Raw genomic sequence first — 56820 nt, 5'->3', positions numbered from 1 at the left:
CGGCGCGTCGTTCTTCGACGAAATCGCCGACGGCGCGCACCTGCTGCGCACCGAACTGGAGGACGCGCTGGCCGAACTGGTGACGCGCGGCCGCGCGCACTGCGACAGCTTCGGCGGCCTGCGCGCGCTGCTGGTGCCGGCGTCGAAGCGCAGCCAGTCCGCGTCGCGCCACCGCCGTCGCGTCGCGCTGTTCGGCATTCAGGACGCGGGCCGCTGGGCGCTGGTGCGCGCGCCGGCCGCATCCGCCGCATCGCGTTCGCCCGACGACGTCGAACACGTCGCCCGCGTGCTGCTGCGCCGCCATGGCGTGGTCTGCTGGCGCCTGCTCGAGCGCGAAGCGGCGTGGCTGCCGCCGTGGCGGGACCTGATTCGCGTCTACCACCGCCTCGAAGCGCGCGGCGAGATCCGCGGCGGCCGCTTCATCTCCGGCATCCCCGGCGAACAGTTCGCACTGCCCGATGCCGTCGCCGCGATGCGCCGCATCCGCAGGCAGCCGCACGACGGCCGCATCGTGACGATCAGCGCGGTCGATCCGGCCAACCTGCTCGGCGGCCTGCTGGCCGGCGAGCGCGTGCCGCGCGTGCCCGGCAATCGCGTCGCCTTTCGTGATGGCGTGCCGGTAGCGACCCTGGCCGGCGGCGACGTCACTCTCCTCGTCGAGTCGCTGGAGATCGACGTGCGGCGCGAAGTGGAAACCGCGCTCCGGCGCGGCCCCGCCGCAGCGCCGGCAGCGCCGGACACCGGAGTCCCCGTGACAACCGAGCCTCCGGGCTAGGAAAGCACCGCACGGCAGCACGCGCCGTCATCCACGGTCGCCCCGGCGCGGCTGCCGGACCGGAAACCCTGGAGCATGCCGATCCCGGTCACGACCAGACTGCATCGCCTGTAGGAGAATCCGGCTGCCGGCATCCGGGCGAAGGCGACCGCCATCCGCCGCGCCCGCGCCACCCACATCTTCGAGGAGCCCCCCATGACCACCAAAGCCTATGGCGCCCACGCCGCCGACAAGCCGCTCGAGCCGCTCGACATCGAACGTCGCGCGCCCGGCCCGCACGACGTGCAGATCGACATCGCCTACTGCGGCGTGTGCCACTCCGACCTGCACACCGTGCGTTCGGAATGGGGCGGCACGCTGTATCCCTGCGTGCCCGGGCACGAGATCGTCGGCCACGTCAGCGCGGTGGGCGACGACGTCGCCGGCTTCAAGGTCGGCGACGTCGTCGGCGTCGGCTGCATGGTGGACAGCTGCCAACACTGCGCGTCGTGCGCGGAAGGACTGGAGCAGTTCTGCGAGAACGGCTTCATCGGCACCTACAACGGCGCAACAAAGGATGCCCCCGGCCACACGCTCGGCGGCTATTCGCAGCGCATCGTGGTCAGCGACAGGTTCGTGCTGAAGATCCGCCACCCGCAGGACCAGCTGGCCGCGGTCGCGCCGCTGCTGTGCGCCGGGATCACCACCTACTCGCCGCTGCGTCACTGGAACGTCGGCCCGGGCCAGAAGGTCGGCATCGTCGGCATCGGCGGGCTGGGCCACATGGGCGTGAAGATTGCACACGCGATGGGCGCGCACGTCGTCGCGTTCACCACCTCCGACCGCAAGCACCAGGACGCGCTCAACCTGGGCGCGGACGAAGTGGTCGTGTCGCGCAACAGGGACGAGATGAAGGCCCACGCCGGCAGCTTCGACTTCATCCTCAACACCGTGGCCGCCAGCCACTCGCTGGACGACTACACCGCGCTGCTCAAACGCGACGGCACCCTGGTGCTGGTCGGCGTGCCCGAGCACCCGCACCCGTCGCCGAACGTGGGCAACCTGATCTTCAAGCGCCGCGCCATCGCCGGCTCCCTGATCGGCGGCATCGCCGAGACCCAGGAGATGCTGGACTTCTGCGCCGAGAAGGGCATCGTCGCCGACATCGAGATGATCAAGATGCAGGAGATCGACACCGCTTATGACCGGATGGCGAAGAGTGACGTGAAGTACCGGTTCGTCATCGACAGCGCGTCGCTGGCGGGCTGAGGAAACGCCAGCGGTACGCGTCGCTTTTCGGTCACACCGCCAGTGTTCCCTGGTCCGCGTGCCCGGCCACCTGTCGGATCCTGCAGAACGCCAGCAGTTCCGCCATCCGTGCATTCTTGACGCGCCAGTCCTCGAACAGGCTCTCGCCCACCAGTGCGTAGTGCCACTCGCGGCCGCTGCGGTCGTAAGGCGGCAGTTCGTTGATCCGTGAGCACCAGGTCGCCGCTGCGCGGCGCTTGCGCTGCACGTTGGGGTGGCTGGTCTGCTGTTGCGCCTTGGTCTCGACCAGATACACCGCCTCCGCCGTGCGCACGATGAAATCGGGGAAGTAGAACGCGGGCAGGCCGTCCTCGCGGACGTAGCGCAGGCGCGCGAAACCGTGCTTGCTTTCGCTGAGCTTGCAGAACGCTTCCACGCCGGCATCGACCTGGCACCATTCGATGAAAGCGCGCTCCAGCCCGCCGCTGCGCGCCGGCCAGCCCTGGCGTGGATAGATGCACTTGGTCACGTCCATCGAAGCGCTATCGCGCACGGTGATCCTGCCCACTTCCGACAGGCGACGATGGTGCACCTCGGTCTCACCCACGGTGGCCCGTTCCTCCGATTTCACCAGCGCCAGCCCGAACACCTTGACGAGATGGTCGATCACCGGCTGCAACAGCAGCCGCCGCCACTGCTCGTCCTCGAACGGTTCGAATGTCTCCCGGAACAGATGCTCGCGGATGAAGTCGTCCAATGCCTGCGCCAGCACCGCGCTGTCGACCTGCATGTAGGGCGTGGCGAGGTGTTCGGCGATGCGGTTGCCCCGCGGCAGCGGGTTGCTCAGTGCCTGTCCGACGCGGCGCGTCAGGCGAGAGAGGTATTCGTTGTAGCCGCTGACGTTCATCACTGGGCCGAGGCCGGGACGTCGCAAGGCGGCGTCGAAGAGCTGATCAGGGCCTGTCGGGAACAGGGGGCCCTGCCAGATCCGCTCGCGAACTACAGCCTTCGTACGAACTCCATGTTGTACGAGGCCGAGGCATCACCACATGGGGGCGGGGTCATGTTCGATGGAATCCCGCTGGACTGGATGCCCAGTTTGCCTCCGGCAAGGTCCCAGAGCATGAAACTCTCGGCCTTCACCGTCCCGTCGGTGTCAAAGTACAGCAGGGCCGATGCCAGCCGGTGCTTGGCTTGGCTCGGGCGGATGGAAGGAAGTGATGGCAGGGCTGCGGTTGTTTCGTGCCAGCGGCCCGGTGCGTCGATGGTTTGCCAGCGGACGGTGACTGGCCCTTCGCTCTCTATCCTGGCGAGGCCCAGCGAATGGTAGGCGTAGCGGCAACCGTCGCTCGCCGGAGGGATGGTGTTGTACGGGAGGCGCATGGCCTGGCCGTTCACCTCGATGCGAACCACGTGCGTCAGGCCAAGGTTGGAGGCATGGAAACGGATGAAGGGAATGCCCGTCCAATCCAGTCGCTCTTCGTCGAAGACACCCGGAGGGTCCAAGATTGGGGAGGCCTCCACGCGGTCCGGGTAGTGGTGGTAGATGTAGCCACGCCGGAAAAGTGGGTCGAGCGCGCGCAGTTGCGCGACGTCCACGCTGCGACCGGTTCGCAGCAGTGGGGTGCTCTCGAAGCGGGGTGCGAACAAATTTCCATTCTTTTCCAGCGGACCGATGCCCCGGCGGATCGCGACGACATCGTCGCGTAACAGATCGCCTTGGTAGGGGGATTGGTCGTCGACCGGAACGTCCCCGCGTCGCGGGTAATGCACGCCATCGATGATCTGCGTCGTGTCGGCTGCGAGCATCTGCCGCGCGCTGGAGGAGGACAGGCGGCTGCTTGGCAGCCACAGATCCTGTCCAGTCAGATTCACGTGCTGCTCGTGGATCGATGGGTGCTGGCGGTCGAATGCATCGTTGGAGAGACCCTTCAGCCAGCCCGCAACCGGAGTGATGGACAGTGCGCAGAGGGTCGGCAACCACATCCAGGCAAGCGTGGCTCGGCTCGGGGCGGTGCGCCGCCGCAAAAGGACAATGGTGACGATGATCAACGCCAGCAACAGCGGCAGCGCGACCACGACTGCGACCAGCAGCACGAAGATGATGCCGTAGCCCAGGCCCGGCTGCAGGGCGAGCCATCCCAACCATGCGATGACGGCCGTCGTGACCAGCCCGAGGATGATGCCTGGCCAATGCGGCCTTGCTTCCATGCGTCAATCCTCCCCGATATCCTCGTTCCACACCTCGGGATTCGCCGCAATCCAGTCGCCCAGCATCGTGATGCAGCGCTCGTCGGCCAGGTCCACCACCTTGACGCCGTTCTCGCGCAGCCAGTCGATCCCGCCATCGAAGTTCACCGACTCCCCCACCACCACGGTGCCGATGTTGAACTGCCGCACCAGGCCGCTGCAGTACCAGCACGGGGCCAGGGTGGTGACCATGATGGTGTCCTTGTAGCGGCGCTGGCGGCCGGCCTTGCGGAAGGCGTCGGTCTCGCCGTGCACGGACGGGTCGCCTTCCTGCACGCGGCGGTTGTGGCCGCAGCCGAGCAGGACGCCGTCGTTGCGGTACAGCGCAGCGCCGATCGGGATGCCGCCTTCGGCCAGGCCGGTGCGGGCTTCGTCGATGGCGGTGTCGAGCAGGGCGCGGTAGTCGGGCGTGGCGATCATGGCGGGTCCGCATGCGGGGATGCGCTGCAGTGTGCCGCGCCCGCCCCGCGGGGTCGAGCCGGCGGCGCAGGCTGGCGGGCGAACCAGGACCGTCGGGTTCGGATGTCGGCGTGGATCACCGCGCATGCACGCACGACGCGCCCTACGCCCGCATCGCCCACTGCTTCGGCGTCTGCCCGGCGCGCGCCTTGAACATGCGCGTGAACGCGGCCGGGCTGGCGTAGCCGAGCGTGTCCGACACCAGCGCCACCGGCCGCCCGAGCGAGAGTTCGCGCTTGGCGACCAGCACGCGGTAGTCGGACAGGTAGTCGCCGACGCTGCGGCCCATGTGGTCGCGGAAGGCGGCGGTGAAAGCGGCGCGCGACATGCCGGCCTCGGCCGCCAGTGTGTCCAGGGTCCACGCGTGCCCCGGCTGGCCATGGATCGCCACGATGGCGCGGGCCAGGCGCCGGTCCGACAGGGCGTGGATCAGGCCCGGCCCGGCGTGCGCCTGCGCGGCGTGGTCGAACAGCCAGCGCAGCAGCTGGATCAGCACCACTTCGAACAACCGGTCGGCCAGCAGGCGATGCCCGCAGCGGACGTGGTCGGCCTCGTCGAACAGCAGGTCGAGCGAGGCCTGCAGGCCGTCGACGGCGCGCAACGGCAGCACGACCAGCGGCGGTAGGCCGGCCACCAGCGGATGCTGCGTCCCGCCCTCGAAGTGCACCGCCGCGCAGGTCAGCAGCGGCGCGGCCGCGCCGGCGCGCGGCACGAACCGGTGCGGCGCGCCGGCCGGGTAGAACAGCAGCGTCGGCTCGGAGAGCGACAGCGTGCGTGGCTGTCCCGGCAGCGTCTGCTGCACGTCCATGCCGCCGCCGCGCAGCACGTGCAGGAAACCGCGGCCGGGCCGGGCGTCGAAGGACTCGCTGCCGCACAGCGGGCCGGTGTGGAACAGCTGCACCTCGACCCGGAAACGGCGCAGGACGCCCTCGAGACGATCCAGCGACATGGCGTGTCCGATCTGCATGGAAATATCGCCGAATCGTACCCAATCGAATAGGCGCGCGCCAGACACTGGCCTCCCCGGCGCATGCGCCATTCAACGGAGAACTTCCATGTCCAGGCTTCCCCTCGTCGATCCCGCCACCGCCACCGCGGACCGCAAGGCCGTGCTCGACGACATCCACGGCGCGTTCGGCACCACGCCCAACATGTTCAAGGCCGTGGCCAACTCGCCCGCCGCGCTGCAGATGATGTGGGGCGCGTTCGGCGCGCTCGGCGGCGGCACGCTGTCGCCCAGGGTGGGTGAGCAGGTCGCGGTGGCGATCGCCGACCGCAACCGCTGCGAGTACTGTCTGGCGGCGCACACGGCGCTGGGCCGCAAGGCGGGCGCGAGCGCGGACGAGATGGCGCGGGCGCAGGCCGGCGAGTCCGAGGACCCGGCCACCGCCGCCGCCTTGGCCTTCGCGCTCAAGCTGGTGGAGGACCGCGGGCAGGTCTCGGACGCCGACGTGCAGCGCCTGCGCGACCACGGCTTCGACGACGGGCAGGTGATGGAACTGCTCGCCCACGTCGCGCTGAACCTGTTCACCAACTACACCAACGTCGCGTTCGACGTGCCGGTGGACTTCCCGGCGGTGCAGCTGCGCCCGCGCGGCTGATCCCCGCGTTGCGACACGCCGGCGGCGGACTCAGCCGCCCGCCGGCTTCGCGCTGGCCATGCGTGCGCGCGTATCGGCCAGCAGCGCCTCGCGCGCGGCCTGCTGAAGGTCGTGCAACGGCACGCTGGTGAGGTCGAGTGCGTCGCCGCCGCCGAGCTGGCGGCGGATCGCGGCCAGCGCCTGTTCGTCCGCGTAGGGATGCGGCATGGAACTGTCGGCGCCGTGCGACTGCCCGAACTTCTCCAGCAGGTCGTGGCTGGTGCGGTCGGCGAGCGCGAGTTCGGTGAGCTTGGCGCGGTATTCGAGTTCCCAGGCCTCGAGCTGCCAGCGCTGCTTGTCGGCGAAATGCTGGCCTTCGTGGCCCAGCAGCGAGACCTGGAACTTCTCGCCGTCGAGGTCGGGATAGCCGGGGCGCACGGCGTAGACCGCGTCGTCGGTGGTCCAGCCGCCGTTGCTGCCCAAGCCGCAGCGCGCGTAGTGGCTCCAGCCCCAGGCGGCGAAGTCGTCGAGCAGGTGCACGGTGACATGCTGCGGGCCCTCGGGCAGGGCGACGTCGTACTCGCGCACGTCCTCGCTGCGCCACAGCATCAGCTCGCGCAGCGGCGGGGTGAGGCCCTGCAGCGCGTGGTAGCCGTGCTCGAGGAGTTTCGCGGACAGGACCGGTTCGAGCGCCTCGAAATCCTGCGCACCGTCGGCCTCGGGGCCAAGCAGTGCGCGCAGCCGCTGCAGCAGCGCTTCGGCCTGCGCGTCGCGGTGCGCAGGATCGGCCAGTGCGCGCCACCAGTACGCCTGATAGGTCCACAGCACGTCGCGGACGAAGGGATCGTCGATGCCGCTGTCGATCCATGGCGGGTTTTCGCGGTCGAAGCGGCCGTGCATGCAGGCGCGGTACTGGGCGGCGAAGTCGCCGAACTGGTCGGCCGGCACCGCGTCGAGCGCGCGCAGCGCCGCGCGGCTGTCGCCCTGCAGCTGGGCGGAGATCGAAGCGCCCATGGCCTGCTTCGCCGCGGGCGTGCTTTCGCGGACGGTAGCAGGCGCGGGCGCGGCGGCAGACGCCAGGCCGCAGGCGATCAGGCAGGCGAGGACGGGCAGGCGGGGCATGGCGCGGCATCCGTGGGATGGCGGCGCGGGGCGGCCGCCTTCGATCCCGCCGGATCTTCCGCTCCCGGCGTGCTGCCGTATTGAACGCATTTGAGGCGCCGCCGCAGCGCGCCCGGTGCCAGCCCGCTGCAGGTGCGCACGGTGCGGCACAGGTGCGCCTGGTCGGCGAAGCCGGTCTCGGCCGCGACCCCGGCCAGCGGCGCGTCGCCGCCTAGCAGCGCCAGCGCCCGGCGCCAGCGCAGTTCGCGTCGCAGCAGCTGCGGCGGCATGCCGTACGAGGCCGCGACGGCGCGGCTGGCGTGGGCCGGAGAGATCCCGCAGCGGCGTGCGATCTCCGCGATCGACCGGTCGCTCGCGGCCAGCGCCTCGACGAACACCGCCTGCCAGCCGTCTCTGCCCGGTGCGCCCGGCAACGCGTCGGCCAGCAGCTCGGGCAACCAGGCCGGACCGCGTTCGAACGCCCGCCGTGCGCGCGCCAGTCGTGCCACCCGCAGCACGCGCACGCCGTCGGGCGCCAGTGCCGGCGGCAGCGCGAGATTGACCACCCGCGCGCCCCGGCCACCGAAGCGGTCGCCGTGCGCGTGGAACGCCGGGTGCAGTACCAGCGTGCCCGGTTCGCAGGCCACCGGCCCGTCGGCGCTGGCCTCCAGGTAGCTGCCGCGCAGCACCAGCGACGCGTAGGCGTCGCGGTGCCGGTGGAGGGGCAGGGCGTCGTCGCGTGCGTGTTCGGTCAGGTAGCAGGCCGGATCCGCCATGTCCGGAGCATGCCGGGATGCGATAATCGGCGCATGAGCGAGAAGTCACCCGGAACCGGCGGCACCACCCACTTCGGTTTCCGCGACGTGCCGGTGGGCGAGAAGCAGAAGCTGGTCGGCGAGGTGTTCTCGTCGGTGGCCGGCAACTACGACCTGATGAACGACCTGATGTCGATGGGCATCCATCGGGTGTGGAAGCGCTATTTCGTCGCCACCGCGCAGGTCGGCAAGGGCGACCGGGTGCTGGACCTGGCCGGCGGCACCGGCGACATCGCGGCGCTGCTGAAGGACCGCGTCGGTCCCGAGGGCGAGCTGGTGCTCGGCGACATCAACGGCGACATGCTGCGCGTGGGCCGCGACCGCATGGTCGACCGCGGCAACGTGCGCGGCTTCGAGTACGTGCAGTGCAACGCGCAGGCGTTGCCGTTCCCGGATGCGAGTTTCGACCTGGTGACTATTGCCTTCGGCCTGCGCAACGTCACCGACAAGGACGCCGCGCTGCGCGAGATGCTGCGCGTGCTGAAGGTCGGCGGGCAGGCGCGGGTGCTGGAGTTCTCGGAGGTGAAGGCGGACTGGTTCAAGCCGCTGTACGACTTCCACTCGTTCCAGGTGCTGCCGCGGCTGGGCAGGCTGTTCGCGCACGATGCCGACAGCTACCAGTACCTGGCCGAATCGATCCGCAAGCATCCGCCGCAGGACGAGCTGAAGGCGATGATGGAAGCGGCCGGGTTCGCGCGCTGCGACTACAGGAACCTGTCGGGCGGGATCGTGGCGGTGCATACCGGGTACAGGACGTAATTCGGACGCAAGGAAAAACGCCGGTCGTATCCGTTGCAGCCAAGGGCTTTTCTCCCTCCTCTTCAAAGGGAGGGCCGGGGTGGGGGTGGGGTTCGGCGGAACATCCTTGGGTTCACGGGTGGCGGATGGGCAAACCATCCCCACCCAACGCTCCCCTTGAAGGGGAGGGCTCAAAGCCATGATTTGGGCACGCGCGACCGGGGCGCTAGACTTGGCGATCCTGTCCGCTTCCCCCGGATCACGATGCGCACCTTGCTCCTTTCCCTCGGTTTCGCCGCCGTCCTGGCCGGCTGCCAACGCGACGCGGCCGAGCCCGCGACTCCCACGCCCGCCGCGAAGCCCGCGATGACCACGTCCGCCAGCCCCGACGAACACTCCTACGCCGAACCCGGCAAGGTCGCGATCGACGACCTGGCGCTGGACCTGAAGATCGACTTCGACACCAGGACGATCGCCGGCACCGCCACCTATACCCTGGACTGGAAGGACAAGGACGCGAAACAGCTCGTGCTCGACACCCGCGACCTGTCGATCGACAAGGTCGAGGGCGAAGGCAAGGATGGCGCCTGGCAGCCGCTGCAGTACGGCTTGGCCAAGCGCGACGACATCCTCGGCAGCAAGTTCACGATCGAGGCGCCGGAGCGCAACGCGCACATCCGCGTGACCTACACCACATCGCCCGAGGCCTCCGGCCTGCAGTGGCTGGAGCCGTCGATGACCGAGGGCAAGCAGCTGCCCTTCATGTTCAGCCAGTCGCAGCAGATCCACGCCCGCAGCTGGGTGCCGCTGCAGGACACGCCGAGCGTGCGCTACACCTACAGCGCGCACGTGACCTCGCGCCCGGACGTGATGGTGCTGATGAGCGCCGACAACGATCCCAAGGCCGAGCGCGACGGCGACTACAGCTTCAAGATGCCGCAGAAGATCCCGTCGTACCTGATGGCGATCGCCGCCGGCGACCTGGTGTTCAAGCCGATCTCCGAGCGCTCCGGCGTCTGGGCGGAGCCGGCGATGGTGGACAAGGCGCAGGCCGAGTTCGAGGACACCGAGAAGATGATCCAGACGGCCGAGTCGCTGTACGGCCCGTACCGCTGGGAGCGCTACGACATCCTGGTGCTGCCGCCGTCGTTCCCGTACGGCGGCATGGAGAACCCGCGCCTGACCTTCGCCACGCCGACGGTGATCGTGGGCGACAAGTCGCTGGTGTCGCTGGTCGCCCATGAGCTGGCGCACAGCTGGTCGGGGAATCTCGTGACCTTCTCCAGCGCCAAGGACGCCTGGCTCAACGAGGGCGTCACCAGCTACGTCGAGAACCGCATCATCGAGGCCCTGTACGGCAAGGACCAGGCCGACATGGAAAGCGTGATCGCGCGCAACGAGCTGGCCGAGGAGTTCAAGACCGTGGAGCCTGCGCGGCAGGTGCTGGCCGAGAAGCCGGGCGTGCTCAAGGACCCGGACAACAGCTCGGCCTCGACCGTGTACACCAAGGGCGCGTGGTTCCTGCAGTTCCTGGAGCAGCGTTTCGGGCGCGAGGACTTCGACGCGTTCCTGCGCGGCTACTTCGACCATTTCGCGTTCCAGAGCATCTCCAGCCAGCAGTTCGCCGACTACGCGAAGAAGAACCTGCTGGACAAGTATCCGAACAAGGTGACGCAGGCCGAGTTCGACGCCTGGCTGTACGAGCCGGGCGTGCCGCCGACGGCGCCGCAGGTGCTGGCGCGCAAGTTCGGCGTGGTCGATTCGGCGCGGCTGGCCTGGCTGGGCAGCGGCGAACTGCCGCCGCCGGCGATCACCGGTGACTGGAGCACCCAGGAGTGGGTGCACTTCATCGAAGGCATGCCCGAGACGCTGAAGGTCGAGCAGCTGGCGCAGCTGGACGAGGCCTACCACTTCACCGGCACGCCCAACGGCGAGATCGCCCAGCGCTGGTATCCGCTGGCGGTGCGCAGCGGCTACACGGCGGCGAACGAGGCGATCGCCGCGTTCCTCGAGAAGATCGGCCGCCGCAAGCTGATCATGCCGACCTACAGCGCGCTGGTGCAGACGCAGGACGGACTGGCGCTGGCCAAGGCCGTGTTCGCCAAGGCCCGGCCCGGCTACCACCCGATCACCACCGGCTCGGTGCAGGCGATGATCGATGGCGCCAAGCCCGAGGCCGCCACGGCGGCGCCTGCCGACGCCGATGACGCGGGCGGCGACGACGCCCCCGCAGACGACACGCCGCCGGCGGCCGGCGACGCCACCGCGCCGGCGCCCGAACCGGCGCCGCGCGCCGGCTGACCGGCGGCGGCCTTGTTCCCTGTGGGAGCGGCCATGGCCGCGATTGCGGTTCCGGCCAATCGCGGCCATGGCCGCTCCCACAGGCCCCGGCGCATGTGCGGGCCGCCAACCTGCAGGGGTGGCCGGGCATGACGGCGGCGGTCGTCGCCGTCGTCGCAATCGCCGTTGCGGCCATCGCGTTCGCGGCTTTCCTGCTCTGGCGCGACCCGTACGCGCTGGTCCGCGCCGAGTTCGCGCGCGAGCGCCTCGCCCTGGGGCTGGCGCGGCGCGAAGTCGAGGTCGACGGCATCCGCTGGGTGTACGCCGAGGGCGTGGCGGCCGCCGCCGCACCGGTGCTGGTCCTGCTGCACGGCTACACGGGCAGCAAGGAGAACTGGTATCCGGTCGCCCGGCGCCTGCGCGGCCGCCGTCGGCTGTTGATTCCGGACCTGCCGGGCTGGGGTGAGAGCCAGCGCAGCGGCGTCGCCGGCCACGGCTTCGCCGCGCAGGCCGCGCGCGTGGCGGCCTTCATCCGTGCCACCTGCGACGGGCCGGTGACGGTGCTCGGGCATTCCATGGGCGGTGGCATTGCCGCGGTGCTGGCCGCGCGCGAGCCGGCGCTGGTCGAACGCGTCGGCCTGTTCGATGCCGCCGGCGTGCGCTTCGCCGACAACCAGTTCGGCCTCGACGTGCTGGCGGGGAAGAACCCTTTCGGCGTGCACGATCGCGCTTCGCTCGCGCATTACCTGGGCATCCTGTTCCACGACCGCCGCGCGGTGCCGGCGATGCCGTGGCCGGCATCGGCCATCCTCGTCGCCCACAGGCGCCGCGACGCGGCGTTCGAGCAGTCGGTGCTGGACGAGATCGGGCGCGGGCCGGAGCAGTTCCTGCCCGGTGAGAGCGCCACGCGCATCCGCCAGCCGGTACTGCTCGCCTGGGGAGCACACGACCAGGTGATCGACCCCAGCGCGATGGACCTTTACGCGGACAAGATGCCGCAGGCGCGTAAAGTGCTGCTCGACGGCAGCGGCCACATGACGGTGATGGAGCAGCCCGGCGAGGTTGCCGACGCCATCGACGGCCTGCTTGCCATGCCGGTCCAACAGGGAGCCCATGCATGAACCTTCGCATCCGCAGCATTCCGTGCATCGCACTGCTGGCCACGGCCGTGGGGGCCGCCGCGCTGTCGGGCTGCGGCGACCGCGAGGCGGCCGAGGCCGCGCGCGCCGCCGCCCAGGCGGCCGCCAACGAGCAGGCGGCGAAGGAATACGCCGACGGCTTCGACGACGCCGTGGGGCGGGAGGACTGGGCGCTGGCCAAGGCGCAGGGCGACGTGCTGTTCGCGCGCTTCCCCGGCACCGAGCAGGCCGAGCGCATCCGCCCGCGCTACGAGGAGGTCAAGGCCAAGGCCGCGGACGAGCGCGAGCACGCGCGCGCCGCGGCGCTGTGGAGCTACCAGTCCGAGGACGTGAAAGGCGGCAAGCAGCTGTCGGCGGCGATCTATTCGAAGGATCCGGTCGACACCGACGGCAGCGGCGCCAACCCGGTGCGGCTGATCTTCCGCGACCATCCGACCTGGGGTACCAGCAGCTACCTGGTGCTGCAGGCCGGCGACTTCGCCTGCCGCGGCGGCTGCCGGGTCAAGGTGACGGTCGACGATGCCGATCCGAAGTCGATGGCCGCGCTGCGCCCCGACACCGACGAGGCCATCGCCATGTTCATCAACGACGAACGCGGCCTGTGGCGGATGCTCAAGGACGCGAAGCAGGTGTCGGTCGAGTTCCCGGTCAAGGCCGGTGGCACGCGCACGGCCACGTTCGAAGTCGCCGGGCTGGACCGCTCGAAGCTGCCGGGCTGGGATTGAGGGCCCCGGCTCAGGGATCAGGCGCCAGGCGTCGGGAGGTCGTTCCCCGCCCGGCTCCGGCCCCCGGGGCGCATACCCGGGCTGTTGCTGGAACTTCCAGTCGAGGTCGCCTCAGGTGAAGTGCGGGTTCCGGGTGTCTGGGGCGTCCAACCTTGAGTGCGCCCATCAGTTGGCGATGCCGTGATCAATGTCACGCAGCTTGGGGAGCTTTTGCCCCGGGAAGAAATCACCAGCTTTCCGCCGTTCGCGGTAACCAGCTCGTAGCCTCGAGCCGACGTGCTGTTCGCCGCATGCGGGGATGGAGGGAAGAATACTTCGCTGACGGCACCTGTTGCGCGTGCAAACGACTCAAGAGGGAGGCACGGATCGCCGCTCAGATGCAGCAGAATAAAGGGGGCCGTGTCGAAACCGCCGGGCCGAACGCGTACCTCGAGATCCGTGACGACATATCCGTCCGTACTTTCAAATGCCCCGTGGTGATATGTCCAGTACTCTGTGGATGGATCAGCCGACGGCGACGTACCGGTAATGGCACGAACGAGCGCCGACGGCGTAGTGGCCTTCCTCGCGAACTCGATCATCACTTTTGCAATGCCGGTGATGTCGCTGGCGGCAATGGATTGCTGAGGCGCGTCAGTGCGACGCTTGTCGGCACCAAATGTGGCGCACGAAGCTGCAAAAAGTGAAATAAACAGTGCTGTTCGCTTGTTGATCGGCCCCACCGGGATGTGGAAGCGGAAGATCGATTCAATCGTCACGCGTCACGCGCTCGACGTTACAGCGCATACCCGAACTGCTGCTTGAACTGCTCGTTGAACTCCGCGAAATCGAAGCGCTGGTTCTGGGTGCCCGGGTGCTCGACCTTGAGCGCGCCCATCAGGTTGCCGATGCGGCCGATGGTCAACCAGTCGCAGTCCTTCTGGATGCCGAAGATCAGGCCGGCGCGGAAGGCGTCGCCGCAGCCGGTGGGGTCGGTGATGCGGCGTTCGTGCGCGGGCGGCACGTCGATGGCCTTGCCGTCGGCATAGATCACCGCGCCCTTGGGGCCGCGGGTGGCGATGTAGGCTTTCACCCGCTGCGCGATCTCGCGCTCGCTCCAGCCGGTGCGTTCCTGCAGCAGGTTGGATTCGTAGTCGTTGACGGTGACGTAGTCGGCCTGCTCGACGAAGTCGCGCAGCTCGGCGCCGTTGAACAGCGGCATCGCCTGGCCGGGGTCGAAGATGAAGGGAATGCCGCCTTCGGCGAACTCCTTCGCGTTCTGGATCATGCCCTCGTAGCCGTCGGGGCTGACGATGCCGATGCTCACGCCCGGCACGTCGCGCACGTGGTTCTCGTGGCTGCGCATCATCGCGCCGGGGTGGAAGGCGGTGATCTGGTTGTTGTCGTGGTCGGTGGTGATGAAGGCCTGGGGCGTGAACAGCTCCGGGATCTCCTTCACGTGGGCCAGCGAGATCTCCAGCTCCTCGAAGTACTCGCGGTAGGGGGCGAAGTCCTGGCCCACGGTCGCCATCGGCACCGGGTCGCCGCCCAGCAGTTTGAGGTTGTAGGCGATGTTGCCGGCACAGCCGCCGAACTCGCGCCGCATCCGGGGCACCAGGAACGAGACGTTGAGGATGTGCACCTTGTCCGGGAGGATGTGGTTCTTGAACTGGTCGGGGAACACCATGATGGTGTCGTAGGCCAGGGAGCCACAGATCAGGGCAGACATCGGCAAGGCGCTCGTTCGGGGCGGAATGGGCGGTTAGGTTAGCCGGGCAGGTGCGGGGAGGCCAGCGCGAAGGCGCCGGCGGCCGGGCGAGGTGGCGACCTTGTGGATCGGCCCCGGTGGAGCGGCTTGTGGGAGCGGCCATGGCCGCGATGCCCCGCCCGCGAACCCCATCGCGCCGATATCGCGGCCATGGCCGCTCCCGCAAGCCGGGCATGGCGGCGGGAGATCCGTTCCCCGGCAGCGTCCACGGGCCGCTTTTTTGCTAGGCTAGCCGACTCTTTTCGCCATTCCTGCACGGACATTCTCCCCCGATGTTCAAGAAGTTCCGCGGCCTGTTTTCCAACGACCTGTCGATCGACCTCGGCACGGCCAATACCCTCATCTTCGTCCGCGGGCAGGGCATCGTGCTCAACGAGCCGTCGGTGGTGGCCGTGCGCCAGGACCGCTCCGGGGCCGGCAACCGCACCGTCGCCGCGGTCGGCACCGAGGCCAAGCAGATGCTGGGCCGCACCCCGGGGGGCATCACCACGATCCGGCCGATGAAGGACGGCGTCATCGCCGACTTCACCTATACCGAGGAGATGCTCAAGTACTTCATCAAGAAGGTGCACAAGTCGCGCTTCCTCAAGCCCAGCCCGCGGGTGCTGATCTGCGTGCCCTGCGGCTCGACCCAGGTCGAGCAGCGCGCGATCAAGGAGTCGGCGCTGGAGGCGGGCGCCCGCGACGTGTCCCTGATCGAGGAGCCCATGGCCGCGGCGATCGGCGCCGGCATGCCGGTGACCGAGGCGCGCGGCTCGATGGTGGTCGACATCGGCGGCGGCACCACCGAGGTGGCGGTGATCGCGCTGTCGGGCATCGTCTACTCGCAGTCGGCGCGCATCGGCGGCGACCGCTTCGACGAGTCGATCATCAACTACGTGCGCCGCCACCACGGCATGCTGATCGGCGACAGCACCGCCGAGAAGATCAAGCTCGAGATCGGCAACGCCTGGCCGCAGGACCGGGTGATCGAGATGGAGGTCTTCGGCCGGCACCTGGCCGAGGGCGTGCCGAAGATGATCACGATCAACTCCAGCGAGGTGCTCGAGGCCCTGCGCGAGCCGCTGGCCGGCATCGTCAGCGCGGTCAAGCAGGCGCTGGAGCAGACCCCGCCGGAACTGAGTGCCGACGTCGCCGAGTTGGGCATCGTGCTCACCGGCGGCGGCGCGCTGCTGCGCGACATGGACCGCCTGCTCAGCGAGGAAACCGGCCTGCACGTGCAGGTGGCCGAAGACCCGCTGACCTGCGTCGCTCGCGGCGGCGGCCGCGCGCTGGAGCTGCTGGATACGCATGGCAACGAGTTTTTTGCCTACGATTGAGGCGAAAGCGGGAATGGGGAGCGGGGAATAGGGAACGCAGGTGTCGCGGGCGCTGCGCGGTTCGGCTTCCGTTGACGCGTTCCTCACTGCCAGGAAAGGCCTGTACGGCTCCTTGTCGGTCATCGCCGCCTTCGCGGGAATGACGTCGGGAACGACGGCAATTCCGGCTTTCCCGCTCGCAGGGGGCGGGCCGCGCAGCAAGCATTCGGGTCGCGGGATCCGGTTCCGGTTCCGAGAAAGAACGCAGGAGATTCATCACCGCGCGCGCAGTGGCATCCTTGGAACACGGTTCGTGATGCTGCCCATGCCCGCGTGACTCGAGTGCCGGCGCGCTTTCGTTCCCCATTCCCCACTCCCCAATCCCGCTGTCCCCATGCCCGCCTACGCCAGCCCCACGCCGCCCCGCACCGCCGACGTCGCGGGCACGCTGCGCCTGCTGACCTACCTGGCGCTGGCGGTGGCGCTGCTGGTGCTCGACCACCGCGGCGGCTGGCTGACGCGGATCCGCGCCCAGGCCAACGTGGCGGTGCAGCCGCTGTGGTGGCTGGCCGGATTGCCGGCGCGGCTGGGCGACAGCGTGCGCGAGGACGCGGTGACCCGGGCCACGCTGGCCGAGGACAACCGTCGCCTGCGCAACGCGCTGCTGGTCAGCGGCGCCCGCCAGGCGCGGCTGCAGGTGGCCGCGGCCGAGAACGCCCGCCTGCGCGGCCTGCTCGGCGCCGCCGAGCGCGGCGGGCTGGACGTGCAGCTGGCGCCGATCCTGGACATCGACCTCGACCCCACGCGCCAGCGCCTGATGCTCGATGCCGGCAGCAACGACGGCGTGCGCGTGGGCCAGAGCGTGATCGACGCCGGCGGCCTGGTCGGCCAGATCATCGCGGTCACCCAGGCCACGGCCACGGTGTTGCTGATCACCGATCCCGACCACGCGGTGCCGGTGCTGGTCGGCCGCAACGGCGTGCGCCTGGTCGCCTACGGCCTCGGCCGCAGCGACCAGCTGGAGCTGTCCAACATCCCGTTGTCGGCGGACGTGAAGGTGGGCGACGCAATCATCACCTCCGGGCTCGGCGGGCGCTTCCCGCCCGGGTTCCCGGTCGGCACCGTGGTCGCGCTGCGCCCGGACGACAGCCGCGCGTTCCTGGTCGCCGAGCTCAAGCCCGCCGCGCGGCTGGACCGCGGGCGGGATGTATTGCTATTGCGGCAGGTGGCAGAAAGCCGGGACTCGGGACTCGGGACTGGGGACTCGGGACGGCAGGAGCAACAGCCGGCGAGCCGGGACGAAGCTGGCCAGGGTGCGGGCACGGCAGCCGCCATCGCTGGAGCCGACGCCGCAACCGCTCCCACGAACCGCGCTTCCGGGTCCCGAGTCCCGAGTCCCGGGTCCCGGCCTCCGCAGGAGGCCAAGCCATGACCCGTCCCCGCCGCGCCTGGCTGCTGCCGGTCAGCGTCGTGCTGGCGCTGTTGCTCAGCCTGCTGCCGCTGCCGGCGCTGCTGCAGCCGCTGCGGCCGTACTGGCTGGCGCTGGTGGTGGCGTTCTGGGTGATCGAGGAACCCGAGCGCGCCGGGCTGGGCTTCGCCTTCGTGCTGGGCGTGATCGGTGACCTGTCCTACGGCGGCATCCTCGGCGAGCAGGCGCTGCGGCTGGTGGTGATGACGTTCATCCTGCAGCGCTTCCGGTCGCAGGTGCGGTTCTTCCCGCTGTCGCAGCAGGCGCTGGTGATCGGCGGCCTGCTGCTCAACGACCGCGTGGTCAGCGCGGCGGTGCACCTGATGCTGGACGAACCGCAACTGCCGTGGTCGTACTGGTGGGCGCCGCTGCTGGGCATGGTGCTGTGGGCGCCGCTGTTCGTGCTGCTCGACGCGCTGCGGATCGGCCGGCGCAGGTCCTGACATGCGCCAGATGCGGCACCGGCTGAAGAACCACGTGCGCGAGGCGGCGCAATTCCGCGCCCGCGCGCTGCTGGGCTTCGCGATCGTGGTGCTGGCGCTGGGCGGGCTGGCCGGCTGGTACTTCAAGCTGCAGGTGCTCGACCACGCCGATTACGCCCGTCGCTCGGAGGCCAACCGGATCAAGCCGCGGCCGGTGGTGCCGGCGCGCGGGGTCATCTATGACTGCAAGGGGCGGATCCTGGCCGACAACGTGCCGGCGTACCGGCTCGACGTGGTGCCCGAGGGCGCCGGCGACCCGAAGGCGCTGGTCGCCGGGCTGTCGAAGATCATCGACCTGGCGCCCGAGGACATCGAGCGCTTCGAGCGCGAGCGCAAGGCCACGCGCAGCTTCCGCGCGGTGACCCTGAAGCTGCGCCTGACCGACGAGGAGGTCGCGCGCTTCGCCGTCGACCAGTGGCGCTTCCCGGGCGTGACCGTCGAGCCCTACCTGACCCGGCGCTATCCCTACGGGCCGCTGATGGCGCACATCGTCGGCTACGTCGGCCGCACCGACGAGAAGGACATCGAGGCCTACGGCGCGGGCCAGGCGCTGTTCACCCACACCGGCCGCGCCGGCATCGAGCGCTATTACGACGAGATGCTGCGCGGCAAGGTCGGCTACGAGGAGGTCAAGACCAACGTCGAGGGGCGCGCGCTGGGCCGCGTCGGCCGCATCCCGGCCACCGCCGGCACCGACCTGCGCCTGGGCATCGACCTGGACCTGCAGCGCACCATGGTCGAGGCCTTTGGCGACCACGACGGCGCGGCGGTGGCGATCGACCCGAAGACCGGCGAAATCCTCGCCATGGCCAGCCTGCCCAGCTACGACCCCAACCTGTTCGTCAACGGCATTTCCAGCGCCGACTACCGTGCGCTGATGGACAACCCGTCGCGGCCGCTGTTCAACCGCAACGTGCTCGGCGGCGGGCCGCCGGGCTCGACGATCAAGCCGTTCATGGCCCTGGCCGGACTGGAGAGCGGCCTGCGGCGGCCGCAGGACAAGGTGTTCAGCACCGGCGAGTTCCACATCCCGGGGCAGAAGCGCGGCTACCGCGACGCCCACGGCGGCGCCGGCTGGGTGGACCTGCACAAGTCGATCGCAGCGTCCGTGAATTACTACTACTACAAGCTCGCCTACGAGATGGGCATCGACCGGCTGTCGAAGTACATGCACCGCTATGGCTTCGGCGAGCCGACCGGCATCGACCTGGCCGGCGAGAACGCGGGCGTGGTGCCGTCGCAGGAATGGAAGGCCAAGCACCGCAAGGAGCCGTGGTACCCCGGCGAGACGGTGATCGCCGGCATCGGCCAGGGCTACTGGATCGCGACCACGCTGCAGCTGGCCCAGGGCGTGGCGGCGATCGCCGCCGACGGCGTGCGCCACCGCCCGCATCTGGCGAGCGAGCGCCGCGACGATTTCCGCGGTGCCTGGATGCCGATGCCCGAACCCGCGCCCACGCGCCTGACCGACGACATCGGCCACGTGCGCGCGGTGCAGGAGGGCATGGTCGGCACCATGTACGACCCGGGCGGCACCGGCCGCGCCACCGCGCGCGGCGCCCCCTACCGCATGGCCGGCAAGACCGGCACCGCGCAGCGGGTCAGCCGCAAGGGCAACATCAGCACCAACCCGCACCTGCTGCCGCTGCACCTGCGCCACCAGGCCTGGTTCGTGGGCTACGCGCCGGTGGAGGACCCGAAGATCGCGGTCGTGGTGATGGTCGAGCACGGCGGCTACGGTGGCTCCACGGCCGCGCCGATCGCGCGCAAGCTGTTCGACGCCTGGCTGCTGGGCAAGTACCCGGAGGCGGACCCGGACGCGATCCAGGTCACCGCGATCGGCGCCCGCGCGGTCAACGCGCCGGCCGCGGCGACGCCGGAACGCGCCGCGCGCGCGGCGATCGCGGACGTCGAAGCCGTCATCGTCGGCGGGCAGGGGACGGGGCGTTGAGCGTCATCCTGCGCTGGGCGAGGCGGCACGCTTGCGGACCACTGGTCCGCGTGCCGCTGCGCGACCGGCCAGGGATGGCCGGGCCGGGCGGTCCGGAGCCGGCGCTGTTGCGCCATGGATGGCGGCCATGAGTGTCATCCTGCGCTGGCTGTTGGACCTGCTGCAGCGCTTCGTGCGCACGCTCGACCCGTGGCTGTGCGCGGCGCTGTTCGTGCTGATGGCCATCGCGCTGGCGGTGCTGTACAGCGCCGGCGGCCAGAATGGCCACCAGCTGGTGCTGGCGCAGGCGGTGCGCTACGGCGTCGGGCTGGCGGCGATGTGGGGGCTGTCGCGGGCCAGCGCGCTGCGGCTGCGCGAGGCCACGCCGCTGGTGTATGCAGCCACGCTGCTGCCGCTGCTGCTGGTGCTGGCGATCGGCACCGGCCGCCACGGCAGCCACTGGATCGACCTGAAGCTGTTCTACTTCCAGCCCTCGGAGCTGCTCAAGCTGAGTCTGCCGATGATGGTGGCCTGGTACGTGGACCGCCAGCTGCTGCCGCCGCGCATCGGCGTGGTGCTGGTCGCCGGCGTGATCATCGCCCTGCCCACCGCGCTGGTGCTGCTGCAGCCCGACTTCGGCACCGCGATGCTGGTGGCGATCAGCGGCGCGTTCGTGCTGTTCCTGGCCGGGCTGCCGTGGTGGTGGTTCGCGGTCGCCTTCGGCGGCGTGGCCAGCGCCGCGCCGGTGGCGTGGTTCTGGCTGCTCAAGCCCTACCAGAAGGACCGCATCCTAACCTTCCTCGACCCCGAGTCCGACCCGTTGGGCGCGGGCTGGAACATCATCCAGTCGAAGATCGCCATCGGCTCCGGCGGCATGGACGGGCAGGGCTGGATGCAGGGCTCGCAGTCGCACCTGAACTACCTGCCCGAGCACACCACCGACTTCATCTTCGCGGTGCTGTCCGAGGAGTTCGGCTGGATCGGCGTGGCCACGGTGCTGGCGCTGTACCTGTTCGTGGTCGGACGCTGCCTGTGGATCGCCGCCGAGGCGCGCGACGGCTACGCGCGGCTGCTGGCCGGCAGTCTGGCGCTGGCGTTCTTCGTCTACGTGATCGTCAACGGCGGCATGATCTCCGGCCTGCTGCCGGTGGTCGGCGTGCCGATGCCGCTGCTGTCCTACGGCGGCACCGCGGCGGTGTCGCTGCTGGCGGGGCTGGGCGTGGTGATGTCGGTGCGCAACCATCGCCCGATCCATGGCTGAACACCGGCGCGCGGCGTGCGCGCCGCGCTGCCGGTGCGCCGTGGTCGCGTGCTAACCTCGCGCCGATGACCCGACGCGCCTTCCGACTGCCCGTCGTCCTGCTCCCGATCGCGCTGGCTGCCTGCGCGACACAGGCGACGCCTCCCTCCGAGAACCCCGCCCCCGTACCCGCCACGCCTGCCGCGCCCGCGCCGCAGGCCGATGCAGGCGCGCTGCTGCCGACGGTGCCGCAGCCGCCCGAACGGCCGGTCGCGCCCGCTTCGGTGACCGATCCGGCGATCCCGCGCGAGCAGCGCATCGCCGCCTTCGTCGACTACACCGCGCAGACCTACGGCGTGGACCCGCAGCGCATCCGCGACACGCTGGCCAAGGCCGAATACAAGCAGAGCATCATCGACGCGATCTCGCGGCCGGCCGAAAAGGTGCGGCCGTGGCGCGACTACCGCCCGATCTTCATGAACGATGCGCGCATCAAGGGCGGCAAGGCGTTCTACGCCGCCAACCGCGCCGCGCTCGACCGCGTCTCCGCCGAAACCGGCGTGCCGGCGCAGTACATCGTCGCGATCATCGGCGTGGAGACCAGCTACGGCAAGATCACCGGCAACTACCGGGTGCTCGATGCGCTGTACACGCTGGCGTTCTGGCATCCCAAGCGCGCGCCGTTCTTCGCCGGCGAGCTGGCGCAGCTGTTCGCGCTGACGAAGGAAGAGCCGCAGCTGGACCTGTTCGCGCTCAAGGGCAGCTATGCCGGGGCGATGGGCATGGGCCAGTTCATGCCGTCCAGCTACCGCAACTGGGCCAAGGACGGCGACGGCGACGGCCGCCGCGACCTGCTCGACCACAAGCCTGACGTGTTCGCCTCGATCGCCAACTACTTCGTCGTCCACGGCTGGCAGCGCGGCGGCCCGGTGGTGGCGCGCGCCACGCGCGACGCCGATGCGGCCGACTTCGCGCCCGACGGCCTCGACCCGGTCTATCCGCTGCCGGTGCTGGCGGCGAAGGGCTACCACCCGCAGGACGGCCAGCCCACCGCCGAAGGCGCCACCCTGCTCACGCTCGACGGCGATGCCGGCAAGGAATACTGGCTGGGCTACCGCAACTTCTACGTCATCAGCCGTTACAACCATTCCCCGATGTATTCGCTTGCCGTGCACCAGCTGGCGCAGGCGATCGGCGACAGCGGCGCGCCGTGATGGGCATGCGGGCAGCCCGGTCGCGCGCCCTGCCGCTGCTGGCGGCGGCCGCGGCCCTCGCGCTGGCCGGATGCGCCAGCGGCCCGAAGAAGTCCGCCTCCGAAACCTCGGCCCTGCCCGATGGCAACGGCGTTGGCCGCAGCAACCTGCCGTCGGGCAAGCGCTCGCCCTATGCCCCGGCGCAGGAAGATCCGTCCAAGCGCGGCCACTACACCGCCGGCGGCCTGTATGCGCCGCACATCAAGGACTCGGTGCCCGACGACCTGCCCGACGTCGACGCGATTCCGGAGCCGGAGGTGGTCGACGAGCCGCGCTCGCGCTACGGCAACCGCTCGCCGTACAAGGTGCTGGGCAAGAGCTACAAGGTGCGCGACAGCGCCAAGGGCTACGACGAGACCGGCCTGGCCTCGTACTACGGCAACAAGTTCCACGGCCGCCGCACCTCCAACCTGGAGGTGTACGACATGTACGCCTTCACCGCGGCGCACAAGACCCTGCCGCTGCCGAGCTTCGCGCGGGTGACCAACCTCGACAACGGCAAGTCGGTGGTGGTGCGCGTCAACGACCGCGGCCCCTTCCACGACGGCCGCATCATCGACCTCAGCTACGCCGCCGCGGTCAAGATCGGCATCCGCGCGGCCGGCACCGGGCGGGTGGAAGTGGTCGGCCTGAGCCCGGGCGAGAACGCGCGCAACGACTACGACGCGATCGCCGCGCGCAAGCCCGCCGCCGCTCCGGCCGCCGCCGCGGGCAGCGGCGCGCTGCAGCTGCCGCCCGGCGTGCGCATCGCCACCGGCAAGCCGCAGCCGGCGTCCGCCGCGGCCGCCACCGCCGCCACCGCCGTTGCCGCGGCGCCGGCCACGCCCAGCGCGATGGACCGGCTGATCGACGGCGTGCTGCCCCCCGCCAACGCCAGCGAGCGCGTGCCCGCCGCGCCCGCTTCGGCACAACCGGAAGCGCCGGCGGCCACGGCCACGACGGGCGCGGCGGCGCCCGCGCCTGCCGGCGACCAGGACTGGCGCTTCGACATGCGCCAGGACGGCAAGGCGATGACCGCCGACGAGTTCGACGCCTGGATGAAGGCCCGGCGCGCACGCGTGGCCACCGGCAAGGCCGGCAAGCCCGATCCCTACGGCTCGGCCGCGCCCGGCGCGTTCGCGTCGCCGTCGCCGTCGCGCGAGGTCCCGGCCCCCGCGCCGGAAACCATCGCCGCCGCGCGCGAGGCCGATGCGGCCAAGGCCGCGCCCACGCCCGCCCCCGCGCCGCAGGCCGCCGCCGGCAGCGGCGTGACCCTGCAGGTCGCCGCCTTCGGCGCCCGTGCCAACGCCGAGCGCGCGCTGGCGATGCTGCGCGGCGCCGGCGTACCCGGTGCGCGCCTGCTCGACGCGGTGTCGGGCGGGAAGCCGGTCTGGCGCGTGCGCGTGGGGCCGGTTGCCAGTGCGCAGGTCGCGGAACTGTCGGCACGCGTGGCCGGTCTGGGATTCGGCCAGCCGCAGGTCGTGCGCGAATAGCGAACCCTTTCTTTTCACCCCGCCTGCGCAAGGCGGGTTTCTACCCGGAGTCACGTCGTCGATGAAAGCCACCCTCACCGCGCGCAGCGCACTGCTCGCAGCCCTGTTCACGTCCGTCGTCGGCCTGGCCATGGCACAGGACCCCGCGCCGAAGCCGGCCGAGCCCGCCGCCGCGCTCAGCGACAGCCTGCCGATCCCGCCGGCGCCGGAGCCCAAGCAGTCGCATTCCTGGGTGCTGCTAGACGCGGCCAACGGGCAGGTGCTGGCCGGCGAGAACATCGACGAGCGCGTGCCCCCGGCCAGCATCACCAAGGTGATGACGTCCTACGTGCTGGCCGCCGAGATGAAGGCCGGCAAGATCAGCCGCGACGACCAGGTGATGATGACCGAGAACGCCTGGCGCACCGGCGGCGCCGGCACCGACGGCAGCTACAGCGGCTTCGAGGTCAACAAGACCGCGCGCCTGGAGGACATGGAAAAGGGCATGGTGGTGCAGTCGGGCAACGACGCGGCCATCGCCCTGGCCGAGCACGTGGCCGGCAGCGAAGCCGCGTTCGCGCAGCTGATGAACGCCTACGCCAAGCGGCTGGGCCTGAAGAACACCCATTTCGAGAACGCCACCGGCCTGTCCGCCGACGAGCACTACTCCAGCGCGCACGACCTGGCGCTGCTCGGCCGCGCGCTGGCGCGCGACTATCCCGAGGCCTACGCCTACAACAAGATCAAGGAATTCACCGTCGGCCCGATCACCCAGCGCAACCGCAACCTGCTGCTGTGGCGTGATTCGAGCGTCGACGGCATCAAGACCGGCCACACCTCGGCGGCGGGCTACTGCCTGATGGCCTCGGCCAAGCGCGGCGACCAGCGCCTGGTCGCGGTGGTGATGGGCGACACCAGCGAGAACCAGCGCGCGGTCGACGCCCAGGCCCTGCTCAACTGGGGTTTCCGCTTCTACGAGTCGCACAAGCTTTACGACGTCGGCAAGGTGGTGGCCACGCAGAAGGTGTGGAAAGGCAAGGCCAACCAAGTGCGCCTGGGCGTGGCCAAGCCGCTGCTGGTCAGCTCGCCGCGCGGCAAGTACGAGCAGCTCAAGCCGACGATGGACGTGCCCAAGTCGCTGGTCGCGCCGATCACCAAGGGCCAGGAGATCGGCCAGGTGAAGGTGGCGCTGGACGGCAAGGTGATCGCCTCCGCGCCGCTGGTGGCGATCGACGCGGTCGAGGAGGCCGGCTTCTTCGGCCGCCTGTGGGATGCGTTCTGGATGTGGTGGGAATCGGCCTGAGCGGCCGCGTTCGGTCAGCAGGAACACGAAGGGCCGGCGCAAGCCGGCCCTTTTCGTTGTCGGTGTGGATTCCGTTGGCGCCGCGCCTCAGCGTGACAGGCCGAACAGCGTCGAGTTCACCCAGCCGCGGTTGCCCAGCTCGTCGTCGACCTCCCACATCAGTCCGTTCTTGTTGCCGGTGGGGTAGAGCATCATCCCCACGTCCAGGTCGCGCACCGCGCCGCCCGAGCCATCGGCCTGCCTGAGCAGCCGCGCCGGCTTGCTCACCGTCACCGCCTGCTGCGCGTTGGCGGCCGAGGCGTTCGCCGGCAGCCCGCCCAGCTGCGCGACCATGTCGGTGTAGGCCTGCAGGTAGGCCAGGGTGAGCACCTGGCCGATCTCGGTGTTGGCATAGCCGGTGGCACCGCCGCCAAGGGCCGCGCCACGGAACACGCCCGCGCCCGCGCTCCAGCCCAGGTCGGTCTTGGTCGCGTGGCCTTCGGTCATCGCCACCTGCTCGGACGAGCGCGCGTCGGTGATGGTCAGTACCACGTCGGCGGTCTTGCGCTTGATGTCGATGCCGCCCAGCACCGCGGCGGCGGTGCGGTTGCCGACCAGCCCGCCGATCAGGCCGCCGATCTTGTTGCCCGAGGCATTGCTGTTCTGCGACACCACGTCCGGGACCATCACGTAGTCGGCCGCCTTCATCTGGCCCTTGCCGATGTTGGAGCCGCCGCGCAGCTCGCCGCCCGAGGCCAGCTCGCGCTCGGCCTGCATCGCCTTCAGGCCCACGCCGCGGTCGACCAGGGTGAAGCAGCGGGAACGGTTGACGAAGACCTTGATCAGCGCCGTTGGCGAGGCCAGCCGCTGGCCGGTCCACCAGTTGGTGCCCTGCGACTCGACCACGGCCAGGGTGCCCAGCGGCTGGCTGCAGACCGGGATCTCGCCGGTCTGCGCGCGCTCCTGCCGCGCGGCGGCGCTCGTCGCGGTGGTCGCGGCCATTGCGGCCACGCTGCATGCCACGGCCAGTGCCAGGCGCTTGCGGATTTCCATGAATGCCTCCGGTGGTGTTCCGGCCCGCGGACGGGGCCGTCATGGTGGGGGAGTACGCAAAAAGCGGCGCAAAGCTGCCACGCACGCATCCGAGCGCGTCGGCGGATGGCTTGGGTTGGGCCGCAGGCGGACCCATAATCGGACGATGGAAATCAAGTCCGACAACCCCGAGCACGGCTTCCAGTTCCCCGGCACCTTCGAGATCACCGCGATGGGGCCGGCCACGGCCGGGCTGGAAACCGAAATCCCCAGGCTGCTCACCGCCGCCGGCATCGACGTGCTGCACGAGACCATCTCGTGGCGCGAATCGAGCGGCGGCAAGTTCGTTTCGGTGAAGCTGGGCTTCCGCGCCGACGACCGCGCCCAGTACGAGACCGCGCACGAGGTCCTGCGCGCGCATCCGGAGGTGAAGTGGACGCTGTAAGGCCCGGGGCTCGGGAGACAGGCAGGGTCGCCGTGCTGCGTGACCTCGGGCGCCAGCCCTACGAACCGGTCTGGCGTGGAATGCAGCGTTTCACCGACCTGCGCGACGGCGGTTCGACCGACGAAGTCTGGGTGGTCGAGCACGACCCGGTGTTCACCCTCGGCCAGGCCGGCAAGCCCGAGCACGTGCTGGTGCCCGGCGACATCCCGGTGCTGCACGTCGACCGCGGCGGCCAGGTGACCTACCACGGCCCCGGCCAGATCGTGGTCTACCCGCTGCTGGACCTGAAGCGCCTGAAGATCGGCGTGCGCGAGTACGTGTGCCGGATCGAGCAGGCCGTGATCGACACCCTGGCCGAGTGGAACATCGGTGCGCAACGCCGCGAAGGCGCGCCCGGCGTCTACGTCAACGGCGCCAAGGTCGCCGCGCTCGGCATCCGCGTGCGCCGCGGCTGCACCTTCCACGGGCTGGCCTTCAACGCGGCGATGGACCTGAAGCCGTTCGGCCGCATCAACCCCTGCGGATACGCAGGGCTGCAGGTGACCTCGGTGCTAGACTTGGGCGGCCCGTCGAGCATGGAGGCAATGAAGCCGGTACTGCTCGACGCGATGGCGGCGCAGTTCGGCCTTGCGTTGCAGGCGGCCCCGCCGCCCGACCTCGCGGACCCGCAGCCGGTCGCCGCTGTTTCCTCCACGCAAGCCGCCTGAGCCGTCGCCATGCCCGAGTCCCCGTCGCGTTCGATTCCCCTGCAGGTCGTTGCCAACCCGGCATCGGCGCTGGAGGCGGGGGCGAAGCAAGTCGCCGGCGACAAGATCGCGCGCTCGCCGGTGCAGTTCGCCGACGCGCCGGTGCTGCGCAAACCGTCGTGGATCCGGGTGCGGATCCCGTCCGGCAACGCGGTGCAGAAGCTCAAGTCGAAGCTGCGCGAGAACCGCCTGGTCACCGTGTGCGAGGAGGCCAGCTGCCCGAACATCCACGAGTGCTTCGGCCACGGCACCGCGACCTTCATGATCCTGGGCGAGGTCTGCACCCGCCGCTGCAGCTTCTGCGATGTTGCCCACGGCCGGCCCAAGCCGCCGGACCCCACCGAGCCGCTGCACCTGGCGCAGACGGTCAAGGACATGGGCCTGAAGTACGTCGTGGTCACCAGCGTCGATCGCGACGACCTGCGCGACGGCGGCGCGGCGCACTTCGTCGACTGCATCACCGCGATCCGCGAGATGAGTCCCGGCACCAAGATCGAGATCCTGACCCCCGACTTCCGCGGCAAGGGCCGCATGGAGCGGGCGCTGGAGATCCTGGCGGCCAACCCGCCGGACGTGTTCAACCACAACGTCGAAACCGTGCCGGACCTGTACCGCAACGTGCGTCCGGGCGCCGACTACCAGTGGTCGATGACCCTGCTGCAGAAGTTCAAGCAGCAGCATCCGCACATCCCCACCAAGTCCGGGGTCATGCTCGGCCTGGGCGAGACCATGGAGCAGGTGCAGGCGACGCTGCGCGACCTGCGCGCGCACGACGTGGAGATGGTCACCATCGGCCAGTACCTTCAGCCCAGCCCGCACCACCACCCGGTGCTGCGCTACTGGACGCCCGAGGAATTCAAGGCGCTGGAGATCTACGGCATGTCGCTGGGCTTCACCCACGTCGCCTCCGGCCCGCTGGTGCGCTCGTCGTACCACGCCGACCGCCAGGCCGCCGAGGCCGGCGTCGCCGCCTGAATCCACGCATGCTGCCGGGGGCCGCCGGCCCCACGTTTCGTTCACATAAGCCGCCGCAGCCGCGGTTAGAGTGGATTTCGCGCGCTGGTGCAACTTTCTGCACTGTCCCGCCGTCCATCAAGGACGCCAGACTCCCTCCCCACCGAACAGTGGCCGTGGCGCGGCCCGAGTGAACGCATGAACCTGTCCCGCACCCTGTCCACTTCCGTGATCGTCCTTGCCCTGTCGGTGCCGCTGGCGCTGATGGCGCGCTCGGGCAGCGACGAACTGCCCGCGACCTCGAAGGTCGACCAGGCCACCACGTCCAAGCTGGTCTACGGCCTGCTGTCCGACAGCCGCTACGCCTACCGGCCGCGGGCACTCGACGGCACCCTGTCGCAGGACATCTTCAAGCGCTACCTGGAGTCGCTCGACGGCAGCAAGATGTTCTTCACCGCCGCCGACATCGCCCGCTTCGAGCCGCTGCGCAGCCGCATGGGCGGCGCGATCAAGGCCGGCGAGCTGGATCCGGCGTTCGCCATCTTCTCGGTCTTCCAGCAGCGGGTCGAACAGCGCGTGGCCTACGCGCGCGGCCTGCTCAAGCAGGACATCTTCGACTTCAGCGGCGACGAGCGCTGGCACTACGACCGCGAGGACGCGCCGTGGGCGGCCAACGATGCCGAGGTCGAGCAATTGTGGAAACAGTCCGTGCGCAACGACTGGCTGCGCCTGAAACTGGCCGGCAAGGACAGCGCCGACATCCGCAAGACGCTCGACAAGCGCTATGCCAACCTCGGCAAGACGCTCGGCGAGCTCGACGGTACCGACGCGTTCAATACCTTCCTCAACGCCTACACCGCGTCGATCGACCCGCACACCGATTACCTCGATCCGCGCAGCGCCGAGCGCTTCAACCAGAGCATGTCGCTGTCGCTCGAGGGCATCGGCGCGCAGCTGCAGAAGCAGGACGACGTGGTGGTGATCCGCGAGCTGATCGCCGGCGGGCCCGCGGCCACCAGCGGCAAGTTCACTCCCGGCGACCGCATCGTCGGCGTCGGCCAGGGCAAGAGCGGGCCGATGGAGGACGTGATCGGCTGGCGCATCGACGACGTGGTCGAGAAGATCAAGGGGCCGAAGGGCACCGACGTGCGCCTGGACGTGATCCCCGCGGCCCTGGGCATGGACGGCGAACCCAACCGCATCACGCTCACCCGCGCCAAGATCCGGCTCGAGGAGCAGGCCGCCAAGGGCGAAGTGCTCAAGTTGCCCGCGCACGACAGCGTGCCCGAGCGCCGCATCGGCGTGATCAAGCTGCCGGCGTTCTACCAGGACTTCGAGGGGCGGCGGAAGCACAGCGACGACTACGCCTCGGCCACCCGCGACGTGGCCAAGCTGCTCAAGCAGTTCCGCGGCGAGGGCGTGGATGGCGTGGTGATGGACCTGCGCAGCAATGGCGGGGGTTCGCTCAACGAGGCGATCGAACTCACCGGCCTGTTCATCGACCAGGGCCCGGTGGTGCAGGTGCGCGAGTCCGGCGGCCGCGTCAGCGTCGAAGGCGACCGCGATGCCGGCGTGGCCTGGGACGGTCCGCTGGCGGTGCTGGTCAACCGCGGCTCGGCCTCGGCGTCGGAAATCTTCGCCGGCGCGATCCAGGACTACGGCCGCGGGCTGGTGATCGGCGAGACCACCTTCGGCAAGGGCACGGTGCAGAACCTGGTCGACCTGGACCGCTGGCCCGGCAACGAGGGCAAGCGCTACGGCCAGGTCAAGCTGACCATCGCCCAGTTCTTCCTGCCCGATGGCAGCAGCACCCAGAACAAGGGCGTGGTGCCGGACATCGCCTTCCCGGTGATGGTCGACGCCAGCGAGTTCGGCGAGAGCACCTACGACAATGCGCTGCCGTGGACGCGCATCGCCGGCGTGCCGCACACCCGCTACGGCAACTTCGCCCCGCTGCTGCCGCAGCTGGCCAGGCTGCACGCCGCACGGGTGAAGGGCGACAAGGAATTCCAGTGGTTCGAAGAGGACGTCCGGGAATTCCGCGCCGAGAAGGAAAAGAAGTACATCTCGCTCAACGAGGCCGAACGCCGCGCCGACCGCGACCGCCAGGACGCCAAGCGCAAGTCGCGCCAGGAGCAGCGCAAGGCGCTGGGCCTGCCGCTCGACCCGCTGGCCGCGATGGCCGCCGACGACGGCCTGCAGGCCAGCGAGCGCAACGTGGCCGAGGACGCCAAGCGCGAGAAACTGGCCGAGGACGCGCCCGACCCGCTGCTGCGCGAGTCCGCCGCGATCCTGGCCGACGCGGTGCAACTGCTCGACAACGACAAGGTGCTGTCTGCGCAGGTGCTGCCGGTGGCGAACACCGCGGGGCACTGGACCGAGTAACGGTGCTCGCGGCAACGGCGTGACGGACGGGCGCTTCGGCGCCCGTTTCCGTTCCTGCCGTGCGTCCGCCTTGAGCGAGCCTGCGGGAGAGGGAAAGCGCGCGCAGCGCGCGAGGGTGGGGTCCGACTTTTCGGGAAGCGCTCGTCAGCGTCCGCGACCTAGGCCGGTGCTTTGCTTTTGCAGGAGCGGCTTCAGCCGCGAGCCTTTATTCCTCCTGCCTTCGCGGGCAGAGGGACCGGGCACAAAAGCTCGCAGCTGAAGCCGCTCCTGCAGCAAGTGCTTCGGTTCGCGGCTCGTCGATTGGCCCACCGGCGGGAGACAGCGTTGCGCGTCGCGGCCTCGCTGCGAGGCGTAGAATTCCACTTGCGGTGCCGCCGCTCCCGTTATTCCCCACGCCACCCGGACCTTCCCCCATGAGTGCCTCGCCGCCGCTCGTGCAGCAGCCCGTTTCCGCGTTCGCCGTCGCCGCTGCGCTGGCGGTGCTGTATCTCGTCTGGGGGTCGACGTACCTGGGCATCCGCTTTGCGCTCGAGGGCGGCTGGCCGCCGCTGCTGATGGCCGGTTCGCGCTTCCTCGTGGCTGGCGGGCTGCTGTTCGCGGTGCTGCGGTTGCGCGGGGTGCCGATGCCCACGTGGCGGCAGTGGCGCAACAGTGCCTTCATGGGCGTGCTGCTGCTCGGGCTGGGTAACGGCATGGTCTGCATCGCCGAGCAGTCGGTGTCGTCGGGGCTGGCCGCGGTGGCGGTGGCGTCGGCGCCGCTGTGGATCGCGCTGTTCGCGACCCTGCGCGGGCAGCGCTCCAATCGCCTCGAATGGCTGGGCCTGGGCATCGGCTTCGTCGGCGTGCTGTGGCTCAACGCCGGCAGTTCGCTGGCGGCCACGCCGGTGGGGCTGGTGGCGCTGCTGGTTGCGCCGATCGCGTGGGCGTTCGGCTCGGTGTGGAGCCAGGGCCGCGACCTGCCGTCGCCGTTCATGGGCGCGGCGGCGCAGATGCTGTGCGGCGGGACGATGATGCTCGCCGCCGGCCTGGTGCTGGGCGAGCGGCTCGACGCGATGCCGTCGGCCAGCGGCATGCTGGCGGTCGCGTACCTGGCCGGCTTCGGTTCCATCGTCGCTTTCTCCGCCTACATCTGGCTGCTGCACCACGTGCGCGCGACGCTCGCCGGCAGCTATGCCTACGTCAATCCGGTGGTCGCCGTTGCGCTGGGTGCGTGGCTGGCCGCCGAGCGTTTCAGCGTGCACGACATCGGCGCGATGGTGGTGATCCTGTCCGGCGTGGTCGCGATCACGCTGTCGAAGGTGCGCAGGCCGAAGCCGGCGGCGGCCATCGAGGCGACAACGTGACCCCGGCGCCGGTCGATCGCCGCGGCCTGTGGATGGCCATCGGTGCCTTCGTGCTGTGGGGCGTGATGCCGCTGTACTGGCACCTGCTCAAAGTGGTGCCGTCGCTGCAGATCATCATGCACCGCATCGTCTGGAGCACGGTGCTGGTCGCCGGCTGGCTGTTCTGGAAATACGGTCGCGGCTGGCTGCGCGAGACGCTGGCGATCCCGCGCGCGGCGTGGATGCTGGCGCTCAGCGGCACGCTGATCGCGTTCAACTGGGGCCTGTACATCTGGGCGGTCAACGCCGGCCACGTGGTCGAGACCAGCCTGGGCTACTTCATCAACCCGCTGCTCAACGTCGTGCTCGGCGTGCTGGTGCTGCGCGAGCGGCTCGGCACCGTGCAGTGGGTGTCGGTCGGCATCGCCACCTGCGGCGTGCTGTGGCTGACCTTCAACTACGGCAGCTTCCCGTGGATCGCGCTGACGCTGGCGTGCTCGTTCGGCGGCTACGGGCTGATCCGCAAGCTGGTCGGCGTGCCGCCGGTGCGCGGGCTGGGCGTCGAGAGCCTGTACCTGTTCCTGCCGGCGCTGGCGGTGCTGCTGTGGGGCGAGTTCCACGGCGCCGGCGGCTTCGTCGCCCACGACGGCGCGGGTGCCTGGGGCTGGGGCGTCGCCGCACTGCTGGTGCTGGGCGGTGCGCTGACCGCGCTGCCGCTGATCGGCTTCGCCGACGCGGTGCGACGCATCCCGTACTCGCTGGTCGGCCTGTTGCAGTACATCGCGCCGACGCTGCAGCTGCTATGCGGCGTGCTGCTGCTGGGCGAGGACTTCAGCACCGAGCGTGCGATCGGCTTCGTGCTGATCTGGATCGCGCTGGCGGTGTACGCCGGCGACGGGCTGCTGCGCACGCGCCGGCGGCCGTTGCCGGCCTGAGCAATCCCGGGTCAGCCGCGCGCGGCCAGCCACGCAACCACCGCCACGCCCACGACTGCCGTCGCGATCGCCAGCGTCCGCCAGACCTGCGCACGCCTGCGCAGGCGCCGCACGCGTTCGTCGTTGAGCGCTTTGGCCTGCGCGATCAACGGCGCCGCTTCCGCCTCGGCCCGCGCATACGCGGCATCGGCCTGCGCTGGATTTGCCTCCGCGCGCAGCGCGGCGTCCTCGTAGATCTCGAACGCGCGCTTCTGCAGGGAGTGCAGCCGCGTGCCGAGTCCCGCGTTCGACAGCGAAGCCGGGTCAGCGTCCATCAGGCATCCCGCAGCGCCGTGGTCACCGGCAGCCGCGCCGCGCGCAGGGCCGGGAACAACCCGCCGACCAGGCCGATGCCCAGCGCCCACTTCAGGCCCGTCCACAGCAGCTCCGGCGAGACCTTGAACTGGAACACCACCTGGCTGAAGTTGCTGCCCAGCGTGCTGACGCTGTAGCCGTTGAAGATCGCCCAGGCCACCAGCCCGCCGAGGACGCCGCCGACCAGTGCCAGCAGCATCGTTTCCAGCATCACCGCCAGCACTACCGGCAGGCCGCGGAAACCGATCGCGCGCATCGTCGCGATCTCGCGCGCGCGCCCGGCCACCGCCGCGTACATGGTGTTGAGCGCGCCGAACACTGCGCCGATCGCCATGATCGCGCCGATCACCGTGCCGAGGATGTTGATCAGCTTGCTCAATCCGCCGCTCTGCTTGGCGTAGTAGTCGTGGGTGGTTTCGACATCGAGCTTCAGGCGCGGGTCGGCGTCCATCGCGGCCTTGAACGCCGCCACGCCCGCCTTGCCGTCGTTGCGCACGCTGATCGACTGGTAGGCGCTGCGGTTGTAGGTCGAGCCCAGCGTCTCGGCGTCGGTCCACATCTCCGAATCGTGCGCGTCGCCCGAGGCGAAGGCGCCGACCACCGTCCAGTCCTGGTTGCCCAGCCGCAGCGTCTTGCCCACGTCGAGGCCGCGGAACTGGCCGCGCGCGCCCTGGCCGACCACGATCTCGCGCAGGCCGGGCTTGAACTTGCGGCCTTCGATGATCTTGACCTTGTCGTGCACCGTCCAGGCCAACTTGCCGACGCCGCGGAATTGCGCGTTGACGTCGGTGCCGTCGTCCTTCGACGGCAGGTTCACCACCTGCGACAGTTCCGGCGAGACCAGCGGGTGGCCCTCGGCGTCTTTGGAAATACCGGCCAGGGCGCTGACCAGCGGCACCTGGTCGCGGGTGATCACCGAGTTGGTTTCGGCCTGCGAGCCGCCGCGCAGCACGATCGTGGAAACCTCGTCGCCGGTGCTGCCGAGTGTGGCCTGGAAGCCTTCACCCATCGCCAGCATCGCCACCAGCACGCCGACCACGCCGGCGATGCCGACCACGATCACCGACGAGGCGCCCCAGCGCTGCGGCAGGCTGGCGATGCCGATCTTCGCGGCGGCGAGCGCGAGCCGGCCGCTGCGCGTGAACAGCAGCCACAGCGCGAGCAGCACCGCGACCGCGAGCACGCCCTGCCACGGCAGCATGATCCAGACCGCCAGGCCGACGAGCAGCAATGCGATCGAAAGCAGGTTCCACAGCCATTGCTTCTTCATGGGTGCCACCTCGTGTTCATACGGCCAGTCGATGCGCGTTGCGCGCCGTCCCGGCGATGCGCGATGCCTTCGCGCGGATGTTTGCGTCGCATGCTCAGCGCCCGGCCAGTGCGTCGACGATCTTCAGGCGCTTGGCGCGCAGCGCGGGCAGCAGCCCGACCACGATGCCGATCGCCAGCATCAGCCCCAGGCCGAGCAGCCAGGTCTGGGTCGGCACCTGCGGCAGCGAGATCGTGCCGCCGCTGGCCGCAGCCACGCCGGGCATGATCACCGCCGCCAGCCCCAGCCCGACCAGCCCGCCCAGCACCACCAGCAGCACCGACTCGACCATCACCAGCACCAGCACGGTGCCGTCCTTGAAGCCGAGCGTCTTGAGCACGGCCAGCTCCGGTACGCGCTCGCGTACCGCCTGCGCCATGGTGTTGCCGGTGAGCAGCAGCAGGGTGAAGAACACCGCGCCCATGATCGAGGTGACGATCAGGCCGATGTCGGCGAACTGCTTGGCGAAGGCCTGCTGGAACTCCGACTCGCTCTGGCTCTTGGTCTCGTGGTCGGAGTTGGCCGACAGCGCGTCGATCGCGCGCGCCACCCGGGAGGCCTGGTTCGGGTTGGCCAACTGCACGGTGAAGAAGCTGACCTCGCTCTTGATGTAGTCGTTGGCTTCGTCGAAATACTTCCAGTGCAGGAACATCTGGTTCTCCGCGCCCCTCTCTTCCTTGTTGCGGGCGGTGAAGATCCCCTCCAGCTGCAGCGGCCATTCGTTGCTGCCGCCACGGGGAAAAATCGTGGCCTGCATCGGAATGGTGTCGCCGATCTTCCAGCCGAAGCGCTTGGCCAGCGACGCACCGACGATGGCACCGGTCTGGTTCTTCTGATAGGCCTGCAGCTGCTCGGCGGGCACGTCGAAGTCGCGGTAGAGCTCGAAATAATTGTCCGAGACGGAAAAGCTGGGAAAGAAGTTCTTCGGGTCCTGGTAGATCGCGCCGAACCACATTGCGTAGGCGACCTTGTTGACCCCGGGCACGGCCTCGATCTGCGGCAGCAGGCGGATCGGCAGCGATTGCGTGATCGACAGCCGCGAGGCGACGATCAGGCGGTTGGCGCCCTCGACGCTGCCGCCGGAGTTGAACGCCACGCGCACCGAATCGAGCATCCCGAACAGCAGGAACGCCGCCACCACCGACAGCAGCGTCAGCAGGGTGCGTGTCTTGCTGCGGAACAGCTGGGCCCAGATCAGCGAGAAGTATTTCATGTCGGTCTCCTAGGCTCCCTCCCCTGCGGAGGCAGGGGAGGGCTGGGGAGGGGTTGCGCGGGCACCGGCGGAATTCTCCGGAGAGAACGTCGGCGCCCACGGCACCCCCTCCCAGCCTCCCCCTGCCTTCGCAGGGGGAGGGGCGGAACATCAGTGCGCCATCGCCGGTGCGTCCACCAGCTCGCCCTTGTCCAGGTGCACGGTATGGGTGGCGTATTCGGCGGCCTTGGGGTCGTGCGTGACCATGATGATGGTCTTGCCGTGGTCGCGGTTGAGCACCTGCAGCAGCTGCAGGATCTCCTCGGCCGAATGGCGGTCGAGGTCGCCGGTGGGCTCGTCGCAGATCAGGAAGGTGGGGTCGGAGACGATCGCGCGCGCGATCGCCACGCGCTGCTGCTGGCCGCCGGACAACTCGTTGGGCTTGTGCCTGCCGCGGTCGGCCAGGCCCACCAGCTGCAGCGCGATCTCGGCGTTGCGCTTGCGCTGCGCGCCGCCGAGGTTTGTCAGCAGCAGCGGCAGTTCGACGTTCTTCTGCGCGGTGAGCATCGGCATCAGGTTGTAGAACTGGAACACGAAGCCGACGTGGCGGCTGCGCCAGTTCGACAGCTGCCCGGCGCCCATCCGGTCGATGCGTTCGCCCTCGATCTCGATCTCGCCCGAGGTTGGCGTGTCCAGGCCTCCGATCAGGTTGAGCAGCGTCGTCTTGCCCGAACCCGAGGGCCCCATCAGCGCGACGAAGTCGCCCTTGGGGATGTCGAGGTCGATGCCGTGCAGCACCTCGATCTTCTCGGGCCCTCGCTGGTAGGTCTTGGTGAGTCCGCGGGTGGTGACCAGGGTCGACATGGTGCGTGCCTCGCTGTGGGCCGGGCCGCGCCCGGCGATGTGTGTGGTGCGCGCCGGGCCGGGGCCCGGGCGCGGCTACTCTTCGGCATCCGCGGCCATCGTGACCGCCGAGCCGTCTTCCAGTTCATCCGGTGGATCAAGCACCACCGCGTCGCCGGCCACCAGGCCCGACAGCACCTGGCGGTCGTCGCCCATCGCCATGCCGGTCTTCAGCTCGCGCTGTTCGACATGGTTGCCTTCGTCGTCGAGCGCGAACGCCACGTCCCGGCCGCCGCGTTCGACGATGGCCGCCGACGGCACGCGCACGCCCTGCGGCTGCTGCGCCGATTCGGGCTTCGCGGCCTCGAGGAAGCTCACGCGCACGCCCATGTCGGGCACGATGCGCGGATCCTTCTGCTTGAGCGCGATGCGCACCTTGACCGTGGCCTTGCCGCGGTCGGCGGCGGGGATGATGGCGATGACCTCGGCCGGGATCTTCCAGTCCGGATAGGCGTTGAGCGTGGCCTCGACCGGCATCTTCGGCTTGACCCGGCCGATGAAGGCCTCGCCGACGTCGACTTCGACTTCCAGCGAATCCATGTCGACGATGGTGCCGATACCGGTGCGGGTGAAGCCGCCGCCGGCCGACAGCGGCGACACGATCTCGCCCGGCTGCGCGGCCTTGGCCGTGACCACGCCGGCGAATGGCGCGCGCACGATGGTGTTGTCGACGCCGTTGTCGGCGATCGCCAGGCGGTCGGCGGCCACGTTCGCATTGCGCTTGGCCGTGGCCAGCTGCGCGCGCAGTGCATCGCGCTGGGCCACGGCCTGGTCGTACTGCGACTTCGACACCAGCTGCTGTCCCACCAGGGTGGCCAGGCGCTTTGCATCGACCTCCGCCTCGTGCAGCTGCGCCTGCACGCCGCCGATCTGGCTGCGCGCGGCGGCCAGCTGCGAGGCGGCGAGCGCGCGCTCGGCGTCGGCGTCGACCGGGTCGAGCGTGGCCATGATGTCGCCTTCCTCCACGCGCTGGCCTTCCTCGATCCGCACGTCGAGCACCTTGCCGGTGATCTTGGCCGACACCGTGGCCATGCGCCGCGCGACCACGTAGCCGGTGGCGTCGAGCACCGAGGCCGAGCCGCCGCTGCCGCCGATCGCCTGCACGGTGGCCACCTGCACTTCGATGCCGCGGTCGCGGCCGAAGATCGCCCACGCCGCGCCGGCGACGAGCAGCAGCACCGCGACCACGGCCAGCGCGATCCACAGTCCGCGCCGCGACGGCGGTGGCGGCGCCTTGCGGTCGATGCGCAGTTCCTTCAGCAGTTCGGCATTCGTGTTCATCGTGGACCGTGACGGAGGAAAGCGACGAGTGTGACGGCAACCGGTGCGTGGACCAAATGGCCGGAAGTCACTTGATGCGTGGTTCGCGCGGATGGGCCGATTGTCACGCGGGGATGCCGTCGCATTGCAAAAGCCCCCGGGACAATCGGCAAACGTAACCGGCATTCCAAAAGCCCGGGATGCCGACGCTGCAGGACGCAGGCTATGCCGGCCGCGCGCCCGTGTCACCTGACGCCTGTCATGCGCGATGCATGACCGCCGCGACTGCAGTCCGCGGCGCCGGCTGCCTATCGTCACCGTCATCACATGCACGGGGCGGGCGGATGGAAGGCGGATCGATCGAACTGGCAAGCCTGCGCGGCGTGCGCAAGCAGTACGGCAAGGTGGTGGCGCTCGACGGCGTCGACCTGTCGCTGGCCGCCGGCCAGGTACTGGCGCTGCTGGGCGCCAACGGCGCCGGCAAGAGCACCGCGGTGGCGCTGCTGCTCGGGCTCATGCAGCCCGACGCGGGCGAGGCGACGCTGTTCGGGCGCTTGCCCGGGCGCCTCGACGCGCGCCGAGGCGCCGGCGTGATGCTGCAGTCCGCCGCGCTGCAGGAAACGCTCAAGGTGCGCGAACTGCTCGACCTCACCCGCAGCTATTATCCGAACCCGCGCAGCGTCGCCGACTGCGTCGCGCTGGGCGGCCTCGACGGCCTGCTCGATCGCCGCTACGGCAAGCTGTCCGGCGGCCAGCAGCGGCGCGTGCAGTTTGCGCTGGCGGTGTGCGGCAATCCGCGCGTGCTGTTCCTGGACGAACCCACGACCGGCCTGGACATCGAGGCGCGCCAGACCCTGTGGCGCGCGCTGCGCGAACTGGTGGCGCAGGGCTGCGCGGTGCTGCTGACCACCCATTACCTGGAGGAGGCCGAGGCGCTGGCCGACCGGGTGACGGTGCTCGCGCACGGCCGCGTGGTCGCCGCCGGCGCCATGGACGAGGTGCGCCGGCACGTCTCGGCGCGGCGCATCCGCTGCCTGACGACGCTGGACGCCGCGCGCATCGCCGCGTGGCCGGAAGTCCGTTCCGCGCGCGCGGTCGACGCTGCACTGGCGGATGCCGGAGCGGTCGATGCAGGCGCGATGCCCTCAGATGCTGTAGGCGATCGCGGCCTTGGCCGCTCCCACGAGAAGAGCGACAGGGTCGAGATCGTCACCGACGCCGCCGAGGATGTCGTCCGCCGCCTGCTCGCCGAAGACGCGACCCTGTCCGAACTCGAAGTCCAGCGCGCCGGCCTCGCCGACGCGTTCCTCGAACTCACCCGCGAAGACGTCAGCGATGACGCGCACAGGGAGGCCGCATGATGCACGCCGTCGCCGAACCGATCCGCCACCGCACGCTGCGCAGCTACCTGCTGGAAGCGAAGTACGAGTTCCTGCATCTGCTGCGCACGCCGATCTTCGCGCTGCCGACGATCCTGTTCCCGGCGTTGTTCTACCTGCTGTTCGGGGTGGTGCTGAACTCAGGCAACGAAGACGCCGCCCGCTACCTGCTCGCGACCTACGGCGCATTCGGTGTCATGGGCGCCGGCCTGTTCGGCTTCGGCGTGACCGTGGCGATCGAGCGCGAGCGCGGCTTCCTGACGTTCAAGCGCGCGCTGCCGATGCCGCCCGGGGCCTACCTGCTGGCGAAGATGGCGATGGCGATGTTGTTCTCGGCGATCGTGTCGCTGCTGCTCGGCGCGCTGGCGTTCCTGCTCGCCGGCGTCTCGCTGCAACCTGGCCAGTGGGCGCTGCTGCTGGTGGTGGACATGCTCGGCGCGCTGCCGTTCTGCGCGCTCGGGCTGTTCATCGGCACCCTGGTCGGCGGTAACGCGGCGCCGGCGGTGGTCAACCTGATCTTCCTGCCGATGGCGTTCCTGTCCGGGCTGTGGCTGCCGCTGACGATGCTGCCGGATGTGCTTGCGAGCGCCGCTCCGGCCTGGCCGGCGTACCACCTGGGCCAGATCGCGCTGACGGTGGTGGGCATGGACGACGACACCGCGCTGGTGGTGCACGTAGGCGTGCTGGCGGTGGTGACGGTGGCGCTGTTCGTGCTGGCGCGTGCGCGGCTCGCGCGCACCGGCTGAGGCGATGCAAGGCGATGCCGCGCAGTCGCCGGTCACATCCGCCGCCCGCGCCCGTCGTGTCATGACTCCATTCTCCAAGAGGAATCGACCCATGAAATCCTGGCCCGAACTCACCGCCGCCGCGACCCTCGTCGCCGCGCTCACCGCCGCGGTGCTGGTGCAGGAGCGACCGGCGCCGCAGCAGCCGTCGTCCACGACCGCGGCCGAGCCGGCGCCGCGGGACAACAGCTTCGCGATCCGCGACGTGCGCGTGTTCGACGGAGAGCGCGCGATCGAGCGTGCCAACGTCGTGGTGCGAGACGGCCGCATCGCGGCGGTCGGCGCCGATGCACGGATACCGGAAGGACTGGATGTCGTCGACGGCGCCGGCAAGACCCTGCTGCCGGGCCTGGTCGACGCGCACGTGCACAGCTGGGGCAACGCGCGTTCCGACGCGCTGCGCTTCGGCGTCACCACCGAACTGGACATGCTCGGCGACTGGAACCGCTTGCCGCAGATCGAGCAGCAGCGCGGATCGCTGGCGGGCACCAGCCGGGCCGACCTGTGGTCCGCCGGCGCCGCGGTCACCGCGCCCGGCGGCCACGGCACCCAGTACGGCATGGACGTGCCGACCCTGGCGGCCGACGGCGATGCAGGCGCCTTCGTCGACGCGCGCGTGGCGGAGGGTTCGGACTACATCAAGATCATCGTCGAGGACCTCGGCGCCTACGGCACCGGGATGCGCATGCCGACGCTTGCGCCCGCGCAGGTGGCCGCGGCCATCGACGCCGCGCACCGCAACGACAGGCTGGCGGTGGTGCACGTGTCGGGCAGGGCGCCTGCGATGCAGGCTGTCGAGGCCGGCGCCGACGGCCTGGCACACATCTTCATCGACGCGCCGGTGGACGAGGCATTCGCAAAGGCCGCGCGCAGCCACGACAGCTTCGTGATCCCGACGCTGTCGGTGCTGATGGGCATCGCCGGCTCCGGCGAAGGTGCGAGGCTGGCCGACGACCCGCGCCTGCAGCCGTGGCTTGGAAACGAACAGGTCGCCACCCTGGAGGCCAGCTTCCCGCTGCACGCACGCGATCCGGCGCTGGCGGAACGGCTGCTGGCGTCCGTCGCCGCCCTGCACGCCGCCGGCGTCACCATCCTCGCCGGCACCGACGCCGGCAACCCGGGCACCACGCACGGCGCCAGCATGCACGGTGAGCTGGAGCTGCTCGTGCGCGCCGGCCTGAGCCCGGCCGAGGCGTTGAACGCGGCCACCGCCGCGACCGCGCGCGCCTTCGGCCTCGACGACCGCGGTCGCATCACGCCGGGCCTGCGCGCGGACCTGCTGCTGGTCGAAGGCAATCCGCTGGCCGACATCACCGCCACGCGCGCGATCGATACCGTGTGGAAGAACGGCCATGCAGTCGAGCGCGTGGCCGCCAGTGCCGCCGCGCCGGCCGCGTCCGCGCTGGACGAAACGCTGCTCGCCGACTTCGACGGCGATGCGATCGACGCCGGCGTCGGCATGTGGCAGTCGACCACCGACGCCATCGCCGGCGGTGCGTCCGTGGCCTCGCACGACCTGGTGGCCGGCGGCGCCGACGGCTCGAGCGGCGCGCTGGCGGTGCGCGGCGAGATCAGGCCCGGCTTCGCCTATCCGTGGGCGGGCGCGATCGTCTTCCCCGGCGGCGAGGCGATGCCGGCGCTCGACTTCACCGCGCGCACCGAACTGGTGTTCAAGGTCCGCGGCGACGGCCGCCGCTACAGCGCGATGCTGTTCTCCGGGCCGTCGATGCAGGGCATGCCGAGCATGCAGGCGTTCACCGCGGGAGAGGAATGGTCCGAGGTGCGGCTGCCGCTGGACGGCTTCGCCGGCGCGGACCTGGCGCAGCTGCGCGCGATCGCGTTCGCGGCCGGGAAGCCGGCGGGCGAGTTCGAGTTCTTCCTCGACCATGTGGAATTGCGCTGACACGGCAGGCCGCGCCCGGCCCGCGGCCGTGGCCGCGCTGCCGCCGCGGCGCCGATGCGGCATCATGGCCGCCGGCGCAGGTTGTGGAGGACAAGGGTGAATCCGGGATCGCTCCCCGCATGGCTCAGGCCCGCGCCCGATTCGCGCATCGCCTGCGAGATGCGCCTGGGCAAATCGCCCTGGAACGAGGCCATCCACCTGGCCTGGTCGGTGTGGGTGTTCATCACCCCGCTGTTCTCCGGTGGCTACACGCTGCGCTGGGCCTTGCTGACGCTGGCCACCTATCCGGTGTTCCTGCTGCTGTACGCGCGCTGCCTGCTGGCGCCGCGACGCACGTCGTGGCGTGCGGCGCTGGGCATGGCGCTGCTCAGCATGGCGCTGCTCGCGTGGTATCCGGCGGGCATCAGCTATTTCATCTTCGGCTGCGTGATGCTGCGCATGGGCGGCAAACAGTCCGCCGTGACCTACCTGCTGCAGCTGGCGGCGCTCAACGTCGCCTTCGTCGGACTGGCGTGGTGGATCGGCTATCCGTGGCAGACCATGATCTGGATCCCGGCCATGACGCTGGTCATCGGCATGGTGGTCAACGTCGAGCGCAGCACGCAGGAAAAGGACGCCGCGATCCGGCTCTCGCACGACGAGGTGCGGCGCTTGGCCGCCACCGCCGAGCGCGAGCGCATCGGCCGCGACCTGCATGACCTGCTCGGCCACACGCTGTCGCTGATCACGCTGAAGCTGGAACTGTCGCGCAAGCTGTTCGACCGCGACCCGGCCGCCTCGAAGCGCGAGCTGGAGGACGCCGAGGCCGTCGCCCGCCACGCCCTCGCCGAAGTGCGCAGCGCGGTCACCGGCATCCGCGCGGCGGACCTGGCCGCGGAGCTGGCTTCGGCGCGGCTGATGCTCGAATCCTCCAGCGTGCACCTGGACTACGACGCGCCGCCGGTTGGGCTGTCGCCCGACATCGAGCGCGGCCTGGCGCTGGTGCTGCGTGAAGCGGCCACCAACATCGCCCGCCACGCGCACGCGGGCGCCGCCCGGATCACCTTCGCGCGGGACGGCGACCAGCTGGAGGTGGCGGTGGTCGACGACGGCGTCGGCGGCATCGGTGCGGACGGCAACGGCCTGGTCGGCATGCGCGAACGCATCGCCCGGATGGGCGGCACGCTGGCAATCGAATCGCCGCGCCGGCAGGGCACGCGGCTGCGGCTGCGGCTGCCGCTGATGGCGGCGGGACCGGAGCCGGAAGCGACGCCCGCCGCCGATGCCGATGATGCCGATGATGCCGAAGCCGAAGCGCGCGACCGCCACGCGATCGCCGGCGGGCACGCCACGTGAGCCCGCCACGCATGCCGCCGCAAGCGAGGCTTCGCACGTGATCCGCATCCTGCTCGCCGAGGACCAGGCGATGGTGCGCGGCGCCCTGTCGGCGCTGCTCGGGCTGGAGTCGGACATCGAAGTGCTCGGCGCCGCAGCCGACGGCGAGGCCGCCTGGCGCGAGCTGCAGCGCCTGCAGCCCGACGTGCTGGTCACCGACATCGAGATGCCCGGCCTCACCGGCCTGGAGCTCGCCCAGCGCGTGCAGCGCCACGAGTTGGCGACGAAGGTCGTCATCGTCACCACGTTCGCGCGGGCCGGCTTCCTGCGCCGCGCGCTCGACGCCGGCGTGTCCGGCTACCTGCTCAAGGACGCGCCGGCCGAGGACCTGGCCGAAGCGCTGCGCAAGGTCCACCGCGGCGGCCGCGCGATCGACCCGCAGCTGGCGCTCGACGCCTGGAGCGACGCCGACCCGCTCAACGACCGCGAGCGCCAGGTGCTGCGCCTGGCCGGCGAGGGCAAGTCCGCGAACGACATCGCCGCCCAGCTCAATCTCTCCCACGGCACGGTGCGCAACTACCTGTCCGAGGCGATCGGCAAGCTGGGCGTCGGCAACCGCATCGAGGCCTTCCGGCTGGCGCGGCAGAAGGGCTGGCTGTAGGAGCGGCTTCAGCCGCGAGCTTTTGCTGTTGCCCCTCCCCCTGCCTTCGCAGGGAGTGAGCCAAAGCTCGCGGCTGAAGCCGCTCCTACAAAAACCGGGGCGTCAGGCTACGGCGCCGCGCCGCTTCAGCATCTCGAACGCCGCGCGCAGGCCCTGTGCCTCGCCGCCGCAGGGGCGGCCCGGGCGGTCGCTGTCATTCCATGCGTACACGTCCACGTGCGCCCACTTTTGCGCCGCGGGCACGAAGCGTTCCAGGTACAGCGCCGCGGTGATGCTGCCGGCCATGCGCGTGGAGCTGCCGTTGGCGATGTCGGCGACGTGGCTGGTCAGGTAGCGCAGGTACGGGCGCCACAGCGGCATCCGCCACATCGGGTCGCGCACGCGCGCGGCGGCGGCAAGCCAGGCGTCGGCCAGCGCGTCGTCGTTGCTGTACAGCGCCGGCACGTCCGGGCCCAGCGCGATGCGCGCGGCGCCGGTGAGCGTGGCGAAGTCGAGCAGCAGCGCCGGCGCCAGTTCGCCGGCCAGCGCCAGCGCATCGGCCAGGATCACGCGCCCTTCGGCGTCGGTGTTGTCGATTTCCACGCTCACGCCCTTGCGCGTGGCGACCACTTCGCCGGGGCGGAACGCGTCCGGCCCGATCGCGTTCTCCACCGCCGGCACCAGCAGCGTCAGCCGCAGCGGCAGCTTGCGCGCCATCACCAGTTCGGCCAGCGCCAGTGCGTGTGCGGCGCCGCCCATGTCCTTCTTCATGTTGCGCATGCCGTCGGCGCCCTTGATGTCCAGGCCGCCGGTGTCGAAGCACACGCCCTTGCCGACCAGCACCACGTGTTCGTGCGCATCACTGCCCCAGTCCAGGCGGATCAGCCGCGGCGCGCGGTGCGAGGCGCGACCGACGGCGTGGATCGAGGGGAAGTTCTGTTCCAGCAATTCGTCGCCGACGATGCTTTCGAACTTTGCGCCGTGCCTGTCCGCCATCCCGCGCGCGACGTCCTCCAGCTCCTGCGGTCCCATGTCCTGGGTCGGCGTGTTGACCAGGTCGCGCACGCGCAGGCAGGCGGCGAGGATGTCCGCCACTTCCGGGTCGAGTTCGCCCGCGACCAGCTGCGCCGGCGTGCGCGTCGCGTCGCGGTAGCGGGTGAAGCTGTACGCGCCCAGGCCCCAGCCCAGCTGCAGCGCGCGGCGGGCGTCGTCGTCGAGTTCGCCGCTCAGCTCCCAGTGCCCGGCCGGCAGCGCCCGCGGCGCGTGCGCGTAGGAGAACGGATCGAGCGCGTCGCCGATGCCCAGGACCGCGCCAGCCAGCGCGCCCTCGCTGCCGGGCAGGGTCAGCTGCGAACCGGACGCGGCGTCGAAGCCGTGCGCCCGCATCCACTGCACCAGCGCGGGCGGCTGGCGCGCGTGCCAGGCCTCCAGGCCGTCGCGGTTGACGAAATACAGCGGGCGCAGCGTCAGCGCCGGGTCGCGCTCGGCGAAACCGGTGGGCAGGGTCATGCGTTGGCAGCCTTGGGAAGTGGGGGCGAAGCCGCGTCGAGCCAGTCGGCCAGCGCGGAAAGGGTGTCGAAGTGCAGGTCCGGGCGGATGTCCTCGTGCGGCCAGTCGCGCGATTCGCGATCGATCCAGCAGCTGCGCAGCCCCGCGCGCGCGGCGCCGAGCACGTCCATCTCGATGTGGTCGCCCGCGTGCAGCACCTCGCCCGGCGCGCAGCCCAGCCGCGCGCAGGCGGCGTGGAAGATGCTGGCCTCGGGCTTGGCCGCGCCGTGCTCGCGCGGGCCGAGGTTGAAGCGGAAGTGGTGCCCCAGCCCGATGCGGTCGAGGTCGGCGTTGCCGTTGGTCACCGCCGCCACCGGCACCCGCGCGGCGATGCGTTCGAGCGCATCGATCGCGTCCGGATAGCACTCGACCTGGTTGCGGGCCTCGTAGAACGCCTCGTAGGCGGCATCGGCCAGCGCCGGATCGCCGCCGCTCTCGCGCAGCGCGGCTTCCAGCGTCAGCCGGCGCTGCGCGCCGAGGTCGTGGGCGAGCTGCGGGTTTTCGCTGGACACGCGATCGCGCAGCGCGCGCATTCCTGCAACGGGAAACCGCAGCGCGGTGGCCGGGCTGTGTTCGCGCATCCAGGCGTCGAGCACGCGCTCGATGCGTTCGCCGATGGGCGCGAACGGCCAGAGGGTGTCGTCGAGGTCGAGGGTGATGGCGCGGACGGGAAAGCTCACGGGGGCATTCTACGATGCCGCGCGGCGATGGGCCGGGGCGGGCTCCGGGAGGCGTCCGGCAGCGGCATCAGCTAAAGAAATGAAGCCGCCTTCAGGCGGAAGCTTTTGACTTTCGCTTAAGCCTTTGACCCTTGCTTTTCGCTTGTCGAAGCAACACAGCAAAAGATAGGATCAAGAGCGTTTCGCCCGCTGCGCGGCCGAGTTCATTTCTTTGATAAGCGTCAAAGAAACGAACCAAAGAAAACGCTTTGTGCCCAAGGCAAACCCGGTCAGGCATTGATGAAGGGATTTTTCTACAAGACATCCTTGTCTTGTAGAAAAACGCCGCACATCCATGTGCGGCGCCCTCCGGGTCTCCGGATTTTCGAAACGGTGGCGGGATCTTCAGAAGCGGAACAGCAACGGCAAAAGCAGCAACATCAACACCGCAACCGCAACCGCAACCGCAACCGCAGCGCGCGGCGGCTATTCCAGCAGCCGCGCCCAGCCCTCCAGTCCCTCGATCCGCGCCAGCACCAGCTTCACGCACACCAGCAGCGGCACGGCCAGCAGCAGGCCGATGATTCCCCACAGCCAGCCGAACAGCATCAGCGCCAGGATCAGGATCAGCGGCGACAGCGCCATGTGGCGGCCGAGGATGATCGGGGTGATGAGCTGGCCTTCCAGCGTATGCAGGCCCAGGTAGATCGCCGCCGGCAGCAGCGAGGGGCCGATCTCGTCGTAGGTGATGAAGCCCATCAGCAGCATCAGCACCACGCCGATCAGCGGGCCGACGTAGGGGGCGAAGTTCAGCAGCGCCGCGAGCGTGCCCCACAGCAGCGCCTCGGGCAGTTCCACGCCCAGCCAGTGCAGCGCGCCGGCCAGGATCATGCCGACCGCGGTGTTGATCACGGTGATGGTGAAGACGTAGCGCGAGATCTCGCGCTCGATCGCCTGCAGGATGCCGACGGTGATCTTCTTGCGCTGGCGCGTGGGCAGCAGCGCGATCGCGTTGCGCTGCAGGTTTTCGCCGAAGACCATGAAGAAGAACGTCAGCAGCACCACCGCCAGCACCGAGGCGAGCATCTTCGGCGTCGCGGTCAGCGACTTCCACGGATCGGCGTCCTGGATCGTGACCACCTGCACCTTCGGCGGCTTCCTGTCGCTGGTGGTCACCTGCGCGAAGGTCTGCGCGGCCTGGTTGGCCTGCTGCATCGGCTGCGTCATCTGCTTGATCTTCGGGGCCAGCAGGCGCAGTTCCTTCGGTGCCTGCTGGATCCATTCGCTGGCCGGCACGATCAGCTGCCGGCCCAGCATCACCGCCGCGGCCAGGCCGAACAGGAGCAGCAGCAGCGCGCCGATGAAGCGCGGGATCCAGAGCCTGCGCAGCCCGCGCAGGATGGGGTTGCCGACCAGGGCGAAGAACATCGCCAGCAGGATCGGCAGCAGCAACGCCTGCGCCGCCCACAGCGTGTAGCCGACCGCTAGCGTGGCCAGCACCACCAGCGCAGTCGGGGCGCGCGGGCGCGGCGGCGGGGCGGGAGGCAGGCTTTCGCCGCTGGCGGCGGCGTTCGCGTGGATCGGTTCCTGCGCGTTCAAGCGGGGCCTCGGCGGATGTGGAACCGGTCAGCGTTCGGAGATTTCGGTCGCCGCCTCGGCGGGGGCCGGGCGCGTGTCCCAGGTCGGGTCGGGGCGGCGGCGGTCGCTGCGCGGCAGCGGTGGTTCGGCGGCGTGTTCGGCCTGCGCGGGTGCGGGCGCTTCGCCTGCCGCGGCCTGCGCCGCGCTGGCCGCGTCGCCGGCCTCGTCCGCCGCCTGTTCGGCGTGGTCGCTGGCCGTGTCGGCGGTGGCGGCGGCCACGCTCGACTGCAGCGAGGCCAGCAGGCCCGACAGGGCGCCGACCAGCTGGATCCAGCGGCCGCCCGCGCCGATCTGCTTCAGTGCCCGGCTCGGATCGGCGCGGCCGGTCAGGAACCCCGCGGCCAGGCCGCCGAGGATGATCCGCGTCGGCGTCCAGCTCTCGCGCCAGGTGGCCTTGAGCGCTTTGGCGCGTTCCCCGGTCTGCAGCGCGCGGCCTTCGACCAGCTGCTCGGTGCGCTCGACCCGACGGCGGATCGCCTTGTAGTTCATCGTGCACCCGCCGGGGCGGCGTTGCCGTCTTCATCGTCGTCGTCGTTCTCGTCGCCGATGCCCAGCCGCGCCAGCTGCCGGCGGGTGGCGTGCATGCCCGCGTGGTCGAAGAACACCGACACCCGCCAGATGGCGAAGGCGGTGACGGCCAGGCTCAGCGTCGCGCAGATCGCGAATGCGGCCAGCCACGACAGTCCCAGCGAGTGCAGCAGCGCGGTCAGCACGCCCATCGACAGCAGCCAGGCCGAGGCGCCGAACACGATCGTCACCGCCACCCACGCCAGCGCGCGACCCAGCGCGCTGCGCGCCAGCGCGATGTCGGCCGACACCAGCTTGCGCAGCGCGCGGCCGGTATCGAGCGCCGAGTCCAGCGTCGCCCGGCCGGCGGCGCCGATGCGGCGCACGCTTTCGTCCAGGTGCGGTGGCGTGTCGTCGGTGTCGGCACCCGCCGCGTCGGCGGGCGCATCCTCGCGTGCGGTCACCTGCTTCCCCTTCGCAGCATGGATCGCGGTTTACTTGTCGCCGCTGCGGGCGAGCTTGGCGATGATCCAGCCGGCGGCGAAGGCGACGCCGAACGAGGCGATCGGGCGCTCGCGGATCAGGTCGGCGGCGCTGTCGACCAGGTCGCGGCCCTTGTCCATCAGCTGGTCGACCTGCTCGCGCGCGGCACCGGCGCCTTCCTCCAGCGCAGCGATGCCCGACAGCGCGCCGTCAGCCAGTTCGGATTTCACGTTCGCCTTGCCCAGGCGCACTTCGTCGCCGGCGACGTTGGCCGCGCCGCGGATCGCGTCGCCGGCGTGGCTGGCGGCCTGCTTGAGGTGGTCGCTGGCCTCGCCGAGGTTGCTCTTGAGGTTGTCGGTGTGGGTGGGGTTCATCTGCGGGCTCCGGTAGGTGGACGGACAGTTGCGGGCCATGATGGCCGAAGCCGGGTTGGCGACGCGTGATGCCCCGGCGGCGCGTCAGCGCATCGGCAGCGTGCCCGGGCGGCCGCCGCGCAGGACGCGCAGCACCAGCTGCTGCGGCTCGTTGCCGAGGCTGGCGCGGAAGCCGGGCAGGTCGCTGAACCCGCCGCTGCTGGCCGCCAGCACGATGTCGCCCTTGCGCAGCCCGTTGCGCTCGGCGCGGCTGCCGCGCGCGACCTCGGAGACCAGCACCCCGCTCACGCCGCTGCGGCGCGCGGTTTCGGGCAGCTCGGCGAAGCTGGCGCCGGCCAGGCGCGGGTCGAGGTCCTTGCCTTCCAGTTCGTGCGGCTGCTCGCGCAGGGTCGCCGACAGCTGCAGCGGCTTGCCGTCGCGGCGCACGTCCAGGGTCACCTTCGCGTTCGCCGGCTGCAGGCCCTGGAAGTTGCGCAGCATCTCGCCGTTGTCGATATGCCGGCCGTTGGCGGCCACGATCACGTCGCCCGGCTGCAGGCCCGCGTCCTTGCCGGCCGACTCCGGATACACCCGCGTCACCGCCGCGCCGCGGGCCACGTCCAGCCCCAGCGACTTGGCGATGCGCTCGTCCACGTCCTGGGTCTCGATGCCCAGCGTGCCGCGGCGGACCACGCCGCCGTTGGCCAGCAGCTGCTGCATCACGCCGCTGGCCAGGTCCGAGGGGATCGCGAAGCCCAGGCCGATGTTGCCGGCCATGCTGCCCTGCAGGTTGAAGCTGGCGGTGTTGATGCCGACCAGCTGGCCGTTGAGGTTGACCAGCGCGCCGCCGGAGTTGCCGGGGTTGATCGAGGCGTCGGTCTGGATGAAGTTCTGGAAGCCTACCCCCGGCACGTTGCTGCGGCCCACCGCCGAGACGATGCCCGAGGTGACCGTCTGCCCGAGGCCGAACGGGTTGCCCACCGCGACCACGAAATCGCCCACCCGCAGCGCGTCGCTGTCGGCCAGCGGGATCGCGGTGAGGTTGTCGGCGTGGATCTGCATCAGCGCCACGTCGGTGTCGGGGTCGGAGCCGACGAATTCGGCCTTCACCGTGCGCCCGTCGGCCAGGATCACGGTGACGTCGTCGGCGCCCTCGATCACGTGGTGGTTGGTCAGCACGTAGCCGTTCTTCGCGTCGACGATCACGCCCGAGCCCAGCGACTGGTTGAGCTGCTGCTGGGTCAGCTCGGGGAACATGCGGCGGAAGAACGGATCGTCGCCGAAGGGGCTGACCCGCACCACCTGCCGCGTGCGCACGCTGACCACCGCCGGGGTGACCTTCTCCAGCATCGGCGCCAGCGAGGGCAGCGGCTGCCCGGCCACGGTCGTGGGCAGGGCTGAGATGCCGGGCAGTACCGCCGGCGCCGCGGTCTCGGCATGGGCCGGCTGGTCCAGGCCGCTGCGGATCGCGGTCGCGGCGAAGCCGCCGAAGGCGGCGGCCAGGGTCAGGGCGAGCAGGGTCTTGCGGGTCGATGGAGCGTGCATGGTGTCTTCCGGTGCCGGTTCCGGCGCCGCGTCGGCGCGGGTTGGGGTCCCGGCGCGGCCGGGCGCGTGAGGCGTTCAGTTTCCGCATGGACCCTTGAATTGGCAATGAAGTTCGCCAGCGGCGCGCCCGATAAGCCGATGGCGGCAGCCGGTGGGAGCTGTTCCGGCCGCGGGCGTTTGTCCGGGTCTCCGCGCCCCGAAATCGGCCCCATCTCCCCCTTTCGCGGCCCCCAAACCGCGCCCGGACGGCGGTCACACAATTTCCGCCGGCGGCGGTTGACTTCCCCCTGGGTGCCGGGTAGCTTGGATGCCCGTTCGGCCACAATATGTTGGGGTCGACCAGGAAGGTAAGGCCCAAGCATTGGGGGTTGTGCGGGTTTTCGTGTGAACACGACGCCACGGGGGGTGGTGCGCGATGGGAGCAGGATCGACCGGCAAAGAGCATTGAATCCGGCGCGACGCATGCCTGCGGCGCGGCTTTGCCGTCGCTGCCCCGGGCCCGCCCGATGCGCGACGGAATTGCGCGACAGAAGCGACGAACCAGCCACAAGAACAACAGGCACCGGGATGACCCGGGCCGGCAGAACCAGGAAGGAGATCCAACCAGCATGAGCAGCGTCCGACTCGAGGCCGTGAACAAGAACCAGGACCGCCGGGACATTCCCATGCAGCCGGCCTCGGCCGACATCTGGGACAAGAAGTACCGCCTCAAGACCAAGACCGGTGAAGCGGTGGACGCCGACATCGACGGCACCTACCAGCGCGTGGCCAAGGCCCTGGCCGAGGCCGAGCCCACCGCCGACAAGCGCCAGTACTGGAACGAGCGCTTCCTCTGGGCGCTGCGCCGCGGGGCCATCCCCGCCGGCCGCATCACCTCCAACGCCGGCGCCCTGGAGCACAAGCCCGCCACCAGCACCATCAACTGCACCGTGTCGGGCACCATCGTCGACTCGATGGACGGCATCCTCGAGAAGGTTCACGAGGCCGGCCTGACCCTCAAGGCCGGCTGCGGCATCGGCTACGAGTTTTCCACCCTGCGCCCGCGCGGCGCGTTTGTTGCCGGCGCCGGCGCCTACACCTCCGGGCCGATGTCCTTCATGGATATCTACGACAAGATGTGCTTCACCGTCTCGTCCGCCGGCGGCCGCCGCGGCGCGCAGATGGGCACCTTCGACGTCAGCCACCCGGACGTGAAGGACTTCATCCGCGCCAAGCGCGAGGACGGCCGCCTGCGCCAGTTCAACCTGTCGCTGCTGATCACCGACGGCTTCATGGACGCGGTCAAGCACGACGCCGACTGGCCGCTGGTATTCCCGATCAACGAGAAGGAAGCCGGCGACATCGATCTGGACAGCGCCGACCAGGTGGTCTGGCGCGACTGGCCGCAGCACCAGAACTACATCGTCCGCGACGACGGCCTGGTGGCCTGCAAGGTCTACGGCCACATCAAGGCCCGGCACCTGTGGGACATGATCATGGTCTCGACGTACGACTACGCCGAGCCGGGCTTCATCCTGATCGACCGCGTCAACGAGATGAACAACAACTGGTGGTGCGAGAACATCCGCGCCACCAATCCCTGCGGCGAGCAGCCGCTGCCGCCCTACGGCGCCTGCCTGCTGGGTTCGGTCAACCTGACCAAGTTCGTGCGCAATCCCTTCACCGACCAGGCCACGTTCGACTGGGAGGAATACAAGGAAGTCGTGCGCGTGTTCACCCGCATGCTCGACAACGTGGTCGAGGTCAACGGCCTGCCGCTGGAGCAGCAGCGCAACGAGATCATGCGCAAGCGCCGCCACGGCATGGGCTTTCTCGGCCTGGGCTCCACGGTGACCATGCTGAAGATGAAGTACGGCAGCGCGCAGTCGTGCGAGTTCACCGAGCGCATCGCCCGCGAGATGGCCGTCGCCGGCTGGGAAACCGGCCTGTCGCTGGCCCAGGAAAAGGGCCCGGCGCCGATCATGGGCGAGCAGTTCGAGGTCACCGCCGAGATGCTGCGCAAGCGCCCGGAAATGGCGAAGGACGGCTGGCGCATCGGCCAGAAGATCGAGGGCAAGCTGCTGCACGCGCGCTACAGCCGCTACATGCAGCAGGTCGCCACCGTGGCCCCGGAGCTGGTCGAAGCCCTGGCCGAGACCGGCGCCCGCTTCACCCACCACAGCTCCATCGCCCCCACCGGCACCATCTCGCTGTCGCTGGCCAACAACGCCAGCAACGGCATCGAGCCGTCCTTCGCCCACCACTACAGCCGCAACGTGATCCGCGAGGGCAAGAAGTCGAAGGAAAAGGTCGACGTGTTCTCCTTCGAACTGCTGGCCTACCGCGAGCTGGTCAACGCCAAGGCCATGCCCTTCAGCGACGACCCGGCCGCGAAGCTGCCCGATTACTTCATCTCCGCCGACGACATCACCCCCACCGAGCACGTCGACGTCCAGGCCGCGGCCCAGAAGTGGGTGGACTCGTCCATCTCCAAGACCGCCAACGTCCCCACCGACTACCCGTACGAGGACTTCAAGGACATCTACCGCTACGCCCACGAGAAGGGCCTGAAGGGCTGCACCACCTTCCGCTTCAACCCCGCCGCCTTCCAGGGTGTGCTGGTGAAGGAGGCGGACCTTGCCAACACCACCTACCGCTTCGAGCTCGACGACGGCAGCGTGGTCGAGGTCCCGGGCAACGAGCAGATCGAATACGACGGCGAAATGCACACCGCGGCCAACCTCTTCGACGCGCTGAAAGAGGGCTACTACGGCAAGTTCTGACCCCGGCTCTTCTGCCTCCCCTGCGAAGTCAGGGGAGGGTGCCGCAGGCGCCCCCGCTTCCCGACCGCAAAGCCCGCGACCGCACCCGGCTTATCAACTTGCATACACGCCCCGAACTTCGCGCTACATTTCGCCGGCGGGCGCCCCGCCCGTAACAGACCTGACGAGGGAAACACAATGAGCAACGGCAACGGGGTCACCGCGACCCTTTCCAATGCCGCCGAAGCCGTCGCCGACAAGGCGAAGGAAATCGGCAGCGCCGTGACCAAGCGCGCAAGCAAGGCCGTGAAGTCGGCGAAGAAGACCGCCAAGCAGGCCGAAAAGGCCGTCGGCAAGACCGCCGGCAAGGCGAAGAAGGCCGTGACCAAGCGCGTGTCCAAGGCGAAGAAGTCCCTCGCCTCGGCCAGCGCCGCGGCCAAGGCCGAAGCCGCCACGCTGAAGAAGAAGGGCACCGCCAAGAAGGCGGCTGCCAAGAAGGCTGCCAAGAAGGCGGCAAAGAAGGCCACGAAGAAGGCCACGAAGAAGGCCTCGGCCAGGAAGGCGACCGTCAAGCGCAAGGTCGCCAAGAAGAAGGTCGCCGCGAAGAAGACCGTCCGCAAAGTCGCCAAGAAGGCAGGCGCCAAGAAAGCCGCCGCCAAGCGGACGGTCAAGAAAGCCGCGAAGAAGGTCGCCAGGAAGGCTTCCGCGAAGAAGGCCACCGTCAAGCGCAAGGTCGCCGCGAAGAAGGCCCCGGCGAAGAAGGCTCCGGCAAAGAAGGCCGGCGCCAGGAAAGCAGTCCGCAAGGCCGCAAAGAAGAAGTGATGCTCCAAAAGCCCCTCTCCCGCAAAGCGGGAGAGGGTTTGGGATGAGGGCCTGGCCCTTCGCCTGACCCCATCGCAACACGTCCCATCCGCAACACGCCCGACATAACAAGCACAGCAATCAGGAATCGCGTCATGGCCGTCAAGATCGAAAAGAAAATCACCGGTTACGCCGTCGTCGGCGCCGACGACAAGGACAAGGCCGTCGCCGGCACCTCCGTCGCCCGCGACGCCGCCGAGGCCGACCTGCCCACGGCCGAAGTGATCCAGATGCACGAGCGCATCGAGCGCCCCGAAGTGCTGGTCGGCAGCACCTACAAGATCAAGTCGCCGCTGGTCGAGCACGCCATGTACGTGACCATCAACGACATCGTCCTCAACGCCGGCACCGAGCATGAACAGCGCCGCCCGTTCGAGATCTTCGTCAACTCCAAGTCGATGGAACACTTCCAGTGGATCGTCGCGCTCACCCGCATCATGAGCGCCGTGTTCCGCAAGGGCGGCGACGTCACCTTCCTGGTCGACGAAATGAAGGCGGTGTTCGACCCCAAGGGCGGCTACTTCAAGGCCGGCGGCGTGTACATGCCCTCGCTGGTCGCAGAACTGGGCAGCATCGTCGAGGACCACCTCAAGTCCATCGGCATGATCCACGACCCCGAGATGAGCGCCGCCCAGAAGGCGCTGATCGCCGAGAAGCGCCGCGCCTACGAGCAGCGCTCAAAAAAAAACTCTGACATAGCCGCTCCTGCCCAGGCGCAGGAGCCGATCGACTACACCGCCAACATGGAAGACCCCGCCGAGGACATCGCCGTCACCGGCGACGGCACCAGCTTCCCGCCGTCCGCGAGCATGTGCCACAAGTGCAGCACCAAGGCCGTGGTGATCATGGATGGGTGTGCGACTTGTTTGAATTGTGGTTACAGCAAGTGCGGGTGAGCTAAGCGGCGAGTGGCAACGCAGGGTCAGTCAGTCAATGGTTGGCCTGGCCTTTCTTTTCGAGGTAAGGGCGACTGTCGATGAATATCCTGGATTGGGTTGAGTTCGGAAAGGTTTCTGCGGAGCGGGACGACAATCTATCCTCATACTTCTTCGACAACGGGGTTTTAACCAGCGCTATCGAAAGCCCAACCGCTTTCTTGGTGCTTGGTCGAAAAGGTGCAGGGAAGACGGCCCTTTTTAAGTATCTTGATGAGAATCGAGAAGACTTTCTGAGCGCGGAAGACTTACTTCTTCCGCAATCCTTCGAAGACTACAACTGGAATATTCATTCGATTCTTGCAGATGAAACGAAGGCTGCTTCGATGGTATACAAGCAGTCATGGAAGTTTGTCATCTATGCGGAAACTATTCAGGCGCTTCTGCAGTATTACGAACGAAGTGGGCAGGCTGCCCCAACGAGAATCAGAAACGCAGGGCGGATGCTAGAAAAGCTTTTTGATACTCCAACTCCATCTATCTACCAAGTCGTCGGGCGGAAGATGCTTGAGTTGTCCAAGCTCCGGCTTCCTTCAGCTGGCTTAGATCTCGAGTCAGGAGATCTCAACGGAATATCGGCAGACGCCGGCGAAGTCTCGTTTGAAAGTGTTAAAACGGATGCGACACTCAGGCAGCGTCTTACTGAAAATGTCAACAATATAACTCGCACGCTAGAAGCTGCACTGGAAAGTACAGATGGATGGCCGCGCACGTTCATTTGCTTTGACCGCGTTGACGAAGCGTGGGATGACGCGTCTGTGGATTCGTCTCGGCCCGTTATTGGTGGATTGGTTGCCGCCGCGGATGCAATTAACGCCCAGTTTCATGGGCGACTGCGCCCGCTTATTTTTCTCAGAGAGGACATCTTTGAGACGTTGAGCATCAATGATGCGAACAAGCTTCGAGAGGACTGCGGTGCACTCTTGCACTGGAACAAGACAAGTCTTAACGCGATGATCTTGAAGCGGGTGAACTTCTACGGCGAACAACACGGCGTCGACCCTGTTACGGATCTAGACGCGATGTTCGATAAGGCAGAGATGCGGCAGCGAGCAAAGCCCTTCAATTACATTTTGCGGCGCACGATGATGCGCCCTCGAGATCTAATCTCGATCCTTTCCCGCACCGTGGACGCGATGAGGGAAAAGGCTAATGACCCATTTAAGGACGACGTGTTGGCATTCGATGACTTGGAATGCGACAGCATTTATGCCGCCGAACCTGGATACTCTGAATGGTTGAAACAAGAGTTACTTGATGAGTGGGGTGTGCAGCGCCCCATTATTCGAAAGCTCCTTCAGGCGTTACAGAGCAACGGATCAACGAATGTTACGCGCGAAACGCTTACGAACAGTTTGCGTGCCTTGGATCCTGAGATTCCAGTGACCTGCCCCCCGATTTCCGGGCCAGTCTGAACTTAGTAGAGTCCGTCTCACAAGAGGACGGACATGA

The 56820-nt window shown here is 69.4% G+C and carries 50 protein-coding genes and 1 pseudogene (1 of these 51 only partly in view); 30 read left to right on the top strand and 21 right to left on the bottom strand.

What is annotated here, in order from left to right; translation table 11 throughout:
- A pseudogene (locus ABD679_RS15570) lies at positions 1–775 on the top strand (Lhr family helicase); its annotated part reaches 1886 nt to the left of the window's first position; the annotation flags it as partial.
- Between the two features lie 195 nt (positions 776–970).
- Complete coding sequence (locus ABD679_RS15565; protein ID WP_344760938.1) at positions 971–2023, top strand: NAD(P)-dependent alcohol dehydrogenase; 1053 nt, start codon at positions 971–973, stop codon at positions 2021–2023.
- Positions 2024–2054: 31 nt separating this feature from the next.
- Here ABD679_RS15565 and ABD679_RS15560 read toward each other — a convergent pair whose 3' ends face one another.
- The 4 genes from ABD679_RS15560 to ABD679_RS15545 form a co-directional block, all read right to left on the bottom strand.
- The gene (locus ABD679_RS15560; protein ID WP_344760937.1) at positions 2055–2909 is read right to left on the bottom strand and encodes a hypothetical protein; all 855 of its coding nucleotides are present in this window, start codon (positions 2907–2909) and stop codon (positions 2055–2057) included.
- Between the two features lie 92 nt (positions 2910–3001).
- Positions 3002–4213, bottom strand: coding sequence for a hypothetical protein (locus tag ABD679_RS15555; protein WP_344760936.1), 1212 nt, complete (start codon positions 4211–4213; stop codon positions 3002–3004).
- Positions 4214–4216: 3 nt separating this feature from the next.
- Positions 4217–4672, bottom strand: coding sequence for a nucleoside deaminase (locus ABD679_RS15550; RefSeq protein ID WP_344760935.1), 456 nt, complete (start codon positions 4670–4672; stop codon positions 4217–4219).
- Positions 4673–4814: 142 nt separating this feature from the next.
- Positions 4815–5678: an AraC family transcriptional regulator gene (locus ABD679_RS15545; protein ID WP_344760934.1), complete on the bottom strand. Its 864-nt coding sequence runs from the start codon at positions 5676–5678 to the stop codon at positions 4815–4817.
- A gap of 88 nt (positions 5679–5766) precedes the next feature.
- On the opposite strand from ABD679_RS15545, the gene ABD679_RS15540 reads away from it, so the two are divergent.
- Complete coding sequence (locus tag ABD679_RS15540) at positions 5767–6312, top strand: carboxymuconolactone decarboxylase family protein (protein ID WP_344760933.1); 546 nt, start codon at positions 5767–5769, stop codon at positions 6310–6312.
- A gap of 30 nt (positions 6313–6342) precedes the next feature.
- Here ABD679_RS15540 and ABD679_RS15535 read toward each other — a convergent pair whose 3' ends face one another.
- On the bottom strand, positions 6343–7413 hold the full coding sequence (locus ABD679_RS15535) for a hypothetical protein (protein WP_344760932.1): 1071 nt from the start codon (positions 7411–7413) through the stop codon (positions 6343–6345).
- Positions 7383–8168 (bottom strand): helix-turn-helix domain-containing protein, encoded by a 786-nt coding sequence (locus ABD679_RS15530; protein WP_344760931.1) that lies wholly within the window; start codon positions 8166–8168, stop codon positions 7383–7385. The genes ABD679_RS15535 and ABD679_RS15530 overlap by 31 nt, the downstream gene beginning before the upstream one ends.
- Before the next feature lie 33 nt (positions 8169–8201).
- On the opposite strand from ABD679_RS15530, the gene ubiE reads away from it, so the two are divergent.
- From ubiE to ABD679_RS15510, 4 genes are all read left to right on the top strand, one after another.
- A complete protein-coding gene (ubiE, locus tag ABD679_RS15525) occupies positions 8202–8966 on the top strand; it encodes a bifunctional demethylmenaquinone methyltransferase/2-methoxy-6-polyprenyl-1,4-benzoquinol methylase UbiE (RefSeq protein WP_344760930.1) in 765 nt (254 codons plus the stop codon).
- Positions 8967–9209: 243 nt separating this feature from the next.
- Entirely contained in the window at positions 9210–11246 is a 2037-nt protein-coding gene (locus ABD679_RS15520; protein WP_344760929.1) for a M1 family metallopeptidase, read from the top strand.
- Positions 11247–11374: 128 nt separating this feature from the next.
- Complete coding sequence (locus ABD679_RS15515; RefSeq protein ID WP_344760928.1) at positions 11375–12346, top strand: alpha/beta fold hydrolase; 972 nt, start codon at positions 11375–11377, stop codon at positions 12344–12346.
- Entirely contained in the window at positions 12343–13089 is a 747-nt protein-coding gene (locus ABD679_RS15510) for a hypothetical protein (RefSeq protein WP_344760927.1), read from the top strand. Before ABD679_RS15515 ends, ABD679_RS15510 begins: the two co-directional genes overlap by 4 nt.
- A 17-nt stretch (positions 13090–13106) precedes the next feature.
- Here ABD679_RS15510 and ABD679_RS15505 read toward each other — a convergent pair whose 3' ends face one another.
- Entirely contained in the window at positions 13107–13847 is a 741-nt protein-coding gene (locus ABD679_RS15505; protein ID WP_344760926.1) for a hypothetical protein, read from the bottom strand.
- A 17-nt stretch (positions 13848–13864) separates the two neighbouring features.
- On the bottom strand, positions 13865–14797 hold the full coding sequence (locus tag ABD679_RS15500) for a carbohydrate kinase family protein (protein ID WP_344760925.1): 933 nt from the start codon (positions 14795–14797) through the stop codon (positions 13865–13867).
- A 311-nt stretch (positions 14798–15108) separates the two neighbouring features.
- Here ABD679_RS15500 and ABD679_RS15495 point away from each other — a divergent pair, with 311 nt between their 5' ends.
- The 8 genes from ABD679_RS15495 to ABD679_RS15460 all read left to right on the top strand — a co-directional run bounded on the left by ABD679_RS15495 (position 15109) and on the right by ABD679_RS15460 (position 25261).
- Complete coding sequence (locus ABD679_RS15495) at positions 15109–16155, top strand: rod shape-determining protein (protein ID WP_344760924.1); 1047 nt, start codon at positions 15109–15111, stop codon at positions 16153–16155.
- Between the two features lie 373 nt (positions 16156–16528).
- The gene (gene mreC, locus ABD679_RS15490) at positions 16529–17566 is read left to right on the top strand and encodes a rod shape-determining protein MreC (RefSeq protein ID WP_344760923.1); all 1038 of its coding nucleotides are present in this window, start codon (positions 16529–16531) and stop codon (positions 17564–17566) included.
- Positions 17563–18045, top strand: a complete 483-nt coding sequence (mreD, locus tag ABD679_RS15485; protein WP_344760922.1) for a rod shape-determining protein MreD — start codon at positions 17563–17565, stop codon at positions 18043–18045. The genes mreC and mreD overlap by 4 nt, the downstream gene beginning before the upstream one ends.
- A gap of 10 nt (positions 18046–18055) precedes the next feature.
- On the top strand, positions 18056–20035 hold the full coding sequence (gene mrdA / locus ABD679_RS15480; RefSeq protein ID WP_425561926.1) for a penicillin-binding protein 2: 1980 nt from the start codon (positions 18056–18058) through the stop codon (positions 20033–20035).
- A 127-nt stretch (positions 20036–20162) separates the two neighbouring features.
- On the top strand, positions 20163–21275 hold the full coding sequence (gene rodA, locus ABD679_RS15475; RefSeq protein ID WP_344760921.1) for a rod shape-determining protein RodA: 1113 nt from the start codon (positions 20163–20165) through the stop codon (positions 21273–21275).
- A gap of 65 nt (positions 21276–21340) precedes the next feature.
- Complete coding sequence (mltB, locus tag ABD679_RS15470; RefSeq protein ID WP_344760920.1) at positions 21341–22468, top strand: lytic murein transglycosylase B; 1128 nt, start codon at positions 21341–21343, stop codon at positions 22466–22468.
- A gap of 5 nt (positions 22469–22473) precedes the next feature.
- Positions 22474–23979 (top strand): septal ring lytic transglycosylase RlpA family protein, encoded by a 1506-nt coding sequence (locus tag ABD679_RS15465; RefSeq protein ID WP_344760919.1) that lies wholly within the window; start codon positions 22474–22476, stop codon positions 23977–23979.
- Positions 23980–24040: 61 nt separating this feature from the next.
- On the top strand, positions 24041–25261 hold the full coding sequence (locus tag ABD679_RS15460; RefSeq protein ID WP_344760918.1) for a D-alanyl-D-alanine carboxypeptidase family protein: 1221 nt from the start codon (positions 24041–24043) through the stop codon (positions 25259–25261).
- A gap of 87 nt (positions 25262–25348) precedes the next feature.
- On the opposite strand, the gene ABD679_RS15455 is transcribed toward ABD679_RS15460, so the two are convergent.
- Positions 25349–26293 carry a CsgG/HfaB family protein gene (locus ABD679_RS15455; protein WP_425561923.1) on the bottom strand — a complete coding sequence of 315 codons (945 nt, stop codon included), beginning with the start codon at positions 26291–26293 and terminating at the stop codon, positions 25349–25351.
- Between the two features lie 145 nt (positions 26294–26438).
- Here ABD679_RS15455 and ABD679_RS15450 point away from each other — a divergent pair, with 145 nt between their 5' ends.
- The 6 genes from ABD679_RS15450 (at position 26439) to rarD (ending at position 33059) form a co-directional block, all read left to right on the top strand.
- Entirely contained in the window at positions 26439–26717 is a 279-nt protein-coding gene (locus tag ABD679_RS15450; protein WP_344760917.1) for a DUF493 family protein, read from the top strand.
- Positions 26705–27424 (top strand): lipoyl(octanoyl) transferase LipB, encoded by a 720-nt coding sequence (lipB, locus tag ABD679_RS15445; RefSeq protein WP_344760916.1) that lies wholly within the window; start codon positions 26705–26707, stop codon positions 27422–27424. The genes ABD679_RS15450 and lipB overlap by 13 nt, the downstream gene beginning before the upstream one ends.
- Positions 27425–27433: 9 nt before the next feature.
- Complete coding sequence (gene lipA, locus ABD679_RS15440) at positions 27434–28438, top strand: lipoyl synthase (protein WP_344760915.1); 1005 nt, start codon at positions 27434–27436, stop codon at positions 28436–28438.
- Between the two features lie 177 nt (positions 28439–28615).
- Positions 28616–30802 carry a carboxy terminal-processing peptidase gene (locus ABD679_RS15435; protein WP_344760914.1) on the top strand — a complete coding sequence of 729 codons (2187 nt, stop codon included), beginning with the start codon at positions 28616–28618 and terminating at the stop codon, positions 30800–30802.
- Between the two features lie 413 nt (positions 30803–31215).
- Positions 31216–32145, top strand: a complete 930-nt coding sequence (yedA, locus tag ABD679_RS15430) for a drug/metabolite exporter YedA (RefSeq protein WP_344760912.1) — start codon at positions 31216–31218, stop codon at positions 32143–32145.
- Between the two features lie 32 nt (positions 32146–32177).
- Positions 32178–33059 (top strand): EamA family transporter RarD, encoded by an 882-nt coding sequence (gene rarD / locus ABD679_RS15425; RefSeq protein ID WP_344760941.1) that lies wholly within the window; start codon positions 32178–32180, stop codon positions 33057–33059.
- An 11-nt stretch (positions 33060–33070) separates the two neighbouring features.
- On the opposite strand, the gene ABD679_RS15420 is transcribed toward rarD, so the two are convergent.
- The 5 genes from ABD679_RS15420 to ABD679_RS15400 all read right to left on the bottom strand — a co-directional run bounded on the left by ABD679_RS15420 (position 33071) and on the right by ABD679_RS15400 (position 38098).
- The gene (locus ABD679_RS15420; RefSeq protein WP_344760911.1) at positions 33071–33373 is read right to left on the bottom strand and encodes a hypothetical protein; all 303 of its coding nucleotides are present in this window, start codon (positions 33371–33373) and stop codon (positions 33071–33073) included.
- Entirely contained in the window at positions 33373–34683 is a 1311-nt protein-coding gene (locus ABD679_RS15415) for an ABC transporter permease (protein ID WP_344760910.1), read from the bottom strand. Before ABD679_RS15415 ends, ABD679_RS15420 begins: the two co-directional genes overlap by 1 nt.
- A gap of 94 nt (positions 34684–34777) precedes the next feature.
- Entirely contained in the window at positions 34778–35935 is a 1158-nt protein-coding gene (locus ABD679_RS15410) for an ABC transporter permease (protein ID WP_344760909.1), read from the bottom strand.
- Positions 35936–36085: 150 nt separating this feature from the next.
- Positions 36086–36778, bottom strand: a complete 693-nt coding sequence (locus ABD679_RS15405) for an ABC transporter ATP-binding protein (protein WP_344760908.1) — start codon at positions 36776–36778, stop codon at positions 36086–36088.
- Between the two features lie 75 nt (positions 36779–36853).
- Positions 36854–38098 (bottom strand): efflux RND transporter periplasmic adaptor subunit, encoded by a 1245-nt coding sequence (locus ABD679_RS15400; RefSeq protein WP_344760907.1) that lies wholly within the window; start codon positions 38096–38098, stop codon positions 36854–36856.
- A 323-nt stretch (positions 38099–38421) separates the two neighbouring features.
- On the opposite strand from ABD679_RS15400, the gene ABD679_RS15395 reads away from it, so the two are divergent.
- The 5 genes from ABD679_RS15395 to ABD679_RS15375 all read left to right on the top strand — a co-directional run bounded on the left by ABD679_RS15395 (position 38422) and on the right by ABD679_RS15375 (position 44119).
- Positions 38422–39438, top strand: a complete 1017-nt coding sequence (locus tag ABD679_RS15395) for an ABC transporter ATP-binding protein (RefSeq protein WP_344760906.1) — start codon at positions 38422–38424, stop codon at positions 39436–39438.
- Positions 39438–40202 (top strand): ABC transporter permease, encoded by a 765-nt coding sequence (locus ABD679_RS15390; RefSeq protein WP_425561925.1) that lies wholly within the window; start codon positions 39438–39440, stop codon positions 40200–40202. The genes ABD679_RS15395 and ABD679_RS15390 overlap by 1 nt, the downstream gene beginning before the upstream one ends.
- A 91-nt stretch (positions 40203–40293) precedes the next feature.
- On the top strand, positions 40294–42144 hold the full coding sequence (locus tag ABD679_RS15385) for a CIA30 family protein (protein ID WP_344760903.1): 1851 nt from the start codon (positions 40294–40296) through the stop codon (positions 42142–42144).
- A gap of 54 nt (positions 42145–42198) precedes the next feature.
- Complete coding sequence (locus ABD679_RS15380) at positions 42199–43479, top strand: sensor histidine kinase (RefSeq protein ID WP_425561922.1); 1281 nt, start codon at positions 42199–42201, stop codon at positions 43477–43479.
- A gap of 37 nt (positions 43480–43516) precedes the next feature.
- Entirely contained in the window at positions 43517–44119 is a 603-nt protein-coding gene (locus ABD679_RS15375; RefSeq protein WP_344760902.1) for a response regulator transcription factor, read from the top strand.
- 102 nt (positions 44120–44221) lie between these two features.
- On the opposite strand, the gene ABD679_RS15370 is transcribed toward ABD679_RS15375, so the two are convergent.
- From ABD679_RS15370 to ABD679_RS15340, 7 genes are all read right to left on the bottom strand, one after another.
- Positions 44222–45607, bottom strand: coding sequence for a leucyl aminopeptidase family protein (locus ABD679_RS15370; RefSeq protein WP_344760901.1), 1386 nt, complete (start codon positions 45605–45607; stop codon positions 44222–44224).
- Positions 45604–46326, bottom strand: a complete 723-nt coding sequence (locus tag ABD679_RS15365) for an HAD family hydrolase (protein WP_344760900.1) — start codon at positions 46324–46326, stop codon at positions 45604–45606. Before ABD679_RS15365 ends, ABD679_RS15370 begins: the two co-directional genes overlap by 4 nt.
- A 465-nt stretch (positions 46327–46791) precedes the next feature.
- Positions 46792–47904: an AI-2E family transporter gene (locus ABD679_RS15360; RefSeq protein ID WP_344760899.1), complete on the bottom strand. Its 1113-nt coding sequence runs from the start codon at positions 47902–47904 to the stop codon at positions 46792–46794.
- A gap of 27 nt (positions 47905–47931) precedes the next feature.
- Positions 47932–48432 (bottom strand): protein sip-5, encoded by a 501-nt coding sequence (locus ABD679_RS15355; RefSeq protein WP_344760898.1) that lies wholly within the window; start codon positions 48430–48432, stop codon positions 47932–47934.
- A complete protein-coding gene (locus tag ABD679_RS15350; protein WP_344760897.1) occupies positions 48429–48914 on the bottom strand; it encodes a phage holin family protein in 486 nt (161 codons plus the stop codon). The genes ABD679_RS15355 and ABD679_RS15350 overlap by 4 nt, the downstream gene beginning before the upstream one ends.
- 30 nt (positions 48915–48944) lie before the next feature.
- Positions 48945–49307, bottom strand: a complete 363-nt coding sequence (locus ABD679_RS15345) for a hypothetical protein (RefSeq protein ID WP_344760896.1) — start codon at positions 49305–49307, stop codon at positions 48945–48947.
- A gap of 84 nt (positions 49308–49391) precedes the next feature.
- Positions 49392–50831 (bottom strand): Do family serine endopeptidase, encoded by a 1440-nt coding sequence (locus ABD679_RS15340; RefSeq protein WP_344760895.1) that lies wholly within the window; start codon positions 50829–50831, stop codon positions 49392–49394.
- A gap of 608 nt (positions 50832–51439) precedes the next feature.
- Between ABD679_RS15340 and ABD679_RS15335 the strand changes: the two genes are divergently transcribed.
- From ABD679_RS15335 to ABD679_RS15320, 4 genes are all read left to right on the top strand, one after another.
- Positions 51440–53593 (top strand): adenosylcobalamin-dependent ribonucleoside-diphosphate reductase, encoded by a 2154-nt coding sequence (locus ABD679_RS15335; protein ID WP_344760894.1) that lies wholly within the window; start codon positions 51440–51442, stop codon positions 53591–53593.
- 177 nt (positions 53594–53770) lie between these two features.
- Complete coding sequence (locus tag ABD679_RS15330) at positions 53771–54394, top strand: hypothetical protein (protein WP_344760893.1); 624 nt, start codon at positions 53771–53773, stop codon at positions 54392–54394.
- Between the two features lie 134 nt (positions 54395–54528).
- Complete coding sequence (locus tag ABD679_RS15325; RefSeq protein WP_344760891.1) at positions 54529–55329, top strand: TSCPD domain-containing protein; 801 nt, start codon at positions 54529–54531, stop codon at positions 55327–55329.
- Between the two features lie 80 nt (positions 55330–55409).
- Complete coding sequence (locus tag ABD679_RS15320) at positions 55410–56783, top strand: P-loop ATPase, Sll1717 family (protein WP_344760890.1); 1374 nt, start codon at positions 55410–55412, stop codon at positions 56781–56783.
- The last annotated feature ends 37 nt before the right edge of the window (positions 56784–56820 follow it).

Origin of the sequence: Luteimonas lutimaris, from assembly GCF_039537065.1 — a bacterium.
GTDB lineage: Bacteria > Pseudomonadota > Gammaproteobacteria > Xanthomonadales > Xanthomonadaceae > Luteimonas > Luteimonas lutimaris.
Note: the sequence above shows the minus strand (reverse complement) of the source record. Positions and strands in the feature narration are given on the sequence as shown.

Coding starts and splice junctions, on each gene's coding strand:
- ABD679_RS15565 (WP_344760938.1), top strand. CDS start 971: ATGACCACCAAAGCCTATGGCGCCCACGCCGCCGACAAGCCGCTCGAG.
- ABD679_RS15560 (WP_344760937.1), bottom strand. CDS start 2,909: ATGAACGTCAGCGGCTACAACGAATACCTCTCTCGCCTGACGCGCCGC.
- ABD679_RS15555 (WP_344760936.1), bottom strand. CDS start 4,213: ATGGAAGCAAGGCCGCATTGGCCAGGCATCATCCTCGGGCTGGTCACG.
- ABD679_RS15550 (WP_344760935.1), bottom strand. CDS start 4,672: ATGATCGCCACGCCCGACTACCGCGCCCTGCTCGACACCGCCATCGAC.
- ABD679_RS15545 (WP_344760934.1), bottom strand. CDS start 5,678: ATGCAGATCGGACACGCCATGTCGCTGGATCGTCTCGAGGGCGTCCTG.
- ABD679_RS15540 (WP_344760933.1), top strand. CDS start 5,767: ATGTCCAGGCTTCCCCTCGTCGATCCCGCCACCGCCACCGCGGACCGC.
- ABD679_RS15535 (WP_344760932.1), bottom strand. CDS start 7,413: ATGCCCCGCCTGCCCGTCCTCGCCTGCCTGATCGCCTGCGGCCTGGCG.
- ABD679_RS15530 (WP_344760931.1), bottom strand. CDS start 8,168: ATGGCGGATCCGGCCTGCTACCTGACCGAACACGCACGCGACGACGCC.
- ubiE (WP_344760930.1), top strand. CDS start 8,202: ATGAGCGAGAAGTCACCCGGAACCGGCGGCACCACCCACTTCGGTTTC.
- ABD679_RS15520 (WP_344760929.1), top strand. CDS start 9,210: ATGCGCACCTTGCTCCTTTCCCTCGGTTTCGCCGCCGTCCTGGCCGGC.
- ABD679_RS15515 (WP_344760928.1), top strand. CDS start 11,375: ATGACGGCGGCGGTCGTCGCCGTCGTCGCAATCGCCGTTGCGGCCATC.
- ABD679_RS15510 (WP_344760927.1), top strand. CDS start 12,343: ATGAACCTTCGCATCCGCAGCATTCCGTGCATCGCACTGCTGGCCACG.
- ABD679_RS15500 (WP_344760925.1), bottom strand. CDS start 14,797: ATGTCTGCCCTGATCTGTGGCTCCCTGGCCTACGACACCATCATGGTG.
- ABD679_RS15495 (WP_344760924.1), top strand. CDS start 15,109: ATGTTCAAGAAGTTCCGCGGCCTGTTTTCCAACGACCTGTCGATCGAC.
- mreC (WP_344760923.1), top strand. CDS start 16,529: ATGCCCGCCTACGCCAGCCCCACGCCGCCCCGCACCGCCGACGTCGCG.
- mreD (WP_344760922.1), top strand. CDS start 17,563: ATGACCCGTCCCCGCCGCGCCTGGCTGCTGCCGGTCAGCGTCGTGCTG.
- mrdA (WP_425561926.1), top strand. CDS start 18,056: ATGCGGCACCGGCTGAAGAACCACGTGCGCGAGGCGGCGCAATTCCGC.
- rodA (WP_344760921.1), top strand. CDS start 20,163: ATGAGTGTCATCCTGCGCTGGCTGTTGGACCTGCTGCAGCGCTTCGTG.
- mltB (WP_344760920.1), top strand. CDS start 21,341: ATGACCCGACGCGCCTTCCGACTGCCCGTCGTCCTGCTCCCGATCGCG.
- ABD679_RS15465 (WP_344760919.1), top strand. CDS start 22,474: ATGCGGGCAGCCCGGTCGCGCGCCCTGCCGCTGCTGGCGGCGGCCGCG.
- ABD679_RS15460 (WP_344760918.1), top strand. CDS start 24,041: ATGAAAGCCACCCTCACCGCGCGCAGCGCACTGCTCGCAGCCCTGTTC.
- ABD679_RS15455 (WP_425561923.1), bottom strand. CDS start 26,293: ATGGAAATCCGCAAGCGCCTGGCACTGGCCGTGGCATGCAGCGTGGCC.
- ABD679_RS15450 (WP_344760917.1), top strand. CDS start 26,439: ATGGAAATCAAGTCCGACAACCCCGAGCACGGCTTCCAGTTCCCCGGC.
- lipA (WP_344760915.1), top strand. CDS start 27,434: ATGCCCGAGTCCCCGTCGCGTTCGATTCCCCTGCAGGTCGTTGCCAAC.
- ABD679_RS15435 (WP_344760914.1), top strand. CDS start 28,616: ATGAACCTGTCCCGCACCCTGTCCACTTCCGTGATCGTCCTTGCCCTG.
- yedA (WP_344760912.1), top strand. CDS start 31,216: ATGAGTGCCTCGCCGCCGCTCGTGCAGCAGCCCGTTTCCGCGTTCGCC.
- rarD (WP_344760941.1), top strand. CDS start 32,178: ATGGCCATCGGTGCCTTCGTGCTGTGGGGCGTGATGCCGCTGTACTGG.
- ABD679_RS15420 (WP_344760911.1), bottom strand. CDS start 33,373: ATGGACGCTGACCCGGCTTCGCTGTCGAACGCGGGACTCGGCACGCGG.
- ABD679_RS15415 (WP_344760910.1), bottom strand. CDS start 34,683: ATGAAGAAGCAATGGCTGTGGAACCTGCTTTCGATCGCATTGCTGCTC.
- ABD679_RS15410 (WP_344760909.1), bottom strand. CDS start 35,935: ATGAAATACTTCTCGCTGATCTGGGCCCAGCTGTTCCGCAGCAAGACA.
- ABD679_RS15405 (WP_344760908.1), bottom strand. CDS start 36,778: ATGTCGACCCTGGTCACCACCCGCGGACTCACCAAGACCTACCAGCGA.
- ABD679_RS15400 (WP_344760907.1), bottom strand. CDS start 38,098: ATGAACACGAATGCCGAACTGCTGAAGGAACTGCGCATCGACCGCAAG.
- ABD679_RS15395 (WP_344760906.1), top strand. CDS start 38,422: ATGGAAGGCGGATCGATCGAACTGGCAAGCCTGCGCGGCGTGCGCAAG.
- ABD679_RS15390 (WP_425561925.1), top strand. CDS start 39,438: ATGCACGCCGTCGCCGAACCGATCCGCCACCGCACGCTGCGCAGCTAC.
- ABD679_RS15385 (WP_344760903.1), top strand. CDS start 40,294: ATGAAATCCTGGCCCGAACTCACCGCCGCCGCGACCCTCGTCGCCGCG.
- ABD679_RS15380 (WP_425561922.1), top strand. CDS start 42,199: ATGCGGCATCATGGCCGCCGGCGCAGGTTGTGGAGGACAAGGGTGAAT.
- ABD679_RS15370 (WP_344760901.1), bottom strand. CDS start 45,607: ATGACCCTGCCCACCGGTTTCGCCGAGCGCGACCCGGCGCTGACGCTG.
- ABD679_RS15355 (WP_344760898.1), bottom strand. CDS start 48,432: ATGAACTACAAGGCGATCCGCCGTCGGGTCGAGCGCACCGAGCAGCTG.
- ABD679_RS15345 (WP_344760896.1), bottom strand. CDS start 49,307: ATGAACCCCACCCACACCGACAACCTCAAGAGCAACCTCGGCGAGGCC.
- ABD679_RS15340 (WP_344760895.1), bottom strand. CDS start 50,831: ATGCACGCTCCATCGACCCGCAAGACCCTGCTCGCCCTGACCCTGGCC.
- ABD679_RS15335 (WP_344760894.1), top strand. CDS start 51,440: ATGAGCAGCGTCCGACTCGAGGCCGTGAACAAGAACCAGGACCGCCGG.
- ABD679_RS15330 (WP_344760893.1), top strand. CDS start 53,771: ATGAGCAACGGCAACGGGGTCACCGCGACCCTTTCCAATGCCGCCGAA.
- ABD679_RS15325 (WP_344760891.1), top strand. CDS start 54,529: ATGGCCGTCAAGATCGAAAAGAAAATCACCGGTTACGCCGTCGTCGGC.
- ABD679_RS15320 (WP_344760890.1), top strand. CDS start 55,410: ATGAATATCCTGGATTGGGTTGAGTTCGGAAAGGTTTCTGCGGAGCGG.